Below are 55867 nucleotides of genomic sequence, written 5' to 3'. Positions count from 1 at the left end.
AAGGTCCGCTTCTTCTCGACCGTAGAATTGGTCAATGCGTTGGAACAGGAGAAGGCGCTTGGAAAGGCAGGGAAACTGGCTGAGACGCTGACGAAGGTCGACTTGGTCATTTTGGACGAACTCGGCTACCTGCCGTTCAGTTCATCTGGCGGGGCGCTGCTCTTCCATCTGCTCAGTAAGCTCTATGAGCGCACCAGTGTGATCATCACCACCAACCTTAGCTTCTCAGAATGGGCGCAGGTCTTCGGGGATGCAAAGATGACCACCGCTCTCTTGGATCGGCTTACCCACCGCTGCCACATCCTCGAAACCGGAAACGACAGCTACCGCTTCAAGGTCAGTTCTGAGGCAGCAAAGAAAACTGCAAAGGAGGCCAAAACATTGACCGCATCATAGACCACGACGCATAACTGAGGGTGGGTCAAATCTCGGTGAAAATACCGGGTCAGTTCTCAGTGACAATCAACATAGTGCCAATTCAACTCTACTGGCCGTATGGTCCATGAGTCTTTGTTGATATAAGGCGGCATTTCTTGACCCTCTAGGAGCTGGCATGTCAATCGTCTCCGGCTGTAATCGATGGCGGTGTTTTATCCGACAGTTGTTTTGGATTGTCCAAGAGTGTTCCAGCCTCTGAAGGTTTGATGCCAAGAGCCTTCATTCGCGATTTTAAAGCCCCTGAAAGCGCTTTTATTTCAGCGTCAGGATCAGGTTCTTCAACATCAGTGCGGCGGATTCTGGATAGAAGGCGTCCCGCTTTAATTCTAAGATCATCGGTGATCAGCGCTGGATAAGCATCTGAATCGAGAAGACGTTCCGCCAAGAACTGCGATTGATCAGAAGTGCGAACAACTCGTTGGAGATGATCTCTTATAATTTCTGGCTCGTCTGTATGGATGCCACCTGCGTCGTCGTCGAGCATATCCCGAAGAACGATCTCCGTCTCTTGCCACCCGGCGAGTTCATAGGAGTCGAGCTCGTTCTGAGCTGCGATTGAATGAAGCTCTTCGTTCCGATCTCCAGACGCTTTGATACTTAAAAAAAGATTGCTGCTGTATGCAATACGAGACTTTAGCGCGCGGATTTTGGCGGTAATTGCCGGAAGATGATCGATGCTTTTGCAGGAGAGCTTGCAAACCCCGCAGCGCATAGGGCCTCCAGCAGTCTGGATAACATCCACGGGGCACTCTTCGCCTACCGGGCAGATGTGCGTATCACGGAAAACGATAGTGGCCGCAGGAGACTGCCGCAGGATCTGAATACCAGTCGCGTCCGCTTCAGATAACGCCGAGGACAAGCTTATCATCCTAAATCGATGAATTGTTTCGTTTCGGTCCGCCCGGAAAGACTTTTGTAGCGCGCTGTTGACGGATCGAGCTTTAATAGCGGCAGGACCATGCTTGATTGTAGCTGTTTTTGTGCGCGCTAACTCTGGATGTTCAAGGTCTTCCTCTGCCGATCTCAATGCTTTCAAAAGCTCTTGCATATCAGGATAGTCATAGTGGGCGGTTGTAGTTTCATTGAGGTGACCGATGAGATCAGCAATAACGGTCAGGCCCGTGGCGCCACTTCTACGCGAAACGTAGGTTGAACGGCAGGAATGAGGAGTTTGAATCCTCTTTATGTGGATTCGGCAATATGGATATCCCTGCCTGTTGTTTGACCCTGGGTCGATCTCCCCTTTGACGTTTGGCGGCTTTCGAAGTTCAATCATTGGATCAAGGCCGAGAGTGTTAGAAGCGGCAAATGCTGTAAAGGCGTAGAGAACCTCAGACCAAAAATCATCGTAAGAACGGTCGGCAATGACTTTGCCATAAGCATCAACGAAAAGGGGTGTTACATCTCCAAACCTGCTGCTTTCGCGACCTTCGTAGCGAAACTTTCTGGATTGCACTCCACGCATTTCCAGATACTCCTGTTGTCTTTGAAGCATCTGAAACGTTCGAATGGGAACAATCGTATCCCACGGTTCATCTCTCGATTTGTCGGTGTTGATGTGGAGCTTAAAATATTCATCGTCTGGCGTGAGTTTGGGTAAATGCATTCCCCAAGCCTCGCGATCGATCCACTGACAACTTTGGAAGCGGAGACCGGTGTCCAAGGCGAGAATAACCATCCTCAGTGCGCTGAGGTTTAAACCCCTTGCCGCGCTCTTGGAGCCAACCAGAAGGACTTGGGGGATACGGTGAACCTGAAAGGTCTCGCCCTGATGCTGATAGCAGAGAGGGACTTGGTGAATGTCAGTTAGAATCTGATGATGATCGTTGTAGTGGGTGAGCTTCAAACCAAGGAGTTGGTTTCCGTCTTCCTTGGTAAGCTGATCGCCGAAGCTCTCAATCGTGTAAAGCCATTTGATGAGGTGGGGGAAGGCGTCGGCCTTAAACGGAATCTTATTCGTCTTGTAGCGCTTCTTCGTTTTCGGAATGAGAAATTCGGGTATGATCGGGTTAACAAACGAGCCTCCCGCGATATGCTCAAACTCATGATCACCGTAGATATAGGCCACCCAATCGAAGAACTTGTTGAGAGCCGAAACGTGGGTTCTTTGGCTATCCGGTGTCAGGTTTCTCGACTTCAGGAAGTCTACAAAAGTTGGGAATGATTGCGCTTTCCCAACCTGATCCAAAAAGGGGTAACGCTTGAAGTCTTTTGGAGCACGAATTAGGGGGAGAGCGATCCGCGATTCATGACAGATTTGTGGAAGGTAAAATGAGATGTAGTCAGCGAAAGCGTGTAGATTTTTCCCAAACCTGTGATCTTCAAACCCTCTTTTTTGTCTGTATTCGATGAACTGTTCGAAAAGTTCATTCCAATTCATTGCTACGGATTCTGGAAATTCCCAACGGGTGCCATTTAAGTGAACCGGCAAGGAAAAATAGCCGCAATTGCGACGCCCCCCGTGGACATATGGTTCCGTTGTTCGGTCCTGCGATCGCTTGCCAGAAAATTCTGCTGCTCTGCGTTTGATCTGTTGTTCGACCTCTTCAGACGAGAAGCTAAGAAGGTTCGTTTCAGATAAAATGTTAATCACAACTAGAACTGATGGCGGAGGGCACTTTGCTGTAGCAGATTGGTGAAGATTAACCAAATGACTGTTCAGGTTGAATACTTCTTCTACTGTGATGTCGGAGAATTTGTGCCAGTCGGTCGAGTAAATCCAGGACAAGCTGTGCTGATTAACTCTATATTCAACTTGGACGCCATGATCATTCATCGCGTCTTGATCAGCCTCGTATGATGAAATGAAGCGCAGCAACTCCGTGCCCATTGTTTTCCTCAGTTCGAGGTTAACGGTCTTTCGAAATCCGAAGCCAATGGGTAATATGATCTTCGCCTCTCGCCATAGGCGGAATAAAACTAGTCTTGCGGTCGATCGCAGTCCTTTGCGAACTATACCCTCAGGGGCCGTTTCAAACCACTTGAGCTTCTGCACAAGTGTATTATGGATGTTCTTCACTCCTTGCGCGAGATCGAACAGCTCTTGAACGATCCGAGTTGGATCGGTTCCTGCAAATACCGCGTCACGGACCTCTTGCGCCCGGAACTTCGCGTATCGGACTGTCTTGGTCCCCTCTTTGTCGTATCGAACTCGCGCTCGTTCAACAGTATCCGTCGTGGCTCGGTGGAGGTCTGACAGCTTGATGGACTTGATTAGCAGGTGATTGCTCAAGTTGATCATATGCTGTCTCCATGGGGCATATTGGACAACATTCGCTGTGCAATGTCGGTGTGCCGCTTGGCAATCCAGGCCCTTATGTCGCGCTCTTTGTCAGTCTGTCCCATTGCAAAGTGATCGATCATTCTTAGTTTGCTCTCAAGAATAATCGGATCTTCACGCGCGTAGTGCGCTGTCGATGAACTGTCCTCATGACCCATCAACTTTTGAACTTCCGGAAGCCTGAGCCCATATCCTCCTTCAACTGGAATGAAGTTCAGCATGAACACGCCGTAGAAGTGGCGCAGCGAGTGGGGCGTATATGGTTTACCATTCGGCTTGCGAGGAGCGCCAGATCGAATGCCCGCCGCATGAAAGGCTTTAATTCGATTATTGTCCTGCACGAGGCTATAGGGACGTCCGTTCCCGAGCGTTCTAATGTCCTGAAAGACCATGCGATCAGGAGTGATAGGTCTGTGTTCATATCGAAGATAGTTTTCGAGAGCTTCGAAGAATATGTCTCGTAGCTGAGGTATAATATAGGTTTCAGAAAATCTGCGCCCCTTAAACCGTCGCGCATATCGTTGAGGTAATTGGTCGGCATATCGATGGCTCTCTGGGTCATGGACGAAGACCTCCCGATTATCGAAGTCGATAGCCTCCCATGGTAGTTGTATGGCTTCACTTGTGCGCAGGCCCGCGCCTGCCATGAGTGACCAGACGGCTTGATCACGGAAGCAGTTGGCAGCATCGAGAAGAGGCATCAGGTATTCTGCGGGATAATCCAGCATTTCATTATCTTTACTGGATGTTTCTCCGCCAATCTTGCTGGATATAGACATCCCACCTTTCGGCCTGTCGATCCCATTGGGCTTCCAACGCGTTACACCCGCCAGCATGGACTTCTGCATCATTCTCTTAATTTCAGTGGCAGAACGATGGCTTTTCTTCAGAACCTTGAATAGCTCCATTGGTGCAGCTCCTTCAACGACTTCGATGCCGTCCCAATCAGCCATATCGTTTGTCAGCGTGGACCAGTAATCAGAGAGTTCGAGAAAACGATTTATGGCGGCGGCGGCGTTTTGAGCGGACTTCCGGCTCAATGTTTTCTGTTTCAAATTGCTAACAGCTTGGAAGTATCCCTCAGCATCAGAGCTAATGTTAAGTGCATCCGGACGAGCGACACGTGCAGCCAAATACCAGTCAACGGCATTCAGGATCTCGTAGCGCGAACTGGGTTGGCCAAACACTCCGACCTCGACTAGGTAGTCTAAAAACTGGGCAACTACATTTGAGTATCTGTCTACGGTCGCAGAAGCTTCTCCGCGTTTGATGAGTGCGGCCACAAACGTGTCCATGACATCCAGAAATTCTCCATCGTCATCAATCAACCTAAGGGTGTCATATTTTCCCCATTTAGAGCGGACTCGTGTAAAGTTCTTCATTTGTTCCAGTGCCTCCAAAAGGGGCTCCGACGATACACATTAAGGTGTGCATGTCAATACGCGCAGTAAGGTCAGGAAACGTTAACGGCTTCAAGCATTTGGTAGAGGTGTAGGGCTGTTTTAATGCGTTCTAATGTCAAGGTAAGATAAGAACCGCGGACCTACTGATTACAAATCAGTTATAAGCACCAAACTATGCTTAACTATGTAAAACTATCCCAGACCCGTATGTATAAGTTATAGCTTGTAAATACGGGTAATGTTATGCAATGTGGCTTTCCGTGGGGAACGGTATAAAACACCGCTTTCGTTCCCCAGGATGTTCCCCAAACGGGTTGGGGAACAGATTTTGAGGGGGCGAACATGGCGAAGCTGACGGCAACCGGGGTTGAAAAGTGGAAGATCACAGACAAGCGGCAAGAGGTGCCGGATTCCCTAATGACGGGTCTTTATTTGGTTGTTCAGCCGAGCGGGCGGAAGGGCTGGCAGGTCCGCTACCGGTTCGGGAAGAAGCACCGCCGCATGACTTTGGGAAAGTACCCCCTACTTTCGCTGGCGGAAGCACGGACACGCGCCAGTGAAGTCTTAATCGCGGCGCAGGATGGACGCGACCCGGCAGGCGAGAAAGAAGCCGAAACGAAAGCGCGGGTTGAGATCGAACAATCGGGCCGTGACAAGGTTTCGACACTTGTCGACCAATTCGGCAAGCGGCACCTCTCCAAGTTGAAAACCGGGGAAGCCGTGAAGCGTGAGATGGACAGGCATGTGGTCGCGGCATGGGGTGAGCGTGACGTTCACCATATCACCAAGCGCGACGTGATCGACCTGCTCGACGGAATCGCAGATAGCGGAAGAGTTGTGACCGCGAACCGAGTGCGGGCATATCTAAGCAAATTTCTGAATTGGTGCGTTGAGCGCGACATTATCGACCAGTCGCCTGCTATAGGCATCAAACCGGTGGCTAAGGAGCAGAGCCGAGAGCGTGTGTTGTCCGATGATGAAATCCGCTGGCTTTGGATCGCTTGCACCCGGCACGGGCAGCCGTGGGGCCACCTTTGCAAAATGCTGCTTCTGACGGGCCAGCGGCTTGGAGAGGTAGCCAAAATGACCGACGACGAGGTTAGCGGGGATCTTTGGCATCTCGACGCTGACCGGACTAAGAACGGGCGCGCCCATGACGTGCCGCTATCAGAACCCGCAAGGGACGTTTTAGAGAGCGTGAAGCGCATCAAGGGCGATAAGGGCTATGTTTTCACCACGACCGGCAGAAGCCCATTACAGGGCTATCACAAGGGCCGGAATTACATTGGCGAACGCATGGCAGAGGTCGCCAGTGAAGAGCTTGGCGAACCGGTAGTAATTCCCCATTGGACGTTTCACGATTTGCGCCGCACCGCTGCGACAGGTATGGCGCGGCTTGGTATTCCAGTGCGCGTGACAGAGGCTGTCCTGAACCATGTGAGTGGATCGGCAGGGGGTATCGTGAGCGTATATCAGCGCCATGACTATGCCGACGAAAAGCGGGACGCGCTGAACGCTTGGGCGCGCATGGTGGTCGATCTTGTGGAAGGCACGGCGGATAACGTGGTGCGGATTGGCGAGGCGCGAGCATGAACGAATGGGGCATTCCAGATTGGCGTAGTGCGGCTGCGTACGGGCGCACAGATGATTGGAACCAAAGCCGATGGTTCTGGGAGTTTTTACGGCGTCGTGACGACCTTAGGAGAGAGTTTGAGGCGAAGAAAGATGAGGAGTACGAGAGAGCTTTAGATCTGTGGAAATGGGACAACTCAGCCTCTCCCGACGGCGTAAGAACTCCCGATGAACCGGGGTTCTATGTCGGTACGTATTTGATCCACCCGAATGACCCGACCTATATTGAGAAGCTGCCAAATCCAAAGATCGCCGAACATCCTTATTGGGCCACTCCAAAGTTGCTAGACCGTAGTCTGACTACTTTAAATAAGAGCCGAATAGAGTTTGGAGAGCGCCACCACCGGATTGATTTTGACTTAGATCGGCCGTTAAGACCGCAACTTGAAGCTGCCGAAAGAGCACTAAAAGCGGTGCAAGAACACCGACACGGGAAAACCATTCAGAAAAGGAGGCATTCCCAAAAATGGCTTACCTACTTGCGGGCCATGGATGCGCGGGAAGCGAAAGAGCTAGGACAAGAAAATGCGCCGTCTGGATGGCCTGAGATAGCCGAGATATTGCCCTTAGTGAATAGCGTGGAAGGCGCGCGCAAGGCCTATCAGGCGGGTTTGGACCTGTCCTTTAATTTTTGAATTTAGCATACACTGCCGCAAACCAAATTTAGCGGCGAAGGTGACCACGGTTCTAACAAGAAAGGACGTGGCACCATGAACACCCAAACTGCAACAGAGCGCGGCAATCGCGAGGCCGGGGCGACCAACCCGGAACATGACCGCAACCCCCACCGCCGGATTCAGGCGGCAACCGTCCGGCAGATGTGCGGCGGCATCAGCGACATGAGCCTTTGGCGCTGGCTGGAAAACTCCGAACTGAACTTTCCCCGCCCGATTTACATTGGACGCCGCCGCTACTGGAAAGAAGCCGAGATAGTCGCTTGGCTCGAAGCGCGCGAGGTGGCGGCATGATCCCTCGTAACCAACGCGATAATTATGAGCGCACCTCGGAATTGCTGCACGAGGCCCGCGTAATTCTCACGGCACTTGAACTGGTAGACGACAACGCACCGGAGCGCGAAAATCTCGACCGATGCGCTCAGGCTGTGCCAGCATTGATCCGTATGCTGGAAACCAAGCTGGACGAGATCGACAAGAGCCATTCGATTGAGTGGGTTGGCCTTGGCGGCAATTCCAATGGTTTGACCGACGAGGAAATCAAAACGGCGCGGGGTGAATAATTGAACACCCATATCAAAGAAACCGCCGGTCCCGTTGGAGCGGGAACCGGCGCGGGATTGAAAGCGGGCAGCTTACACCCCGATCAGTACGCAAATTCTCAGAATATGGCAACGGTCTTCTATTGGGACCGTTCCACCAACAGCGTTGAGCGACTTCGGTCTGGCCGGGATGCAGAAATGAATAGGCCCCGGCCAGACGACCGCGAACGCGCAGTGCGCTCGATTGGCTATGCTCTGACGCTGGACACCTCACAGGCATGGGAAGGGCTGAGCCTGATCCTAGAGGCGCGCACGACCACGCGAGAACGTGCTGCGCTGGCTTATGCTGCATTGAAGGCGCTCGACGATGACACAGCTTACCGCACCGCGTCGGTGGCGTTGTTTGGCGTCATAGATGGCGAGGTGCTGGCATGAGCGTTTATCAGGCTAGCCCGTTAAAGCGCCGCCGCGCCACTAAAGAAGAGATGGACAGTCGGGCGGAATTTCTCATTTCCTACGCCAACGCCCATTCTCCGGTGACCGTCCGACAGCTTTTTTATGCAGCGACCGTTGCCGAGATTGCGGGCATTGAGAAAAGCGAACTTGGCTACAATAAAGTGCAGGCGCAGGTTCTTGAACTGCGCCGCACCGGGCGTCTCCCATATTACTGTATCGCGGATTCGACCCGCTACATGCGCAAACCTCGAACCTATGACGGGTGGGAGGCCGCGCTAGAGGAAACGGCACAACTCTATCGCAAGAGCCTATGGGCAGAATCCGGCGAAGAGGTTGAAATCTGGCTGGAGAAGTCGGCGTTGGCCGGTGTTCTTTACCCCGTTACGGCGGAGTATGATGTCCCGCTTATGCCGACCGGCGGATACACCTCCGAAACCTTTGCATATGGCGCTGTCAATGCAATGCGAGGTTCAAGCAAGACGCTAGTTATTTATGCGCTCTATGACTTCGATCGTTCAGGCAGAGACGCGGCGGGATCATTGCAGGAGAAGGTGGAGCGGTTCGGCTGCGAGTTCGATGTGCCGGTCAAGTTCAATCATCTTGGTCTTTCTTATGATCAGGTCATCGACCTTGGCCTGCCGACACGACCGGCGAAACGGAACACCGTTGCGGACCAGCGATGGCCCTATGATTTTGCGGCTGAGCTGGACGCTATTCCGCCCGACACGATCAGGGACATGGTGCGGGATGCTATCGAGTATCATCTGCCCCCGCACCAAATGCGCGTCCTAAAAGACATAGAACAGGCTGAGCGCGACACCCTGATGCAATTTATCGGGAGGGCGTCATGACCTACTACACCCGCCAACCGTTCCAGAAGGCCGCGTCAGGCGCTGAGATCGAGCGACTTCTGCACCACCTGCCGACCGTCGCGCAATTGGCTGAGGAACCTTGGGTCGAAGGCTTCGCTAAATCTGTCCTGAAGCAGTCACGCCGCCGGGGTTGGTCCCCCTCCCCCAGGCAACTGCCCGTTATGCGCCAGTTGGTAAACGCCCTGTTCACCCGAACAGACGGCGGAGCCGACGACATTCAGATGATCGAGGATTAAGCGATGGGACGTGATCGCAAGAATGAGCGCCGCGCCGAGCATTTTACCGCGATGACGCGCAACATGATGGAGACGCCCGCTTGGCGGGCGCTCTCGCCTTGTGCGCAGGCTCTTTACCCGTGGCTTCGCTTAGAGTGGCGCGGTGCAAAGGCGAACAACAACGGCAAGTTGCGGCTGAGCGTCCGACAAGCTGCGGAACGCATGGGCGTTAACGTGAAGACTGCGGCCCGTGCGTTCCATGATCTACAGGCTAAGGGCTTTGTCGTGGTGGTTGAACCAGCAAGGCTTGGCTTGGGTGGAGAGGCCAAGTCACCGGCTTTTGAGCTTACGGAAATCAGCCTGCCACATAGCGACAGATCAGCGGGGCGGCGGTTGTACGTCGACTGGAAACCGGGCGCGGACTTCAATGTACAAAAAGGCGCAGTGCATAACCCGCGCGGCGGCAACCCCCGGAAAACTGCGCAGCTAATGAAGCTGGTAGGGGCTGATCTATGAATAAAACCCCGTTCCCAAAATTGGTACAGCACAGTTCCCAAAATGGGAACGTGGGGCAATTTCACGTTCCCAAAATTGGTACAAGTTGTTCCCAAAATTGGAACGGAAACAGCACTTTTCGACGACCTCACGTTCCCATTTTTGGGACATCCTTACTTACCACGTACCTACAGAGAGAAAGGGTCACAGCATGACCGAATTCCAAGAGCACTTCATTCAGCCGATGGTGGAGCAGAACGCAGAGTATCCGCTGCTGTTTATCGAAATCCTAGCCAACATGGCGGAGGACTCTCCAGAGCTTCAGCAGTTCATGATCGAGGCGCTGCGGCGCAAGGCGGAGTGGTACCAGCAGCAAGCGAACGCCACTCGGACGTTAATCGACCTCAACGAGATTGCAGCCAAGGAAGGCAAGAAAAGCCGGGAGGGCGACGACCAATGACGGACGCATCGAAGGAAACCCGCAAAGCATGTGATCAGATCATTCACCAGTCGGCAGAACTGATGCTCGAACAAGGGGCGAGTATGGGCATGCTGTTGGATCGGCTGCTTACGTTCTCAGCAGGGCAAGCCTGCAAGGTGGATGGCGCATTCCATACGGCCCAAGCATTCCGCAGCATCGCAGACCAGATCGAGGGCGGCGTTTTTGCCCATCTTGAGCCTGCCCCGGAAGGCAAAGGGCATTGACAATGAGTAGTTACAAATGCTACTATCCCAGTGAATTGAGCGGCTACCTTACCGCCAGTTCACCTTCGACCGCAGCGGCCACCACACCGCGCACGAAGCGAAAAACGCAGACGGACGGGCTTCGGCCTTCCAATTTTCGTATTCAGCGGGTCGAACTATGAGCATCAAACTCCACCACGATCTAAACACCGCCACGGCAACTCAGCTTGATCTCAAGGCTGACAGTGAAGGCCGCATTTCGGGCTATGGCTCGATCTTCGGCAACACCGACCGGCACGGCGAAGTTGTCCAGCGCGGCGCGTTCGCCAAGTCGCTGGCAGACCTAAAGCAGCGCGGCGAAATGCCGGTAATGCTTTGGTCGCACATGCAGGAGCAGCCAATCGGGCGCTGGACCTCTATGAGCGAGGACAGCAAGGGCTTGCGGGTCGAAGGGTTCCTGAACCTCAAGACTGAGCGCGGGCGTGACGCTTACGAGCATATCAAAGCGCGGGACGCTGGCGGGCTTTCCATCGGCTACAAGGCATCAAAGGACGGACGGAAGTACGCGGGCAAGGGTATCTTCCATCTGGTCGAAGTCGAGCTCTACGAAGTCTCAATCGTTACGGTCCCGGCCAACCCGGCAGCCCGTATCGAAGGCTTCAAATCCCTCGAAAGCAAATCAGAGGCAATCGACATGCTGCGCGAATGTGGCCTGTCCAAGAAAGCAGCGGCCCGCTTTGCCGCTGGCGGCTGGTCTGCACTGGCAGACGGTTATGACGAACAGAAACTTAAGCGGCTGGCGGATTCAATCGACGCGGCAACCAACATCATGAGGACACGAGCATGAAACACGACAAGCACATCACACCCGCAGGCAAGGCAATCGAACACCTGCGCACGAAATCTGGCGATCAAGACCCCATCGACATGCTGGCGCAAAAGCTGGGCGATATGATGGACGCTACCAATTCGCGGCTAGAAGGCATTGAGAAGGACACCAAGGGGCTGAGCAGCACCCTGGACGATGTTGAAAAGAAGATGCTCCGGCGCGGTGGCGGTGACCCTACACCGCAGACATGGGGCCAACAGTTCATTGCGACCAAGGGTGAAGACCTGAGCGACCTTTCGCAGCGCAACTCTGGCAGCGTTCAGATGAACGTCAAAGCCCTAACCACCGGCGCAACGTCTGGCGGGGCTATCGACGTGCCTATGCGCGATCAGACCAACATGATGCCCCAGACGCGGCTTCCGGTTCGGGCGCTGCTCAACGTCATCGCGACAGACAGCGGCACCGTTGAATATGCCTCTCAGACTACGCGCACGAATAACGCGGCAACGGTAGCTGAGGGCGCGGCCAAGCCTGAAAGCACATACGAGTGGGAACTGAAGAACATCCCCACGCGGGTCATTGCCCACTTCACCAAGGCCAGCAACCAGATCATGTCTGACGCGCCACAGGTGCAGGGCATGATCGACAGTGAGCTGCGCTATGGTCTGACATTGGTCGAGGAGCAGCAGCTTCTGTTTGGCAACAACACAGGCTCGAACCTCGACGGCCTTACGCCCAACGCAACGGCTTATGATGCGACAACGCTGGCAGGCTACACACCCGCAACCAATATCGACACCATCGGCGTTGGCATCCTGCAATGCACCCTTGCCGACTATATGCCCACAGGCATGGTCCTCCATCCGTCTGACTGGTGGGCTATGCGCTTGCTCAAAGACACTGACGGCAAGTATCTGCTGGGCGATCCGCAGACAGTTGTTGCGCCTAGCCTGTTCGGGCTGCCCGTCATTGTCACCAAGAGCATGACAGCAGGGTCGTTCCTTGTCGGTGACTTCGCATCGGTAGGGACGCTCTTCGACCGCTGGCAACCGCGCGTTGAGGTTGGCTTCGAGAACGACGACTTCACCAAGAACTTGGTCACGATCCGGGCTGAAAACCGTCTGGCACTTGCGGTCAAGAATGGTGACGCGCTGGTCTATGGCAGCTTCTAAGGGGTACCGCCCGATAAAAAAATGGAGGGGCGGAATTCGCTTACCGGCTACGGCTCCTCCGTGCGCAATATCTGGTGGCGAAAGCAGGGGTGTCCCCTACCTCGCCACCAAGCGCCAGATCGGCAGCCTGCGGCCTTGTACGGTTTCCCTAAACGCAGGTCCGTTAGTCAGAGAGTGGGTAAACCCTGACATCGTGCGGCCCTATCCCAAAGGCGGGGCGCGGCACGAAACTTTCACCAGCAGAAGCGAGACAAATCATGACTGAGCAGACTGAGCGTATCGCGATCCTGCTGGAACTTAAGAACGAAGAATTCAAAAAGAACGCCAAAACAGCAGCCGCTCAAATTGACCGCCTTGAGCGTAAGTTCAATCCTTTGGCTGCGGCTGAGGAGCGCATGAGGCGCAAGCAGGATCAGCTTAACGCGGCATTAGAGGCCGGGACGCTGACCACGGCGCGTCACGCCAAGGGCATGGACCTTTTGCAGCGCGAGTATGAGCAGACCGTCGATAAGATCGAGCGGACTAGAAACAGGGTCCTCGCAATGAATAGCACGGTTGCGGCGCAGACGGGTTTCATGGCCCGTAACCGCAACATGTTCCAGCAAGCAGGCTGGCAGGTTGGTGACTTCGCGGTGCAGGTGCAGGGTGGCACATCAGCCCTGACAGCCTTCACGCAGCAGGGTTCGCAGCTTCTGGGCGTCCTTGGCCCGTGGGGCGCTGTCATGGGCGCTGTATTGGCCGTTGGTGCGCCTTTGGCCGCTGTTCTGTGGAACCTTGGCGAGGCAACCGAGGAAACCAAGGAAAAGGCCAAGACCTTCGCTGACCGTGTGGGCGAAGCGGACGCGGCGCTTGCTGCAATGTCCGCGACTGCGGCAGACGTGTCAGACCTTGAGACATTGCGCAAAAAATACGGCGAGTTGACCGAGGAAGTTCGGGATATGGCGCTGGCACTGTTTGAAATCGACAAGCGCGAAGCCTTGGAAAAGGTCAGCGGGATCATTGAAGACGTGACCAGCGAAATTGCGAAGGCTTCCGAGGCATCGGCTGGCGTAGTCGCTGCTGCACTGGCTGCTGCGAACACAGACGCAGGGCGAAAGGCTGCTGAGGATGTTCGGCGCGAAATCGAAAAGCTGCAAACCAGTATATCTATGTTTGAGAACACTGGGCAGCCCGTTCCGCAGCACTTCTTTTCGCAACTGGCCGAACTGCGCGAAGAGCTTGCGGCGGTAGAAGGCGACTTTGCGAACATCGGTTCACTGGCGCAGGAAATCAACATATCGCCGGACCTGCTGAACCAAATCTCTCAGGCTCAAGCTGGGCTGGAAGCTGCGCGTGATGCTGGCGATTTCTCTGCCATGGCAACTCAGCTTGGCCTAATCCGTGATCTGCTAGTCGAAGCTGGCGACACAGTTTCGCAAGACGTTGTTGATGGCGTCACGCAGGCGCAGGAGAAGGCCCGCGAAATGGCTGCCCGACTGCAAGAAGGACAAGATGCGGCAGAGCAGATCGCCCGTGTTGATCTAGCGGGGGGCATTTCAGCGGGGGTTGATGAGGCGGCGAAGCTGGCGAAAAACTTCGGCATTGCGCTTAGCTTCGCGCGGCAGATTGCAAAAGAACAGGCAGGGCCGGAAAAGCCCAAGCTTGGCTACAATCTAGAGGGCGGTGGTCGCAACCCGATCCCCAATGACGTGACAAACGCCAATCTCGGCTATGGCAACCTCATCAACAGGGGGCCATCGCGGACGCGCTTCGATGTGCCTAACCTTTCCGGTTCGGGCGATGTGAGTGGTTTGGAGAGCGGCAGCGGATCGTCCAGCGGTGGTCGGTCCCGTTCGGGCGGTGGTCGTGGTGGACGTGAGCAAGAACCGTTGTTCAGCATTGCTGAAAAGGAACTGGAAAAGCTGCAACGCTCTATCGAAATGCTCGGCAAGTCCAAGGAGGAAGTCGCGGCGCTGACCGTCAAGCACAAGCTGCTGGATGAGGCCAAGAAACGCGGCTTGGATATCACCGACGAACTGCTGCAAAAGATCGACGCCGAAGCGGCCAACGTGGGCAAGCTGGCGGGTGAATATGAAAACGCCCGCGACAAGATGGCCCAGATGGAGAAAATACAGGGCGAGTGGAAAGACAGCATCATTGACGCGGCTATGGGCGGCGCAGATGCGATGGACGCTTTCACGAATAGCCTCAAGCGAGCGGCGCTGGAATACCTGCTGTTTGGTGAGGGCATGTTCGCTGGCAAAGGCGGGGGCGGTGGCCTGCTCGGCGGCATCATCAGCGCGTTTAGCGGGGCGCGGGCGAATGGTGGCCCGGTGCGCTCTGGTGGCGCTTATCTGGTGAACGAGAACACGCCGAATAGTGAGGTGTTCGTTCCTTCGCAGTCTGGCGGCATTCTCAACGTGCCGCAGGCGCAGGCGGCATTGCGCGGGTCAGGCGGTGCTCGCGGAACGATCAAGCTTATCATTGAAGAGGGTGATATGTTTGCCTCCCGCGTGAGAACGGAGGCAACCGGTGTTGCCGTTGAGGTGACGCGCAAGGGCATCCAGCAGAATAGTCGGTCGCAGGCGGATAACAAATATCTACGCGGGGGGCGGTGAAGCTTAGGCAAATTTGCCGACCTAGTTCTAATTCCGGGGAGTGGCAGACTTTGCCACTCCTCCTTTCGCACCAGTAGCAGGCCTTAACACTTCGCCAGAGGTCGATATTTTTTATGCATGGCTATGCATGGGCCGAACTTCATAAATCGTCACCAAAAACTGTCGATTGTTCCCCCAGCGTTCCCCATACGTCAAAACCAAAATAGCATGCTCAATGCGGCCTGATGTAACAGATTGATTTATCTAGGAAATAAGTGGTGCCCCCACACGGACTCGAACCGCGGACCTACTGATTACAAATCAGTTGCTCTACCAGCTGAGCTATAGGGGCACTGAGGGCTCATTTAGAGAAATGGCGCGGGGGGTGCAAGAGGGGAAATGAGAGTTTCTTTCGGATTTTACACGCGGCGCGGGACGGGCTATTCATCGCCAAGATTTTCAAGGTTGAGCGGAGTATCATGCAGCTCGTTTTGCACACAGGTGTTCATTTCACGGAAGACGAGCGGCTGCTGAAATGCCTGCTGCGCAATCAGGATGATTTTGCCAAAACCGGCGTCAAAGTGCCCGGGCCCAGCACCTATCGCAATCTGTTTCGCGATACGCTCAACGCGATGCACAAGGCAGAGCCTTCTGAGGTGGCGCGGGATGTTCTGCTTGATGCGATTCTCGATGAGGACGCAGCCAGCCGAGTGATCCTGTCGGATGCGAACTTCTTTCGCTCGCCGGCCACGGCGTTGCAAGAGGGGGTGCTCTATCCCGCGGCCGCCGTTCGGATGTTACGCATGGCGCAGCTGTTTCCCGAGGACGAGATTCGCATCTTTATGGCGATCCGAAACCCCGCGTCGCTGGTGCCGGTGCTCTATGACAAAGCGGCGGACAAGACTTCGGGGGCCTTCTGGGGGGAGCGGGGGCCGGAAGACCTGCGCTGGTCTGAGACGATTGCCCAATTGCGCGAAGCGGCGCCGGGCATTCCGATCACAGTCTGGTGCAACGAAGACACGCCGCTGATCTGGGCGCAGATCATCCGCGAGATGGCCGGATTGGAGCCGGAGACCAAGATCAAAGGCGGCTTTGATCTTCTGCACGCCATCATGTCCGAAGAAGGGATGCGACGGTTCCGCAGCTATCTCGACACCCATCCAGAGATGTCCGAGGCGCAGAAACGGCGTGTGATCACGGCGTTTCTCGACAAATACGCGCTGGAAGAAGAGATCGAAGAAGAACTCGACATGCCCGGCTGGACCGAGGAATTGGTCGAGCGGATGACGGCGCTTTATGACGCGGATGTCGAAATCATCCGCGCCATGCCGGGCGTCAGCCTGATCGCGCCTTAAGTGCCAGCGGCGGCCAATTCGGTGATCACATCATAGGCCATGGCCACATCCTCGGCCGTGGCGGTGAAGGCACCTGCTTGAAAGCGGATCACCAAAGCTCCGTCGATGCGGGTCTGGGTCAGGTAAATGCGGCCATCATCGTTGATGCGATTGAGCAGGTCTTGGTTATGCGCATCAAGGTCTGCGGTCGCGAGGTGGCGGAAGGTGAAGAGGGAGAGCATTGGCGGGGTCACGATCTCGAATCCCTCCGTCGCCTCCAGCCGTTTGGCCAAGTCCTGCGCCCATGTCACGTGGTTGCGGATCATCTCGCGCAGCCCTTCCAGCCCATGGGCACGGATCAGGAACCATAGTTTCAGTGCCCGGAAGCGGCGGCCCAGTGGGACCGACCATTCGGAATAGTTCACGATCCCATCCGCGCCGTGGGTTTTCAGGTATTCGGGCTGGATCGCCAATGTGCGGACCAAATCGTCGGGATTGCGCAGGAAATGTGTGGTGCAATCAAACTGCGCGCCGAGCCATTTATGCGGGTTCATGACCACGGAATCGGCCCGCTCGACCCCGGCCCAGAGGCTGCGGAACTCAGGGCAGATCATCGCCGATCCGGCCCAAGCGGCATCGACATGGGTATAAAGCCCCTCGGCCTCGGCCACATCCATCACGGCGGCGATATCATCGCTGGCCCCCGCGCTGGTGCCGCCGGTGCAGGCGATGATGCCCGCGGGCTGATGCCCCGCCGCGCGGTCGGCAGCGATAGCGGCGCGCAAGGCATCGGCATCCATCGCGCGGGTTGGGCCGTGGGTAGGGATACGCACAAGGTTCTCTTCGCCCAGCCCCGCAATCCAAATGGCGCGGTCGACCGAGGTGTGCACCTCTGCCGAGCAATAGACCCGCAGGCGCGGCTGGCCCGACAGACCCGCTTTGTTGCCCTGCCAGTCCAAGGCCCGCTCACGCATTGTCAGCACGGCGCAAAGCGTGGCGGAACTGGCGCTGTCTTGGATCACGCCGGTGAACCCATCGGGCAGACCGATCGCTTGGCGCATCCAATCGCAGACGCGGGTTTCCAGCTCTGTCGCCGCCGGAGAGGTTTGCCACAGCATGCACTGCGCCGCGATGGCAGAGACGAAATATTCCGCCAGCACCGAGACAGGCGCGGCATTGGCCGGGAAATACGCAAAGAACCGGGGGTGCTGCCAATGGGTCATGCCGGGCATGATGGTCTGCTCAAAATCGTCGAAAATCGCCTGCATCGCCTCGGCCCCTTCGGGCGGGGCGTCGGGCAGGGCAGAGAGCACGGCACCGGGGGCGACCTGTGCGCGGACGGGTTCATTGCGCAGGCCCGCGTGGTAGTCTGCGGCCCAATCGGCCGCACGGCGGCCCCACTGGCGGAAATCCTCCCAGTTCATCCGCGGCTCCTTTGGCCTATAATCTTGGTTGTCATACGTAATCTGTGCCCCATGTTGTTGTATTGTCTCACTGTTGTTCCGCGCGGCTTGGCCTCTTCAAGAATGATGCCGCAGCGGTTATGGTGATCGTCACGCCCTTTTGGGCGCTCTTTGACTTGGTAAGTAGCGATCAGGAAACCGTCAAGAATGGCCACAATGCCCCCCCTGCGCCGCACTGCCCGCTCCCTTCCGATTGCGCTTTTGCGCGCGCGGGAAAGGGTGATGGGGCCGATCCGGGAAATCCTGAACGAAAGCGGCATCTCGGAACAGAAGTTTCGCGTTCTGCGCGTGGTCGAGGAATCCGGCCCGATGGAGCAGACAGCGCTGGCGCAGCAAGCCTGTTTGTTGCTGCCGAGCCTGACCCGCATGCTGCGCGCGATGGAGCAAGAAGGTCTGCTGAGCCGTGCCAGTGACCCCGACGACGGGCGCAAATCTATCGTTACGATCACCGATCAGGGCCAGCAGGTGCTGCAAGACCACGCGGGCGACGCCGCCGCGTTGTTTTCGGATTTCGAAGCCCGTTTTGGCAAGCAGCGAATGGAAGACCTGCTGGATATGCTCGAAGACCTCGTTAATCTGGACATGCAGAAAAAGACTGACGGGCCAAAGAAAGACTGACGCGTAGGGGGGTTAGCCCCCCTTTGCTGCCCGCCGCACCGCGCAAATTCCGGCCAGCGCCATGCGGCTGCCCTCGGCCTCTGTCGCCGGGGCGCCCTGCTGGGTCAGAGCCCGCAAGTAAAGCTGCGCCGCGCCGCCCGTGCCGATCACCGCCAGCGTTTGCCCCAGCCAATAGGCCCGCGCCGCCGCAAGTTCCGCGCCGATCAGCGTGCCAGCCAACCGCGCCTCTGCCGTGGGCGGCGGGATATCCTTCAAAGCCAGATCAGCCCGGATGGAGGCCAAACGCCCCGCCAGCCGCTCGGGCCGCGACAGCCCATCGCTCAGCGCATCGTCAAAGGCCGTGTCGTCCAGCGCCGTGCCCTCGGCTGGGGTGCCGTCGCCCAAAAGGTCCAGCAATTCCCCGGTCAGGAAAGTCTGAAAGCTCACCACTTCGCCCGCGCTGATCTGCGCCCAGACCGAAGTCGCGCCTGGCAAGCAGATCACCCCGTCCCAGTCTTTGTTGAGGCTCAGAAAGCCCGCGATCCGTGTCTCGGCCCCTCGTAGCAGCCCGCTGGGGCTTTGCTGCCGCAGGGCGGGGATGACCTGAAGGTCGAAGTTATCCGTGGGGAGAGGCGTCGCACCTTCGGCAGTGGCGGTGCAGGGCACCATGCGGGGCGCGGCGTCGGTCCAGCCTACGGGCAGGCCCGCCACGAAGACCGGCAAACGCGGCAATTGCCACGGCGCGGTGAGTGTCTTGAGCGCGGCGTCAAAGGCCGAGGCGCTGGTCAGGCCCGCCGGGTCGCACTCCGCCGTGGCGGTCTCAAGCGCCGATCCGCCCTGCATCGCCCAGACCTGCAACCGCGCGTCTTGGACCTCAACCGCCAGCCAGTCTGCTTTGCTTACATCGGTCATCGCACCGCCTCTCGTCGTGAAGTTCCGTCTGGCATAGGCCCTGTGGGCTGCGGGTTCAATGCGTCCGATGCCCTGTCAGCCGTGAGACCGCCCAATTACTTCAAACCTAAAATATTTATCCTTGAACGAAAAAGCGACTCAGCCTAGGCTCCGTTCCAAAGCGAACCAGAGGGGAATTTCGATGCGTGCAATCTGTCTTGGCGGCGGTCCTGCGGGGCTGTACTTCGCGATTTCGCTGAAACTGCGCCAGCCCGAGGCCGATGTGACGGTGCTGGAACGCAACCGCGCCGATGATACCTTCGGCTGGGGCGTTGTGCTGTCGGATGAAACGCTGGATAATCTTGAGGTTAACGACCCCGTCTCGGCACGCGAAATCCGCAGCCATTTCGCCTATTGGGACGATATCGCCCTGCACCACAAGGGCAACGTGATCCACAGCACCGGCCATGGTTTCTGCGGTATTGGGCGCAAGCGGCTGCTGCTGATCTTGCAAGAGCGGGCGCGCGCGTTGGGCGTGAACCTGCAGTTCGAGACCGAGGTCAAGGATGCCTCCGAATACATGGATGACTACGATCTGGTGGTCGCCTCCGACGGTCTGAACTCCAGAACCCGGATGGAATTCGAAGAAACCTTTAAGCCAGACATCGACGTGCGCCGCTGCCCCTTCGTCTGGCTCGGCACGCATCAGAAATTCGACAACGCTTTTACCTTCATCTTTGAAAAGACTGACAAAGGCTGGATCTGGGTCCACGCCTATCAGTTCGACAAAGACACGGCGACTTTCATCGTCGAATGCAGCCAAGACACCTTTGACGCCTATGGATTTGGTGAAAAGACCCAAGAAGAGACCATCGCGATCTGCGAAGAGATCTTTAAGGACCACCTCGACGGCCACAAACTGATGACCAACGCCAGCCACATCCGCGGTTCGGCTTGGATCAAGTTCCCTCGCGTGCTTTGCGAAAAGTGGAGCCACCAGAATGTTGTGCTGCTGGGCGATGCCTCGGCCACGGCGCATTTCTCGATCGGGTCGGGCACGAAACTGGCGCTGGAATCTGCGATCTCGCTGGCGAAACATGTCAGCGACGACAAAGACCTGACCACCGCCTTCGAGAAATACGAAGAAGCCCGCCGCCTTGAAGTGCTGCGCCTGCAATCGGCGGCGCGCAACTCGGTAGAATGGTTCGAGGATGTTGAGCGTTACCTCGATCTGGACCCGGTGCAGTTGAACTACTCCATGCTGACCCGCAGCCAGCGGATCAGCCACGAGAACCTGCGCGAGCGTGACCCCAAGTGGCTGGAAGGAGCCGAGAAATGGTTCCTCGACCAAGCGGGTGCCGACAGCAATGGCCCCGTCCGCGCGCCGATGTTCGCGCCGTTTCAACTGCGTGACATGAAGCTCGAAAACCGCATCGTCGTCTCGCCCATGGCGCAGTACAAGGCCGTCGATGGCTGCCCGACCGACTGGCATTTCGTGCATTACGCCGAACGCGCCAAGGGTGGCGCGGGGCTGGTCTATACCGAGATGACCTGCGTCTCGCCCGAGGGCCGCATCACGCCGGGCTGTCCGGGCCTTTATGCGCCTGAGCACGAGGCCGCGTGGAAACGCCTGACCGATTTCGTTCATGCCGAGACCGAGGCGAAGATTTGCTGCCAGATTGGCCACTCGGGCCGCAAGGGCTCCACCCAACTGGGTTGGGAAGAGATGGATGCGCCGCTCAAGGCGGGCAACTGGGACATCATCTCGGCTTCCGCGATCCCGTGGTCGGACAACAATGCCCTGCCCAAAGCGGCGACGCGCGCGGACATGGACACAATCCGCGACGAATTCGTCGAAGCCACCCGCATGGCCGAGCGCGCCAACTTCGACATGGTCGAACTGCATGCGGCACACGGCTACTTGATCTCGTCCTTCATCTCGCCGCTGTCGAACCAGCGCGAGGATGCCTATGGCGGCAGTCTTGAAAACCGCATGCGCTACCCGCTTGAGGTGTTCAAAGCGATGCGCGACGCTTGGCCCGAAGGCAAGCCGATGGCGGTGCGCATCTCGGCCAACGACTGGGTCGAAGAAGACGGCGTGACCCCCGACGAAGCCGTTGAAATCGCTCGTATGTTCAGTGAGGCGGGGGCCGATATCATCGACGTCTCGGCAGGCCAGACCTCGAAACAGGCCAAGCCCGTCTATGGCCGCATGTTCCAGACCCCGTTCAGCGACCGCATCCGCAACGATGGCGGCATCAAGACCATGGCCGTGGGCAACATCTATGAGGCCGACCACGTGAACTCGATCCTGATGGCGGGGCGTGCCGATCTGGTCTGCCTTGCCCGGCCACATCTGGCCGATCCCTATTGGACCCTGCACGCCGCGGCCGCCATCGGCGACCGCCACGCCGATTGGCCGCTGCCCTACGGCCCGGGCCGCGATCAGGCATGGCGTCTGGCAGACCGCGCGGCGGAGATGGAGAAAGTATGAGCCATATCGTCATCACCGGCGGCGGCACTGGCGTTGGGGCCGAGATCGCCCATGCGGTGGCCAAAACCGGCGCCAAGGTCACCATCATGGGCCGCCGCGAGGGGCCGCTGCGCGATCAGGGCCTGCCGTTTCAGACCTGCGACGTGACCGATGCGGATGCCGTGCAAGCGGCCTTTGCCGCCGCCCGCGCCGAGAATGGCCCGATCACCGGCGTCATCGCCAATGCGGGCGCGGCGCATTCCGCGCCCTTCCACAAGATCACCGCAGAGGACATGAATGATATGATGGCGGTGAACGTCACCGGCGTCTTCAACGTCTGGCAGGCCGCGCTGTCGGAGATGAAAGACGCCGGGCAGGGGCGTTTGATCGCCGTGGCCTCCACCGCGGGGCTCAAGGGCTATCCTTACGTTGCGGGCTATGTCGCGGCGAAACATGGGGTCGTCGGTCTGACCCGCGCGCTGGCGTTGGAACTGGCGCGCACGGGCATCACGGTGAACGCAATATGCCCGGGCTTCATCGACACGCCGCTCTTGGAACGCTCGGTCGAGAATATCACGGTGACCACCGGCAAAAGCGCCGAGGAGGCCCGCGCCTTGCTGAAACGCGCCAGCCCGCAGAACCGCTTTGTCGAAACCTCCGAGGTCGCAGGTGCTGTGCTCTACCTGCTGTCGGATGCCGCGGCTTCGGTCAACGGCCACGCGCTCGCGCTATCGGGGGGCGAAGTATGAGCGATGTGGCCAAGGATCGCGTGCGCCTCTGGCTGCGGCTGCTGAAAGTTGTGCGGGGGCTGGAGCAAGAGTTGCGCGATACGCTGCGGCGCGAGCATAACACGACGCTGCCGCGGTTCGACGTAATGTCGGCCCTCTCGCGCCATCCCGAAGGGCTGAAGATGAGCCAGCTTTCGGGCGTGCTGCGCGTGTCTAACGGCAATGTCACCGGCATCGCCGACCGTCTGAGCGAGGAGGGGCTGGTCGAACGCATCCCGGTACCCGGCGACCGCCGCGCGATGATGCTGCGCTTGACCCCCGCGGGCACGGCGCAATTCGCCCGCCAAGCGCAGGCGCATGAAGACTGGATCAACGAAAAACTGCGCGGAATCTCCTCCGAGGAAGCCCGCGCCATGGCGGCCCGCCTGCAGGCTTTCGCCGCCCAAACGGAAGAAAAGGAAAAAGCCAATGCGCAGTGATGTGACGCATTTCCAATGTGAAATCAAAGACCGGATCGCCACCGTGCGGCTTGACCGGCCTGACCGCAAGAACCCGCTGACCTTCGACAGCTACGCCGAGCTGCGCGACTGGTTCCGCGATTTGGTCTATGCCGATGACGTTGATGTGGTGATCTTTGGCTCCAACGGCGGAAACTTTAGCTCCGGCGGAGATGTGCATGATATCATTGGTCCTTTGACCCGCATGAACATGAAAGAACTGCTGCGTTTCACCCGCATGACCGGCGATTTGGTCAAGGCCATTGTGAACTGCGGCAAGCCGGTCATTGCCGCCGTCGATGGCGTCTGCGTGGGCGCGGGCGCGATCATCGCCATGGCCTCGGACCTGCGGCTGGCAACGGCTGAGGCCAAGACCGCCTTTTTGTTCACCCGCGTGGGTCTTGCGGGCTGCGACATGGGCGCCTGCGCGATCCTGCCGCGCATCATCGGCCAGACACGGGCGGCCGAACTGCTCTACACCGGGCGCGCCATGTCTGCCGAAGAAGGGGAACGCTGGGGTTTCTACAACCGGCTGGTGACAGGTGAGACGCTGGAAGGTGAGGCGCTAAAGCTGGCGCAGAAAATCCAAGCCGGCCCGAATTTCGCGCATATGATGACCAAGACGATGTTGGCCCAAGAATGGGCGATGTCCATCGAACAGGCGATCGAAGCCGAGGCGCAAGCACAGGCGATCTGCATGCAAACGGGCGATTTTGAACGCGCCTACAACGCTTTCGTCGCCAAGGAACGCCCGGTCTTCGAAGGGGACTGAGCCACGAATAGCCAAAAGATAAATACGCGGGGAGGCGTAAACCATGGCTGACAAAAGTTTTCTCGACTGGCCCTTTTTTGAGCCACGCCACAAGGAGTTGGCGCTGGCTTTGGATGAGTGGGCGGCACGCGAGTTGAAGAACGTGGATCACGGCGACACCGATGGGGCCTGCCGCGATCTGGTAACGATGATGGGCCAAGACGGCTGGCTGCGCCACAGCGGCGCGGAGGGGGACGAGGTGCTTGATGTGCGCAGCCTTTGCCTGATCCGCGAAACGCTGGCGCGCCACGACGGATTGGCGGATTTTGCCTTTGCTATGCAGGGGCTTGGCACCGGCGCGATCTCACTTTTCGGGAGTGATGAGCAAAAGGCCGAATGGCTCCCCAAGACCCGCTCAGGGCAGGCTATCTCGGCCTTTGCCCTAACCGAGCCGCAGTCCGGCTCAGACGTGGCAAACTCCACCATGACAGCCACGCCAGACGGCAACGGCTATGTGCTCAACGGGCGCAAGACGTGGATTTCCAACGGCGGCATCGCGGATGTCTACACTGTCTTCGCCCGCACCGGAGAGGCACCGGGCGCCAAGGGGTTGTCGGCCTTCATCGTGCCCGCCGACACACCGGGGCTTAGGGTCGAGGAACGGCTAGAGGTTATGGCGCCGCATCCACTGGCCACCTTGCATTTCGATGGCGTGAAACTACCCGGCTCGGCGCTTTTGGGTGAGGCGGGGCGCGGCTTTGCCATTGCCATGTCGGTGCTGGATGTCTTCCGCTCCACCGTCGCCGCCGCCGCCCTCGGCTTTGCCCGCCGTGCGCTGGACGAGGCGCTTTTGCGCGTCACCAGCCGTCAGGTACAGGGCGCGCCGCTGAGCGAATTGCAACTGGTGCAGGGCCATATCGCGGACATGGCGCTTGACGTCGATGCCGCCGCTTTGCTGGTTTGCCGCGCCGCTTGGACAAAAGACAGCGGCGCGCCGCGCGTCACCCGCGAGGCGGCGATGGCCAAGCTTTTCGCCACGGATCAGGCACAAAAGGTGATCGACAAGGCCGTTCAATTGCACGGTGGCGACGGCGTGCGCAATGGCGAGGCAGTGGAGCGACTTTACCGCGAAATCAGGGCCTTGCGCATTTACGAGGGCGCGTCGGACGTGCAACGTATTGTCATCGCCCGCCAGACTTTGGGAGCCATGTCATGAAACTGCACCCGACCGGACATGAAGACACCTTCGCCCGTGAAAACCTGCCGCCCTTCGACCAGTGGCCAGACTTGCTGTTGGACCGCTTCGACTATCCCGATCGCCTGAACGTCGGCGTAGAACTAACTGACAAGATGGTGGAAAAAGGGTTTGGCGACCACACCGCACTGATCGGCAACGGGCGCCGGCGCACATACAAGGAGCTAGCTGACTGGACCAACCGTCTGGCTTCCGCGCTGGTCGAGGATTTGGGGGTGAAACCCGGCAACCGGGTGTTGATCCGCTCGGCCAACAATCCCGCGATGGTGGCCTGCTGGTTGGCGGCGACCAAGGCGGGGGCGGTGGTGGTCAACACCATGCCGATGCTGCGCGCGGGCGAGCTTGCGGCCATCGTCGACAAGGCCGAGATCACCCACGCGCTCTGCGACACGCGGTTGATGGATGAGATGACGGCATGCGCGAAAACCTCCAAATTCCTCAAAACGGTCGCGGGTTTCGACGGCACCAGCAACCACGACGCCGAGTTGGACCGTCTCGCGCTGGAAAAACCGGTGCAGTTCGAGCCGGTGGACACCGCGCAGGACGATGTGGCGCTCTTGGGTTTTACCTCAGGAACCACCGGTAACCCTAAGGCAACAATGCATTTTCATCGCGATCTTCTGATCATCGCAGATGGCTATGCGCGCGAAGTGCTGAACGTCACGCCAAGGGATGTTTTCGTCGGCTCGCCGCCCTTGGCCTTTACCTTTGGCCTTGGTGGCCTCGCGGTTTTCCCGCTGCGCTTCGGGGCCGCCGCGACGCTTTTGGAGACCGCAAGCCCGCCCAACATGATCGAAATCATTGAGAAGTACAAAGCCACCGTCTGTTTCACCGCGCCGACCGCCTATCGCGCGATGTTGCAGGCGATGGAAGAGGGCGCGGACCTCAGCAGCCTGCGCGCTGCCGTTTCCGCCGGAGAGACGCTGCCTGCACCGGTTTATCACGAGTGGCAGGAAAAGACCGGTAAACCCATGCTTGACGGCATCGGCGCGACGGAAATGCTCCATATCTTCATCTCGAACCGCTTCGACGACCACCGCGCCGCTTGCACCGGCAAGCCCGTCACGGGCTATGAGGCGCGGGTGATTGACGCCGACGGAAACGAGGTGCCGCGCGGCGAGGTAGGCCGTCTGGCCGTGCGGGGTCCAATCGGCTGCCGCTATTTGATCGACAAGCGGCAGGCGGATTATGTCAAGGACGGGTGGAACATCACCGGCGACAGTTTCACCATGGACGAGGACGGCTATCTGCATTTCGCCGCCCGCAACGACGATATGATCATCAGTTCTGGCTACAATATCGCCGGGCCGGAGGTCGAAGCGGCGCTGTTGAGCCATCCTTGCGTCAGCGAATGCGGGGTGGTCGCCGCCGCGGATGACGCGCGCGGCTCTATCGTTCAGGCGCATGTGGTTCTGGTTGACGGAACGGCCGAAGACGCCAATACTATCAAGATATTGCAGGATCATGTTAAAGCGACCATCGCACCCTATAAATACCCGCGCGACATTCGTTTCATCAAAGAACTGCCCAAAACCGCGACCGGCAAGATCCAGCGTTTCGCGCTGAGAGAGGATACATGAGCAGTTTCGACGAAGCCTCCAAAGGCGCCAAGATGGATTTCGCCAAGGACAAATCCTATGGCGATTACCTCGGGCTGGACCAAATCCTGACCACCAAGAATCCGCTCGACATGGCGCATGATGGGCTGCTTTTTATCATCCAGCACCAGACTTCGGAGCTATGGATGAAGCTGGCGATCCATGAGTTGACCGCCTGCCGAAAGGCGCTTCAGGCCGGGGAATTGCGCCAGAGTTTCAAGATGTTGACCCGTGTGGCACGGATTTTCGAGCAGCTTAATTCGGCTTGGGACGTGCTGCGGACCATGACGCCGAGCGAATATACCCAGTTCCGTCCGCACCTTGGTGCCTCTTCTGGGTTTCAGTCCTACCAGTACCGTCTGATCGAATACCTGCTGGGCAACCGGATCGCGGCGCTGACCAAACTGCATGAACACACGCCCGAACCCCATGCAGCGCTTGTGGCGGAGATGCAGCAGCCGAGCCTCTATCAGGTGGCGATTGATCTGCTTTGCACACGGCTGGGGGAGCCTTCGCTTGCCGGCAGCCCCGAGCCGCAGGCTTGGCAGCCGAAGGCCGAGGTTCAAGCCCTGTGGAAACAGGTTTATGAAGACCCGACAACCCATTGGGAACTTTACGAATTGGCGGAAAAACTGGTCGATCTCGAAGACTACTTCCGGCGTTGGCGGTTCAACCACGTCACCACCGTGGAACGTATCATTGGTTTTAAGCGCGGCACCGGCGGCACTGCTGGGGTGACCTATCTGCGCAAAATGCTTGAGGTGGAGCTTTTCCCCGAGCTTTGGCATGTGAGAGGAGCAATGTAAGTGTCTGTTTTGAAAAAAGATCAGTTCATCCTGCCGGAGGGCGTCATCTACCTCGACGGCAATTCGCTGGGGCCATTGCCCAAGGCCGCCGCCGTGCGTGTGCAGGAGATGATCACTGCTGAATGGGGTGAGATGTTGATCCGCGGCTGGAACCAAGCCGGTTGGATGGAACAGCCCGCCCGCGTTGGCAATATGGTTGCCGGGATCGTTGGCGCGCCAGAAGGCTCGGTCGTGATGGGCGACACGCTGTCGATCAAGGTTTTTCAGGCGCTGGCCTCGGCGGTGAAGCTGCGCCCGAGACGCAGGGTGATCCTGTCGGACAGCGGCAACTTCCCGTCGGATCTCTATATGGCCGAGGGGCTGGTGGGGCTTTTGGAGCAGGGCTATGATTTGCGCACCGTAGCGCCAGAAGAGGTGACGGAGGCCATCGGCGAGGACATCGCCGCGTTGATGCTGACCGAGGTCGACTACCGCACTGGCCGCAGGCACGACATGAAGGCGATCACCGAATTGGCCCATGCAAATGGCGCGGTGATGATCTGGGATCTGGCGCATTCAGCGGGCGCGCTGCCGGTGGACCTTGCGGGCAGTAACTGCGAATTCGCGGTGGGCTGCACCTATAAATACCTCAACGGCGGGCCGGGTGCGCCGGGCTTCATCTACGTCCGCCCCGATCTGGCCGACGAAGTGCAACCGGCGCTGGCCGGTTGGCTGGGGCACCGCCAGCCATTCGCTTTTGAGCAGAGCTACCAGCCCGGACAGGGGATCGAGCGGATGCGCGTCGGCACCCCGCCGGTGATCCAGTTGACCGCGCTTGAAGTGGCGATGGAGCTTTGGGCGGATGTGGACATGCAAGAACTGCGCGCGGCCTCTATCGCGCTGCAAGAGCAGTTTATCAAAGAGATCGAGCGCGACGTGCCGCAGCTGACCCTGGCCAGCCCGCGCAACAGCGCCGAGCGGGGCAGTCAGGTGTCGTTCCGCTTTGACGAAGGCTATGCCGCGATGCAGGCCGTGATCGACCGCGGCGTGATCGGCGATTTCCGCGCGCCCGACATCATGCGTTTTGGCTTCACGCCGCTTTATATCGACGCCGAAGATGTCTCCAAAGCGGTCGCGATTATCCGCGATGTAATGGAGAACCGTCTCTGGGATAACGAAAAATACAAGACCCGCGCGCGGGTGACCTGACAGCGTCAGGCGCACTCGCTAAGCTGGCGATACGACCCAATAGAACGGGCCCGGACAAGAGGCCCAAACCAACCAAGGGAGACTGAAATGAAGATGAAATCACTTGTGATGGCGGCCTCGGTCGCGGCACTGGCGGCAGGCGGCGCATGGGCCGAAGAGGGTAAGGTGAAGGTCGGCATGATCACCACCCTCTCGGGCGGCGGCGCGGGCCTTGGCATCGACGTGCGCGATGGCTTTATGCTGGCCACAAAGATGGCCGGGAACGAGAACCTTGAGGTCGTGGTCGAAGACGACCAGCGCAAGCCCGAGATTGCAGTGCAATTGGCCGACAAGATGATCCAGTCCGAGAAGGTCGACGTGATGACCGGCATCATCTGGTCCAACCTCGCCATGGCCGTGGTGCCCGCGGCGACGGCGCAGGGCAAATTCTACCTCTCGCCCAACGCAGGCCCTTCGGCGCTGGCGGGCAAAGGCTGCAACCCGCTTTACTTCAACGTGGCATGGCAAAACGACAACCTGCACGAAGCAGCGGGCGCTTATGCCAATGACACGGGCTATGAAAACACCTTCATGCTGGCGCCGAACTATCCTGCGGGCAAGGACGCGCTGACGGGCTACAAACGGACCTATGACGGTGCAGCGGCCGGCGAGGTCTATACTGATCTGGGCCAAACCGACTATGCCGCCGAGATCGCGCAGATCCGTGCCTCGGGCGCTGACAGCGTGTTCTTCTTTTTGCCCGGCGGGATGGGGATTTCCTTCCTCAAGCAATATGCCAACTCGGGCGTGGATCTGCCCGTCGTGGGTCCGGCCTTCAGCTTTGACCAAGGCATCTTGCAGGCCGTGGGCGAGGCCGCTCTTGGGATCAAGAACACCAGCCAGTGGAACAAGGATCTTGATAACGAAGCCAACAAGACCTTCGTCGAAGCCTTTCAAGAGGAATACGACCGTCTGCCGTCGCTCTACGCCAGTCAGGGCTATGACACCGCGAACCTGCTGCTAAGCGCGATGGAGAAGGCGGATGTGTCGGATGCCGAAGCCTTTGGCGCGGCGCTGAAAGAGGCTGATTTCGACAGCGTGCGGGGCAAATTCTCGTTCGGTAACAACAACCACCCGATCCAAGACTACTACGTGCGCGAAGTGGTCAAAGAGGGTGGTGTCTATACCAACAAGCTGATCGGCCCGTCGTTGACCGATCACGCGGATGCCTACGCGGCTGACTGCAAAATGTAATCCCGCGCGGCCCCGGGCGCTGAATTGGCGCGCCGGGGCCGACGTATCAACGCTTTCACGCCGGTCCTCGCGTCCGGCGCGCCGGGAGGCTTTGCCAAATGTCACTCATCCTGCTGATTGAACAGGTGTTGAACGGAGTCCAATCCGGGGTCATGCTGTTTTTGATGGCCGCGGGGCTCACGCTCATCTTCGGGGTCATGGGGCTCATTAACCTCGCCCATGGTTCGCTCTACATGGTCGGTGCCTTTGCCGCCGCGGCGGTTGCGGCGGCGACGGGGTCGTTCCTCTTGGCGCTGGTGGCGGCCTTGGCCGCGGCGGCGCTGGCGGGCTGCTTGATCGAGATGACGGTGATCCGCAGGCTCTATGACCGCGACCACCTTGACCAAGTGTTGGCGACCTTTGCGCTGATCCTGATTTTCTCAGAAGGCACACGGTTTCTCTTTGGCTCCTTCCCGCTGTTTCTCGACATTCCTTCCGCGCTGGCGGGGCCTGTGACCCTGCCGGGCGGCATCCAGTATCCGCTCTACCGGCTCGTGATCATCGGCGTCGGGCTGGTGATTGCTGCAGGTCTGTTTCTGCTGATCGCCCGCACGCGCATCGGCATCCAGATCCGCGCAGGTGAGGCCGACCGCGAAATGATCGCAGCGCTTGGGGTCGATATCGCCAAACTCTACACGCTGATCTTCGCCCTTGGGGCCGCCCTTGCGGGTCTCGCCGGTGCGCTGGTGGGCGCGATCCAGTCGGTGCAGGTGGGCATGGGGGAGCCGGTGCTGATCCTTGCCTTTGTGGTGATCGTTATCGGCGGCATCGGCTCGATCAAGGGCGCGCTGATCGGGGCGCTGTTGGTGGGGCTGACGGATACGCTTGGCTCTGTCCTGCTGCCGCTCTTTTTTGCGAATTTCATGGAGGCCTCGGCGGCCACGTCCGTCGGCTCCTCGCTCGCCTCCATGTCGATTTACATTCTGATGGCGGGGGTCTTGCTGTTCAAACCCACCGGCCTCTTTGGGGAGGCCTGAGCCATGATGCGCGAAAAACTCGTAAACCTCTTTCTCTTCCTGCTGCTGCCGGTGACGGCGTTGGCGGCTTTCGCGTTGGACGAGCCATTCATCATCACGCTGGCCACCAAGGCGGCGATCCTCGCCCTTGCGGGCGTGGGGCTGAACATCGCGCTCGGCCTCGGCGGGCTGGTGAGCTTTGGCCATGCGGCATTCTTTGGGATCGGCGGCTATGCCATGGGTATTCTCGCCGCCCATGCGCAGAGCTACACACCGATCATGGAGAGCCCATTTCTGATCGAAGGCACCAAGTCGATGCCGGTGATCTGGCTGGTGGCGATCGTGGTCTCTGGTCTTGCTGCGCTGCTGATCGGGGCGCTGTCTTTGCGCACCTCGGGCGTCTATTTCATCATGGTCACGCTCGCCTTCGGGCAGATGCTGTTCTACTTCTCGATCTCATGGCCCGCCTATGGCGGCGAGGACGGGCTCTCGATTTATGTGCGCAACGGCTTTCCGGGGCTGAACACGCTTGATCCGCTGACCTTCTTTGCCATCGCCTTTGCGGTGCTGGCGCTGGTGCTGCTGTTTGCGGGGCGTCTGGCGCGGGCGCCCTTTGGCCTTGCGCTGTCGGCGGCGCGGCAGAATGCCGAGCGGGTCGAAGCCGTGGGTCTCGCGCCCTTCCGGCTGCGGCTGGTGGCCTTTGTCATCTCGGGGGCGGTGACAGGGCTGGCGGGCGCGCTTTTTGCCGATCTCAACCGTTTCGTCAGCCCGACGATGTTCTCGTGGCAGACCTCTGGTGAGATCATGATCTTCGTGATCCTTGGCGGGGTGGGGCGGCTCTTTGGCCCGGTGGCCGGGGCGGCGCTATTCATCTTGCTTGAGCATGTCTTGGGCGGGCTGTCGGAGTTCTGGCACATCTATCTGGGGCTGCTGCTGTTGCTGGTGGTGCTCTTTGCGCGCGGCGGCATGATCGGCCTCGTTGCTGGACGGGAGGTGGCCCATGACTGAAGGGATGACAGATGTGCTGTTGGACGTGCGCAACCTGCACAAAAGCTTTGGCGCGTTGAAGGCGACTGATGATGTCTCCCTCACCCTGCGGACGGGCGAAATCCACGCGCTTATCGGCCCCAACGGGGCGGGCAAGTCGACGCTGATCAAGCAGATCGCGGGCGGGCTGCGATCGGACAGCGGATCGGTCCAATTTGCCGGACAGGACGTGACGCCGATGACCACCGTGCAGCGTGCGCGGGCGGGGCTGGGGAGGACCTTCCAGATCTCCTCGCTGGCGATGGAATATACGGTGCTGCAAAACGCGGTGCTGGGCGCGCTTGGGCAATCGGGCCGGGTGATGCGTTTCTTCGCGCCGGTGATGCGGCAGCAGAAGTTGCGGCAAGAGGCGATGCGCGCCTTAGAGTTGGTAGGCCTCGCGGATCACGCGGCCAAGCGCACCGCGGACCTGTCGCATGGGCAACGTCGCCAGCTTGAAGTCGCCGTGGCGCTGACCCTGCGGCCCAAGGTGTTTCTGATGGACGAACCGATGGCGGGGCTCGGGGCCAGCGGCTCTAAGGAGATGACCGGCTTTCTCGACGGGCTGCGCCGCGAGGCGCCGATCCTGCTGGTGGAACATGACATGGACGCGGTTTTCGCGCTGGCGGACCGCATTTCGGTGCTGGTCTATGGCCAGATCATCGCCAGCGGCACGGCGGCCGAGATCAAGGCCGATCCGCAGGTCCGCGTGGCCTATCTGGGCGAGGAGGACGCGGCATGAGCTTGCTGGAGTTGAACGACATCACTGCCTCCTACGGGCCGACGCAGGCGCTTTTTGGCGTCGATCTGTCGCTAGAGGCAGGCGAGGTCTGCGCGCTGATGGGGCGCAACGGGATGGGCAAATCCTCGACCATCAAGGTGATCTGCCGGATGCTGAAACACGATGGCGGTGGGCTGCGCTTTGACGGGCGCGACATCGCGGGCCTGCCCAGTTTCCGCGCCGCGCAGGCCGGGGTGGGTCTGGTGCCCGAGGGTCGGCGCTGTTTCGCGCCGCTGACGGTGCACGAAAACCTCATCGCCGCCGCTCGCCCCGGTGCATGGGACGAGGCGCGGGTCACGGCGCTTTTCCCACGGCTGGGGGAGCGGCGCGATCAGGCGGCAGGCTCGCTTTCGGGCGGGGAGCAGCAGATGCTGGCGATTGGCCGTGCGTTGATGACCAACCCGAAATTGCTGCTGCTGGATGAAGCGACCGAGGGCTTGGCCCCCGTGGTGCGCCAAGAAATCTGGGCCGCTGTGGCGCAGCTTAAACGCGACAGCGGGCTGGCGCTTTTGGTGGTGGACAAATCCCTCGCCGAGCTGCGCCGCGTGGCCGATCACGCCGTCATTCTCGAACGTGGCCGCTCGGTCTGGTCTGGCCCGATGCCCGCGCTCGATTCCCAAATCGCCGATCAATTTCTCGGCGTGTGACTGTTAACAAAAAGGAACACGACATGTCGCATCAAATCATTCAGCCCGAAGGCTGGGCCCCCGCGAAGGGCTATGCAAACGGCGTGCTGAGCGCGGATGGTCACCTGTTCGTCGGCGGTCAGATCGGCTGGACCGCCGAGCAGAAGTTCGAATGCCATGACTTTATCGGCCAGATGAAACAGGCGTTGCAAAACATCCGCGAGGTGGTCGAAGCTGCTGGCGGCACGCCCGAAGATATCACCCGTCTGACGTGGTATGTGACGGATAAGAAAGAATACCTTGCCGCGCAAAAGGACGTGGGCCGCGCCTATCGTGAGGTCATGGGCAAGCATTTCCCGGCCATGGCAATGGTGGTCGTCGCCGAATTGGTCGAGGATGACGCCAAACTTGAGATCGAAGCCGATGCGGTGATCTCGCGCTAAGCGATCCCGCCGCCGGGGTCAGCCGCGGCGGCGCAACGCCGGAAGCGCCGCCGAAAAGGCCGAGGAGAGCGCAAAGAGACCTGCGGCGATGCTGACGATGCTGGGCCCTGTCGGCGTGTCGAATTCCAGTGATGCCATCAGCCCGCCCAACGCCGCCAGAGCGCCCAGTCCCATCGCCCAAATCGCCATAGTCTCAGGCGTGCGGGCAAAGGGGCGGGCGGTGGCGGCGGGGATGATCAGCATGGCGGCGATGAGCAGTGCGCCCACGACCTTGATGGCCACGGCCACCATGATCGCCAGTGCCAGTGTCAGGATCAATTGCTCGCGTTTCGGGTTCCCGCCGGAGGCCTGCGCCAGGTCCGGGTTCAACGTGGCGGCCAGCAGCGCAGACCAGCGCCACGCCAACAGCAGCGCCACGGCCAGCGCACCGCCCCAAATGACGGCAAGGTCGAAGCGGGTGACAGCAAGGATTTCCCCAAAAAGGTAAGACGACAGATCAACCCGCTGCCCCGGCAGCAGGGACACGGCCACCAACCCAAGCGCCAGCGCGGAATGGGCCATGACGCCCAAAAGCGCATCGGCGCTGACATTGCGACCCGAGAGCGTGCTGATCACCAGCGCCATCACCAGCGCCACCAAAAGCACGCCTGCGGTGATCGGCAGATCGGTCGCCAGCGCCAAGGCCACGCCTAGCAAGGCCGCGTGGCTGGTGGCATCGCCGAAATAGGCCATGCGCCGCCAGATCACGAAACAGCCCAAGGGCGCGGCGGCCAGCGCTACGCCAAGCCCGGCAAGCGCTGCGCGCAGAATAAATTCGTCAAGCATTCTCGGTCTCTTTGTGGTGCCCATCACATGCGTCGCCGTGGTGATGGGTGTGATGGTGGTGGTGATGGTCGTGATCATGGCGGTAAAGCGCCAGCGCCCCTTGGGTGCCGCTGCCGAAGAGCGCGCGGTATTCAGGCGCGTCAGCCACGGTTTCGGGCGTGCCTTCGCAGCAGACATGGCCATTGAGGCAGAGCACCCGGTCACTGGCGGCCATCACGACGTGAAGATCATGGCTGACCATCAGCACGGCGCAGCCCAAGTCTTGGCGCACCGTTTCGATCTGGCGGTAAAAGGCGGCAGAGCCGGGTTGATCCAGCCCTTGGGTCGCCTCATCGAGGATCAACAGATCGGGCTTCTCCAGCAGCGCACGGGCCAGCAACACGCGCTGGAACTGCCCGCCGGAAAGGTCGACCATCTGCCGCTCGGCCAGTTCCGGTACGCCAGCGGTGGCAAGGGCATCGCGGATCGCCTCGGGCTTTTGGCGGCGCGGCAGGTTGACGAAACGGCGCACGGTCAACGGCAGGGTGGCATCGATCTGCAACTTCTGCGGCACATAGCCGATGCGCAGCCCCGATTTGCGGGACACCTTGCCCGCCGCCGGTTTCAGCGCCCCGATCAGCGCCCGCAGCAGGCTGGATTTGCCCGATCCGTTGGGGCCGACGATCGTGACGATCTCCCCCGGTTCGATGTTGAAGTTCACATCGCGCAGGGCGGTTTGCCCGTCGTGGCGCAGGGTCAGGCCACGGGTCTCAATCAGGCTCATGCGCCGGTCTCCTGACAGGCGGGGCAAAGGCCCTCGGCCTCGACCACGCTGCGCTCAATGCGGAAGCCTGCGGCCCGGGCGGCATCGCCAAGGCGGCTTTTGGTGGGGGAGGTTTCGGCCTCTGCCACCGACCGGCAACTGCGGCAGATCAGAAAGGCGGGCGCGTGGTCTTCGCCCGGATGCACGCAGCCGACATAGGCGTTGAGCGCTTCGATCTTATGGGCCAGCCCGGCTTTGACCAGAAAATCCAAGGCGCGATAGGCGACGGGGGGCTGCGCGCCCAAGCCTTCGGCCGAGAGATGGGCCAAGAGGTCATAGGCGCCCAAAGCGCGGTGCTCTGACAGCAAAATTTCAAGCGCGCGGCGGCGCACCGGCGTCAGCCGCAGCCCGCGCGCGGCGCATTGTGCTTCGGCGGCCTGCATGGTGCTGCGCATACAAGCAGCGTGGTCGTGATCGCGGAATTCGATGGCGCTCATAGGGGACCTCAATTCGTTTGGGTATTGATATGTTATAACAGCGGTGGTAGCAAGGTGATACTATAACATTTTTAAGGTCTGCCATGTATCGTTTCACGCTCCCCGCTGCCATTCTTGCCTCTGCCGCATCGCCGCTTTGGGCGGATGTGCCCGCAGTCGCCACGGATATCGCCCCGGTTCACGCGCTGGTGTCTCAGGTGATGGAAGGGGTTGGCACGCCCGACCTCATCGTGCCGCCGCGCAGTTCGCCACATGGCTATGCGATGCGCCCTTCCGAGGCGCGGGCGCTGAGCGGGGCGGACTTGGTCGTCTGGGTCGGCCCGTTGCTGACCCCTTGGCTGGCCGATCCGCTGGAATCTCTTGCCAGCAGCGCGAGCCATCTGGCCTTGTTGGAGCAGCCGGGCACCCGCGTCTTGGCGTTCCGTGAGGGGGCGACATTCGAAGCCCATGATCACGGCGATGAAGGCCGCGGGGCGGAGGAGCATCCCGAAAAGGGGGATGATCACGACGCGCATGGTCACGACGCCCATGGTGACGAGGCGCATGAGGAGCATGACCACGAAGAGCATGACGATGAGGAGCATGGTCACGAAGGGCATGACCACGACGCGCACGGTCACGCAGGACAGGACGACGCAGGACATGACGCGCCAGCGCCTGACGAAGGACATGACGATCACGGGCATGATGAGGCTCATGCGCATAGCGGCGTTGACCCCCACGTCTGGCTTGATCCGCAGAACGGTCAGCTTTGGCTGGGCCAGATCGCCGAGGCGTTGGCCGAGCTAGACCCCGACAACGCCGCACAGTACCGTGAGAACGCCGCCGCGGCGCAGGCCGAGCTTGCCGCCTTGGAAGAGGACATCGCCGAGACCCTCGCCCCGGTTAAAAGCCGCCCCTTCATCGTTTTCCATGATGCCTACCACTATTTCGAAGCGCGTTTTGACATCGAAGCACGGGGCGCCATCAGCGAGAATGACGCCCGCGCGCCCGGCGCGGCGCGGGTCTCTGAACTGCGCGACTTGGTGGCCGAGAGCGGCGCGAAATGCGTCTTTGCCGAGCCGCAGTTCAACCCCGGCCTGATCGCCGCCGTGACCGAAGGGCAGGGCACCGGGACCGGCACGCTCGATCCGCTGGGGGCTGATCTGGAACCGGGCGCAGCGCTCTATGCCGATCTGCTGCGCGGCATGGCAGAGAACATGGCCGCTTGCCTGTCGGATTGAGCCTAGCGCCGAAACGAAAAAGTGGTGCAGCTGGGGAAGCTGCACCACATCTTACATGCTGAAATAACTTTTATAGAATTCTGATCAGACGGCGATTTTACCGCCGCCCTCTTTGGTGATGACAACCACCGCCGGGCGCGGAGGCATCTTGGTGTCGAAGTCGGGCCAGCGGGTAGCTGGGTCTTCGAAGGTGCTTTCCCGCTCGAAACCGGGGATGTCTTTGGTCCCGTCCGTACCGGGGTGCTGCACCGCGACGAAAAGCGTCTCGCCATCCTCGGTGAAGTAGGGGCCGCACATCTCACCGCCCACGGGGCAGCGGAAGAAGAGCTTTGAGGTGCCGCGCGCCTCGCCTTCGGTCTCTAGCGCGTAAAGCCCGTCGGATTTACCGGTCTTGCCCCAGCTGCTGCCCTGATCGGTGCTGATCCAGAGCCGCCCGTCGGCGTCCATCGCGGCGTTGTCGGGGCTGCCGAACCAGCCGTTTTCCGACGTTTCGGGGTTCCACTGCGCGCCGACCTCGGCAACCTTTGGGTCACCGCATTTCACGAGGATCGACCAAGTGCCGCTGGTGGCGGCGTGGTCGGCGTTTTCTTCCTTGATCTCGATGATATGGCCAAAACTGCTGTCGGCGCGCGGGTTAGCGGCGTTGGTGTCGCCTTCCTTGCGCTTGGTGTTGTTGGTCAGCAGGATATAGGCCGTGCCATCGCCGCGCGGCTGCGCGTCTTCGGGGCGGTCCATGGGGGTGGCGCCCAGCAGGTCGGCGGCGATGCGTGTGTCGATCATCACGTCGCCTTGGTCGTTAAAGCCGTTCTCGGCGGTCAGTGGTCCGGTGCCATGCACCAGCGGCAGCCAGTTGATCGTGCCGTCCTCTTCAAAGCGCGCGACATAGAGCGTACCCTCGTCCAGCAGAGCGCCATTGGCCGCCGGATCATCGGAAACGGTGCCTTCGGAGACGTATTTGTACTGGTAGTCAAAGCGGTTGTCGTCGCCCATATAGACCACCAGCTTGCCATCTTTGCTGACCGTGGTCTCGGCGCCCTCATGGCGGAAACGGCCCAGAGCGGTGCGTTTGACGGGGGTCGAGGTCGGGTCCATCGGGTCGACCTCAACCACCCAGCCGAATTTGTTGGGCATGTTGGGTTCGGCGTCGACGTTGAAACGGTCGTGTTTCTGGCCCCAAGCGTACCACATGCCCGGCACACCGTAGCGGTCCCATGATTTCTCCTCCGCGGCACCGGTGATGTCGGGCTTGCCTTCGGCGTCCAGCTTGTCGGTCCAGAAATAGCCGTGGAAGTTCTCTTCGGCCATTAGCCATGTGCCCCAAGGGGTCAGCCCGCCCGCGCAGTTGTTAAGCGTGCCGATGACCTGGGTGCCACTAGGATCGTCGTTGGTCTTCATCCGCGCGTGACCGGCGGCAGGGCCGCTCAGCGTCATCGCGGTGTCGAGCGGGGTAATGCGGCGGTTCATCTTGCCATCGCGCACCACCTGCCATTTGCCCGCATCGTCGCGGGCGATCTCGACGACAGAGCCGCCGTGGGCGGCCATCTCGATGTCGATCAACTCAGGCGTCATGCCTTTGAAGTGCACCTTGTCCTGACGGCCCAGACCGGGGAACATGACCTCTTCGTTGGTGTATTCGTGGTTCACGCACAAAAGGCCACGGCTGCCGTCTTCGTTCAGCGGCACGAAGCCCACGTAGTCGTTGTTATAGCCGAACTGTTTGAGCTGCGCGGCGGCGGTTTGGTTCATCACGTCGAATTCGGGCGCGTCGGCGGTGATCGGATCGCCCCACCGCAGCAGGATCTGCGCATCATAGCCGGGGGCGACGTGGTGGGTTTCATCATTGCCCCATGCCAGTTCGTCAAAGACATAGCGGCTCTCGGCGGCGCGGGCCTTGGACGGGGCGATGGCGGCGGCGGTGCCGAAAAGCGCGGTGGTGGCGGAAACCCCAAGCATGCCGCGCAGGATGTCGCGGCGGCCATAGCGGGCGTTGATCACATCGCCGATGGTGCGCGACAGGTTCGCGTTGGTGGGGATGTCGTCAAAGGCCTCAAAGGCTTCGGCCTTGTTGCCGATGGCGGGGTCGTTGAGGATATCGCGGCGGGTCATCATGCTTCCTTTGCTGACTTGGCTGGCCCCCATCTGCACCAAGACTGTCACGGTTTTATGACGCGTCAGAAGGCGCTGCGGCGAAATCCTACGATGAGTTGGCGCAGGCCCAAAGCGGCCCCGGCAAAGATCGACGCCAAGGTGACAGGCCCACTGAAGGCCAGCACCGAGATGGCCGAGATGCCTTGCCCGATGGTGCAGCCCATAGCGATCACCGCGCCTGCGCCCATAAGCCCAGCACCAAATATCTGGCGCCGCAGTTCGCGCGGGTCTTCGCAGGCCTCCCAACGGAAATGCCCCTGCCAGAGCGAGCCGAGGAAGGCGCCGACCCAGACGCCCGAGACCGAGCCGATGCCAAAGCTCAACGGGCGGACAGAGCCCTGCATGGCGTAGAGCAGTGTCTCTCCTACCGGGGCGGCATAGCTGTGAGACATGAGTGTCTGTGTGCCAAAGCCGGTCTGTGCCAGCCAAGCCGTGCCCGCCCAGCCCGAGACGATGGCGAGACCGGCGATCACGCTCCAGAAAACCATTCGAAAATCGCGGCAAAAGCTGCGGGCGCTCAGCATAAGGGCACAGATCACCATCCCCACAGCCACGCCGATCATGGCCACCGATCCGCCTGTGAGTGCGGAGAGCGCATGGGCGATGCCATCGGGCGGACCTGCGTTCAATTGCCGGGGGAAGAGGAACACACGCGCCGGGGCGAGAGGGCCAGAGAGCACGGCAAAGGCCGCCAGCCCCATGACCAAGACAATCACGAAGGCGCGCAGATCACCTCCGCCAAGCCGCGCCAATGCGCCAAAACCGCAGGTGCCCGCCAGCGCCATCCCGTAGCCAAAGATCAGCCCGCCAAAGATCGCGGGCGCCCATGAGAAGGCGATGGTCAGGTGAAAGGCGCGGTCGATGTTGATCAGGCCAAGACCGCCGAGGGTGAAACTGCCCAGCATCGCCACGCCGATGGCCAAGCCCCACATGCGCATTCGGTGGCTGGAGCCGCCATAGAGCAGGTCTTCGATGGCGCCCATTGTACAGAACCGCCCCAATCGTGCGGCAAGGCCCAGCAATACGCCGCCCAATCCACCCAAGAGGGCGGCGGTCAGCGGCTGGCCCAGAAGCTCAATCATCCTTGCAGAACAATTCGTAGACCAGCTCCAGCATTTTGCGCGGGCGGTCATCGGCCAGACGGTAGTAAATCGTTTTACCGTCGCGCCGCGGTGTCACCAAACCTTCGAGCCTGAGCCGCGAGAGTTGCTGCGATACCGCCGCCTGCCGGGTCGAGAGCAGGGCTTCCAACTCGCTCACCGATTTCTCACCCGAAACAAGGTGACACAGGATCATCAAGCGCCCCTCATGGCTGATCGCCTTGAGGAAATTCGATGCGGTCACGGCATTGGTCAGCATGCGGTCCATGTCCTCTTCGGACATGTCGGGTGTCATCACGGGCAGGGCTGTCATTCGGTCGGTTCCTCGAAATCAGTCTTGTCGCGTAATAGCATATTCAGCATGGGCCAGAAAAATTCTGCGCCGGGGTAGCCTTCGAGACGGCCCAGTTCGGTGTCATCTTCAACCAGCAGGAAGGTCGGCGTAAAGACCACCGCGCGCTGTGGGGTGACGCTGTCCTCAACGACAGAGATATCGACGCGGCGCAGCGGGGCAAACTTCCCTTCGGCGGTCTTGGGGTAGGCGGGGGCGATCTCATTGTCCCAGCGTTCGCAATAGATGCAGCCGGGCTGTTCGACCATGACCAATTCCACCGCTAAGGCGGGCAGGGCGGTTAGGGCCGCGAGGCTCAGGGCGGTCACTGTGCGGATCATTGGCTTGCCTGATTGACGTTTGGACAACACTCAACGTAATTTGAATATGTGAATTGTTCAAGCGCGGCGACATGTGTCGGCGGAGGCGGGGGGTAACATGTTCGACATCACCTATGCAGGCGCGCTGCTGGCGGGGCTGCTCAGCTTCTTTACGCCCTGCATTCTGCCGATGGTGCCGTTCTACCTCAGCTATATGGCGGGGCTCAGCGTGACCGAGTTGCGCGGCGATGGCGCGATTGCGCCGGGGGCGCAGCGTCGGTTGGTGCTGTCTTCGGTGCTATTTGCGCTTGGGGTCTCGACGATCTTTGTGCTCTTGGGCATGGGGGCCACAGCCTTGGGGCAGGTGTTTACGCAATACCTTGAGCCGCTGAGCTGGGTGGCGGCGGCGATCTTGTTGGTCTTTGGCCTGCATTTTCTGGGCGTCATCAAGGTGCCGCTGCTCTACCGCGAAGCGCGGTTAGAGGGGGGCGGCAAGCCCACGTCGATCTGGGGCGCCTATGTGATGGGGCTGGCCTTTGGCTTTGGCTGGACACCCTGTGTGGGCCCGGCGCTGGCGGCGATCTTGATGATAGCGTCGGGCATGGGGGACATCACGCATGGGGGGCTGTTGTTGTTCGCCTATGGCGTCGGGATGACCGCGCCCTTCGTGGTGGCGGCCCTCTTTGCCAAGCCGTTCCTCAGCTGGGCAGCGCGGCATATGGCGCTGGTGCAAAAGGTGGAAAAGGCGATGGGGGTCATGCTGATCCTCTTTGCCGTGCTGATCGTGACGGGCGGGGTGCAATTGATCGCGGATGCGATGATCCGTTGGTTCCCCAGCTTCACGACGTTAGGGTAACCGCAACAAGGAGGAGGACGCCAAGATGATTATCTCAAGGATAGGGGCCGCAGTGGCGGCAGCGGTGCTGGCTTGGCCATTGGCCGCGGCGGAACTGGGCGACGACGGGTTGCATAAGACGGCTTGGATGCGCGACACCTTCAAAGACCTGCGCGAGGATTTGGAGGAGGCCAACGCCGAAGACAAGCGCCTGATGCTGATGTTCGAGCAGCGCGGCTGCATCTATTGCACCAAGATGCACGAGGAGGTCTATCCCGCCCCCGAAATCGCAAATTATATCGAAGAGAATTACTTCGTCGTGCAGCTCAACCTGCACGGGGACATCGAAGTGACCGATTTCGATGGTGAGACCCTCTCGGAAAAGCAGATGGCGCGGAAATGGGGGATTCTATTTACCCCAACGCTGATGTTCCTGCCCCAAGAGGTGGCCGAAGGCGCAGCCGCGCCGCAGGCCGCGGTGGCGGTGATGCCGGGTGCCTTTGGCAAGGGTACTACGCTGGATATGCTGACTTGGGTCAACGAAGAACGCTACGCCCTCGAAGGCGACGAGGATTTCCAGCGATACCATGCGCGGTTGATCCAAGAACGCAGCAATGGCAGCACGGATTAACCCATGAAAAACAGCGCCGCGGATGTAAAGCTATTCAAAATTTTGAATTTGTTGTTGCGCCGCGCCGCATCCCTGTCTTAGGGTCAGGTAAACCGGATCACACATCACCGTGATCGGCACTGGGAGGAAGTTTTCGATGATGAGATGGATCGCCGCCGCAATTGTGTCGGGCGCGCCCGTTCTGGCCGCCGCTGAAACCGTGGCACCTGCCGACGTGACCTATGATGACTATGGTTCGGTTGAACAATCCTTGACCGGCACGGCCGGAGACGCCGCCAGCGGTGCCGCCATCGTCGGCAACAAAAAGGCGGGCAACTGCGTGGCCTGCCACCAGATCGGCGCGCTCAGCGATGTGCCTTTCCAAGGTGAGATCGGCCCGATGCTTGACGGGGCGGGCGACCGCTGGACCGAGGCAGAGCTGCGCGGCATCGTTGCCAACAGCAAAATGACCTTCGAAGGCTCGATGATGCCGTCTTACTACAAGACAAGCGGGTACATCCGCCCCGGCGATGGTTTCACCGGCAAGGCCGCGTCTGAGCCGCTGCCGCCCCTGTTGGACGCCCAGCAGATCGAAGATATCGTGGCGTTCTTGGTCACGTTGAAAGAGTAACGCGGGGCCCGTCGCAGCCAAGGGGCGGCGGAAGGCTCGACAGATCATCGCGGTCAGCGCACCGCGGCAATGGAATTACGGCGCAGAGCGCCGTTGACGCATAAGGAGATGAGAGATGAACTTCTCAAGACGTGAAACTTTCGGCCTCGGCCTTGGTGCCGTGGCGCTGACCATGCTGCCCGTGGGGGCCTCTGCCGCCACGGTCGACGAGCTGATCGCGGAATTCACCGGCGGGGCCGATATGGCCGACACCGGCGTGACCCTGACCGCCCCCGAAATCGCGGAAAACGGCAACACCGTGCCAATCTCGGTCGAAGCGCCGGGTGCTTCCGCGATCATGGTGCTGGCCACTGGCAACCCGACACCGCCCGTCGGCACCTTTAACTTCGGCCCCTTGGCAGGGAGCCGCAGCGCCTCCACCCGCATTCGTTTGGCCACGACCCAAGACGTTGTTGCCATCGCCAAGCTGGAAGACGGCACATTCGCCCGCACCAGCGCAGAGATCAAAGTCACAATCGGCGGCTGCGGTGGCTAAGCCCGCGCGCCCCTATTTTCAGGAGTTTTCAAAATGGCAGAAGGTGTAACCCCTCGCGTCAAAGTGCCGAAAAAAGCCGAAGCAGGTGAGGTCATCACGATCAAGACCCTGATCAGCCACCCGATGGAATCGGGTCAGCGCAAAGACGGCGACGGCAATGTCATCCCGCGTTCGATCATCAACCGCTTCACCGCTGAGTTCAACGGCGAGAGCGTGATCGACGTGAAGATGGAACCGGCGATGTCGACCAACCCCTATTTCGAATTTGACGCCACTGTGCCTGAGGCCGGCGACTTCAAATTCACGTGGTACGATGACGACGGTTCGGTCTACGAAGAAGTCAAATCCGTGGCGGTGGGCTGACCTGCGTCAGCCTAAACCGCGAGCGGAACAGGGAGGAAAGACATGAAATTCAAGGCAATGACCGCGGTCGCGGCGCTTTTGGTGGCCGCCCCCATGCTGGGGATGGCCGATGAGGAGGCCGAGCTTGTCGTCAACGGCGAGATCGAGATGGTGACCAAGACCGATGCGCCTGCGCATCTTGAGGGGGCTTTGCCGGAAATCATGTCTGGCTGGCGCTTCCGCTCGGATGAGACGCAGCAAACGCAGATGGACGATTTCGACAACCCCGGCATGATCTTTGTCGACCAAGCCCAAGCGGTGTGGGACACGGCAGAGGGCAGCGAGGGCAAGTCCTGCGCGTCCTGTCACAATGACGTGGAATCGATGGAAGGCGTACGCGCCGTCTATCCCAAATGGAACGAAGAGGCGGGCGAGGTCCGCACGCTGGCGATGCAGATCAACGACTGCCGCGAGACCCAGATGGGCGCCGAGCCGTGGAAATACGACGGCGGCGACATGACCGCGATGGAGGCGCTGATCTCGGTTCAGTCGCGCGGCATGCCGGTCAACGTGGCCATCGACGGCCCGGCCCAGAGCGTTTGGGAGCAGGGCAAGGAGATGTACTACACCCGCTACGGTCAATTGGAGCTCAGCTGCGCCAATTGCCATGAGGACAACTACGGCAACATGATCCGCGCCGACCATCTGAGCCAAGGTCAGATCAACGGCTTTCCGGTCTACCGTCTGAAGAACACCAAGCTCAACAGCAGCCACGCCCGTTTCAAAGGCTGTATCCGCGACACCCGGGCCGAGACTTTCAGCCCCGGCAGCCCCGAGTTCGTGGCGCTTGAGCTTTACGTCGCCAGCCGTGGCAACGGCCTGTCGGTCGAAGCGCCTTCGGTGCGTAACTGATTTAACATCCGGGCTTTTTGCCTGACATGATCCCGCCCTCTCAACCGGGGGCGGGGCCTTTCCCTGTTTTCAAGTGCTGGAGCGTAACATGCTGTCTCGCCGTGATTTTCTGCAAATGTCCATGGCTGCGGCCTCCATCTACGGCGGCTCGGGCTTCGGCAACTGGGCGCGGCTGGCGGCACAGGACCGTTTCGATCAGGATGCGCTCTTGGAGTTTGAGAAGTTCGGCAATGTCACCCTGATGCATGTGACCGACATCCACGCGCAGCTGAAGCCGATCTATTTCCGTGAGCCATCGGTCAACATCGGCGTCGGCGACAACCCCGGCAAGGTGCCCCATATCACCGGCGAGGATTTCCGCATTCGCTATGGCATCGGCGGCGGCACGCCGCTGGATTACGCCCTGACCTATGACGATTTCGTCGCCCATGCGCAGGCCTACGGCAAGGTCGGCGGCCTCGACCGTGTGGCGACCGTGCTCAACGCGATCCGCGCCGACCGGCCTGATGCGCTGCTTTTGGACGGCGGGGATACGTGGCACGGCTCGATGACCTGTCTCAAGACCCAAGGGCAGGACATGGTCAACGTGATGAACGCGCTGAAGCCCGACGCGATGACCTTCCATTGGGAGTTTACGTTGGGCTCCGAACGGGTGCAGGAGATTGTCGAGGGGCTGCCCTTTGCCGCCCTTGGCCAGAACATCTTTGACCGCGAATGGGACGAGCCTGCGGAACTGTTCAAACCCTACGAGTTTTTCGAGCGCGGCGGCGTGAAGATCGCCGTGATCGGGCAGGCTTTCCCCTACATGCCCATCGCCAACCCCGGCTGGATGTTCCCCGAATATTCCTTTGGCATCCGCGACGAGCATATGCAGGAGATGGTCGACGAGGTCCGCGCGCAAGGCGCCGAACTGGTCGTCTGCCTCAGCCACAATGGTTTCGACGTCGACAAGAAGATGGCCGGGATCGTCAAGGGGATCGACGTGATCCTGTCGGGTCACACCCATGACGCGCTGCCCGAACCGGTGTTGGTGGGGCAGACGCATATCATCGCCTCTGGCTCGAACGGGAAATTCGTTTCCCGCGTGGATCTGGACGTGCGGGACGGCAAGATGATGGGCATCCGGCACAAGCTGATCCCAATTTTCTCGGACCTCATCACACCCGATCAAGAGGTGGCCAAGTTGATCGACGCGCAGCGTGCGCCTTATCTGGATGAGTTGACCCATGTGGTCGGGCAGTCCGATGCGCTGCTGTACCGCCGCGGCAACTTCAACGGGACGTGGGACGACCTCATCTGCGACGCGCTGCTGAGTGAGCGCGATGCCGAGATCGCGCTGAGCCCCGGTGTGCGGTGGGGGCCGTCGATCTTGCCGGGCCAAGACATCACGCGCGAAGATATCTTTAACGTTACCTCGATGACCTATCCCAATGCCTATCGCACGGAAATGACAGGGGAATTCCTGAAGGTCGTGCTGGAAGATGTAGGCGACAACCTGTTCAACCCCGACCCCTATTACCAGCAGGGCGGCGACATGGTGCGCGTTGGCGGCATGGGCTTCAAGATGGACATCGCCAAGCCGCAGGGTGAACGGATCAGCGATATGACCCTGCTCAGTTCCGGTGAGCCGATTGATCCGTCGAGGAACTATGTCGTCGCTGGTTGGGCCTCGGTCAACGAGGGCACCGAAGGGCCGCCGATCTGGGATGTGGTCGAAAGCCATATCGCCAAGTTGGGAACCGTTTCCGATGGGGCCCGCACACCGGTGGAAATCGTTCTGCCAGACTGAGAAAAAGCAGAATAGGGGTTCTCACGCGGCAACAAATTCAATAAAATGAATTTGAATATGTGAGGGCCACGATATGACCGACAAAAATCAAAATGGGCCATCGCGCCGTGCCTTTCTAACGGGGGCAGGGGCGGCGGCTGCGGGGACGCTGGCGGGCGGCGCCAGCGCCCAGGCGGACCCGGCGATTGCCATTCACCCGTGGATGCAGGAGCTGGGCGACGGCGTTGACGCCGCACCCTACGGGATGCCATCGCCGCATGAGGTAGATGTGAAACGCCGCACCGTGGAGTGGCTCACTGCCGATCCGGTGAGTTCGATCAATTTCACGCCGCTGCATGACCTCGACGGGACGATCACCCCCAATGGTTTGTGTTTCGAGCGGCACCACTCTGGCGTCGCCCGCGTTGATCCGGCCCAGCATCGGCTGATGATCCACGGGCTGGTCGACAAACCCTTGGTGCTGACCATGGAAGACCTCAAACGGTTTCCCCGGCAGAACCACGTCTACTTCCTTGAATGTGCAGCGAATTCCGGAATGGAGTGGCGCGGTTCTCAGCTTAATGGCTGTCAGTTCACCCATGGTATGATCCATAACGTCATGTACACTGGCGTGCCACTGCGGCTGGTGCTGGAAGAGGCGGGGATCAAGCCCGAAGGCAAGTGGCTGCTTGCCGAAGGGGCCGATGCCGCCGCTATGACGCGCTCAATCCCGATGGAAAAGGCGCTCGATGATTGCCTCGTCGCCTTCAAAATGAATGGTGAAGCGCTGCGCCCCGAACAGGGCTACCCGGTGCGTCTGGTTGTGCCCGGCTGGGAGGGCAACATGTGGGTCAAATGGCTGCGGCGGCTCGAAGTCGGTGACCAGCCTTGGCATCACCGCGAGGAAACCAGCAAATATACCGACCTCATGGCCGACGGCGTGGCGCGCCGCTTTACTTGGGAGATGGACGCGAAATCGGTCATCACCAGTCCCAGCCCGCAGGCGCCAATCACCCATGGGCCGGGGCCGACCGTTCTGACGGGGCTGGCGTGGTCGGGTCGGGGCACGATCCCGCGTGTCGATGTGACCATCGACGGTGGCATCACTTGGCATGAGGCACGGATGGACGGGCCAAGCACGCCCAAAGCGCTGCACCGCTTTTACTATGATTTCGAATGGGACGGAAAACCGTTGCTGCTGCAAAGCCGTGCGCATGACAGCACCGGTTATGTCCAGCCCACCAAAAATGCCCTGCGCGAGATCCGGGGTGAGAATTCGATCTACCACAACAATGGCATCCAGACTTGGGCTGTTGACGCTGACGGAAAGGCTGAAAATGTCGAGATTTCTTAAACTTGCGCTGCTGGCCAGCGCCATGGCCAGCCCCCTTGCCGCCGAGCCTTTGGGCCTTGGCCGCGCCGCCACGCCCGAGGAAATTGCCCTTTGGGACATCGACGTGCGCCCCGACGGTCTGGGCCTGCCTGCGGGCAGCGGCGACGTGATGACCGGCGATAAAATCTACACCGAAAAATGTTCGGCCTGTCACGGGGTCTTTGGCGAAGGTACGGGCCGCTGGCCGGTGCTGGCGGGCGGGCAGGGCAGCCTGTCCGATGCGCGCCCGGTCAAGACGATCGGCAGCTATTGGCCTTATCTCTCAACGGTTTACGACTATGTGAACCGCGCCATGCCCTTTGGCAACGCGCAGTCGCTGACCCATGATGAGGTCTATGCGATCACGGCCTATCTGCTCTATCTCAACGATGAGGTGGATGAGGATTTCGTGCTCTCTTCGGACAACTTTGCCGAAGCGCGTCTGCCGAATGAGGAGGCGTTCAAGCCCGATGATCGGGCAGAGGTGGAGTTTGCGGCCTTTAAAGAAGAGCCCTGCATGACCGAATGCAAACCATCGGTCGAAATCACCATGCGCGCCGCCGTGTTGGATGTGACGCCCGAAGAAACCGCCGCCAAAGCCGCCGCCAAGGCTGAAGAGGCGCAAGCCGCCGAACCCACACCCGAAGCGCCGACCGCCGAGGCACCGGCGGTTGAGGTCGCCGAGGCTCCTGCCGCCGACCCGGCGCTTATCAAAGCCGGCGAAAAAGTGTTCCGTAAATGCAAATCCTGCCACCAGATCGGCGCCAAGGCCAAGAACCGCGTCGGCCCGGTGCTGAACGGCATCGTGGATGGCCCGGCGGGTGCGGTCGAAGACTTTCGGTACTCCAAACCGATGGCAGCCGCAGCCGAGGCAGGTCTGGTCTGGACCGAGAGCGAGCTCAGCGCATTTTTGGGCAACCCCAAGGGCTATATGAAGGGCACGAAAATGTCCTTCCCCGGTGTGCGCAAAGAAGAAGACATCGACGCGCTGATCGCCTACCTGCGTGATGCGTCGGAGTGATTGCGGCGATTAGAGAAAACTGACGTGCCTGCCCCCCTTGAACCCCCATACCGGGGGGACTAATCTCTGGGTAACAGTTTTGCGGGTATGGTCCCGCGAACAGGAACTGAGGCAGGCACGCATGAACGATCCGATCAACACCTATATGAATACGCTTGTCCCGATGGTGGTTGAGCAAACCAGCCGGGGCGAGCGGTCCTACGACATCTTCTCGCGCTTGCTGAAAGAGCGGATCATTTTCGTCAACGGCCCGATCCACAGCGGGATGAGCCATCTGGTCGTCGCCCAGTTGCTGCACCTTGAGGCGGAGAACCCGACCAAGGAAATCAGCATGTACATCAATTCGCCCGGTGGCGAGGTGACGGCGGGCCTGTCGATCTATGACACGATGCAATACATCAAACCCAAGGTCTCGACCCTGATCTGCGGCATGGCGGCCTCCATGGGGTCGGTCATTGCGATTGGCGGCGAAAAAGGCATGCGCTTCGCGCTGCCCAATGCCGAAGTGATGATCCACCAGCCGTCCGGCGGCTCGCAGGGCATGGCCGAAGATATCTTGATCTCGGCGCGTCACATCGAACGCACCCGTGAGCGGATGTACCAGCTTTACGTCAAACACTCCGGCCAGCCGCTGGAGACCGTTCAAAAAGCGCTCGACCGTGATCTTTGGATGACCCCCGAAGAAGCCAAGGAATGGGGCCACTTGGACGAGATCGTCGAAAGCCGTGGCAAGGCGGATGATGCCGCTGCCAGCGGTAAGGGCAAGAAAGACAAATAATAGAGGGGCCCGGCGCTGCATATTTTGCGATTGTAGCGCCGGGGTCACTGGCCTAAGCTTGAGGCCAAATCTCGCAGCCCCAAGATCGGGGCGGACATACACGACAGACCTGAAAGGTTTGAGATGGCGAATAATTCCGGCAACGACAGCAAAAACACGCTCTACTGTAGCTTCTGCGGCAAGAGCCAGCACGAGGTGCGCAAGCTGATTGCGGGGCCGACCGTGTTCATCTGTGACGAATGCGTCGAGCTGTGCATGGATATCATCCGAGAAGAGACCAAAGCCTCGGGCCTCAAGGCGACCGACGGCGTACCGACACCCCGCGACATCTGCGGCGTGCTGGACGATTACGTGATCGGTCAGGCGACGGCCAAGCGCGTGCTCTCGGTGGCGGTCCACAACCACTACAAACGGTTGAACCACGCCCAGAAGGGCGGCGATATCGAATTGGCGAAGTCCAACATCCTGCTGATCGGCCCCACCGGCTGCGGCAAGACGTTGCTGGCCCAGACGCTGGCGCGTATTCTGGATGTGCCTTTCACCATGGCCGATGCGACCACGCTGACCGAAGCCGGTTATGTGGGCGAGGATGTGGAGAACATCATCCTCAAGCTGCTGCAATCGTCCGAGTACAACGTTGAGCGCGCGCAGCGCGGCATCGTCTATATCGACGAAGTCGACAAGATCACGCGCAAGTCCGAAAACCCCAGCATCACCCGTGATGTGAGCGGTGAGGGCGTGCAGCAGGCGCTGCTGAAACTGATGGAAGGCACCGTGGCTTCTGTGCCCCCGCAAGGCGGGCGCAAGCATCCGCAGCAGGAATTCCTGCAAGTGGACACGACCAACATCCTCTTCATCTGCGGTGGTGCCTTTGCGGGCCTCGACAAAATCATCGCGGCGCGGGGCAAGGGTTCGGCCATGGGCTTTGGCGCGGATGTGCGTGACAACGACGCGCGCGGCATCGGTGAGATTTTCACCGATCTTGAGCCGGAAGACCTGTTGAAGTTCGGTCTGATCCCGGAATTCGTCGGTCGTCTGCCGGTTCTGGCAACCCTCGAAGATCTGGACGAAGACGCGCTGGTGACCATTCTGACCGAGCCGAAGAACGCTTTGGTCAAGCAATACCAGCGTCTGTTCGAACTGGAAGACACGCAGCTGACCTTCACCGATGACGCGCTGCAAGCGATTGCCAAACGTGCGATTGAACGGAAAACCGGCGCGCGGGGTCTGCGCTCTATCCTCGAAGACATCCTGCTCGACACGATGTTCGAACTGCCGGGGTTGGAGACGGTGACCGAGGTGGTCGTCAACGAAGAGGCCGTTACATCCGAGGCCAAACCGCTGATGATCCACGCCGACAGCGAAAGCAAAGAACCAGCCAGCGCGGGCTAAGACCCGACGCTAGGCAGAAAGATAGAGGGCGGGCCAATGGGTCCGCCCTTTTGCATGAAAGGAACGGTCATGAAGCGGATTTCATCGGGCGGCGCCTATGAGGAAAAGATCGGCTACAGCCGCGCCGTGGTGGCGGGCGGCATGGTCTATGTCTCGGGCTGCGTCGGTGAAGGGGCTGATGTCAAAGCGCAATGCGCAGCCGCATTGGCGACGATTGAGCGGGCACTGGCAGAGGCGGGCAGTGATTTCGCCCATGTGGTCCGCGTCACCTACATGCTGCCCGACGCTACGGAGTTTGAACCTTGCTGGCCGCTTTTGCGCGCGGCATTTGGCGCGACCCCGCCTGCGGCGACGATGATCGAATGCGGGCTGATTGACCCCAAATACCGCATTGAGATCGAAGTCACCGCGATGCTGCGCACGGGGGTAGAAGGCTAGTCTTTCTCGGGCACCAGTTCAAAGTCATCCCCCAGCCGGGCGCGCACCTCTGCGGGGTCAAGGTTTGCCCAAAGCGGCCCGCTGTCGTCGATGAAACCCGTCTCACGCAGGCTATCTTGCAGCGCGGGCATATCCAGCTCGCCCATCCAAAGCCGCGCCTTGGCCTTTCCGAGCGGTTTCCACGAGCGAGTAAGGTGGCACAGCGTCGCGGTAGTGATCCCCGCAAAACTCTGCAGGTGCTGTTCCAACCCGCGCGTGGCAGAGGAAGGGCGGCGCACAACGATGGCCACTTGCTGCATGGGCCGGGCGACCATTCCCAAGAGATGCAAGGCCGACCCTTCGGCGGCGATGATCTGCTTGGCCGCCTTATAGACCGCGATCTGTTCGCGCAGCCCGTGTTTCTCGGGGTGAAAGACGGTGTAGCCCTGCGCCGCCAGATAGGTTTCCAACGCCTCTTCCCCGATCAGGTTGCCGCGCCCTGCGGGCAATTTACTGCGGCTGATATAGAGCTTCTCTGGCCCCTCGGGCGCGATCTCTTGCGCGAACCGATTGGCGATGGTGTTGCGGTAGGGTTCTGTGCCGGTGATCAAACTTCCCAGTCCAAAGCCTTGCCCCGGTACGATCAACCGCTCGACCCGTGTCGGTGCGTCTAAACTCACCAGCGGCTTATCGCAGCCCAGAAGGGCAAGGAAATCACGCTGATACCCTGCCACCTCTCCGCCGTTGCGGGGGCGTTTGGGGATAAAGAGAATGCCGTCGATCTCTTCTTCAAGGTGATCCAGCGCCCAAAGACGCGCGGTGCTTTCAACCAAGAAATGCCCGAAATGCAGCCAGAGGACCCCGCCCCAAAGCCATGTGCCCCTGCGCTCAGCCACCTTGCCCTGCGGTGCTTCTGGCGGCGTGGTCAGCGCGCGACCGTTGCGCCAAAGTGCGGCTTGAGGGCAGGGCCGGCCATCGCTGTGCAACACCCCGGCGGGCTGCACCAACCCGCTGTCCTCAGGCAGGATGACCAGCGCATTATCTAAGGTCGTGATCTCGGTCGACCAGCCCCCCTCTGGGATCGGCGGGCGCTCGGCGGGGTCAAAGATACAGGCCCAGACCTGCCGGGTGCAATGCCCGGGTGATTTGCGAAATCCGGCGCGCTCAAGGATGCGTTTGCATTCGCGCATCCCCTCGCGGCCATAGGCCTCGGGGTGGAATTCCATCACCACGGCGCGCAGCCCGTCGAGCGCGGCATGGCGCAGAAACTCCAACTCGCCGCCTTCGATATCCATCAACAGCACGTCGGGTTTAAAGCTGCGGCGGACGTCATCAAAGCTTGCGGTGGGCACCTGAACCTGCGTCGTCTCACGCATGTCGCTATCGATGAGAGAGGAGCCGAGGAAAGAGTTGCGCAGGTGAAACGGCAGGGTTTCTGGCCGGTCGGGGGCAGAGATCACCACCTGATTGCGAAGAGTGATTTTATCTTGAAGCCTGTTGAGCGTATAGAGCGCGCGAATGTGGGGGATCAAGTTTGGGTTTGCTTCGAACGAGAGCACCGCTTCGGGCGCGGCCTTTTTGGCGACGATCGCACCCACCAGTCCCAGACCCGCGCCCATCTCAAGCACCCGGTCACCGGGGCGGACGACCGCCAGCGCGCCATCGATCTCTTGGCGCTCGTAGCGGCCTGCATTGATCCGCTGGATGCGCGTCTCGTTCAGAAAGGGGGACTGGGGCACCTTGATGCCATGACATTCCGCCGCTGCCGGTGCGGCCCGTCTTGCCTCAGTCATCGCTGCCCTCTTTCGTTTTTCTAACCCTAGCCAGAGGTCGCCCGCGCGCCAAGCTCCTTTGCGGCGAGGCTGGACGCCAAAGCCTCCATGGTGCATATAACGGACAACAGGAACGGAGACCTCGATGGGCATTCTCAATTCACTTCTGCGCGGCGTCACTTGGTGGAACGGCCAGACGCTGAACACCCAGCTTTTCACTTGGCGCAAGGGCAGCAAGGTGGGCGAAGACGCGCAGGGCAATATCTATTACCGCAACGCCGATGACAGCAAACGCTGGGTCATTTTCAACGGTGAGGCCGAGGCCAGCCGCGTGAGCCCCGATTGGCATGGCTGGCTGCACCGCACTTGGGACGAGCCGCCAACCGACAAGCCGCTGATCCACAAGCCGTGGGAAAAGGCGCATGTCGAGAATCGCACCGGCACCGCCATGGCCTATGCGCCCGCCGGGTCGCTGCGCCGCGCCGAACCTGTCGAGCGTAAGGACTATGAGGCCTGGCAGCCTGAATGATAGGTTGGCCGCGTCAGAGGTGCGGCCCCAAGTTTCACGCAATCCGGGTGGATGAATGAAAAAGCTTCTCTTGGCCGCGCTTTTGCTGGCCGCGCCGCTGCATGCCCAAGAGGGCGCACAGATCGCCAGTGCCACGGGTGGCGTTTTGCGCGCTTTGGACAAGATTTCCGGCGATACGATCGATCTGGAGATTGCCAAGGGCGACAGCCTCTCCTTGGGCAATTTGCAGATCTCCATGGTCGATTGCCGCTATCCGGCGGGCGATCCGGCGGCCAATGCCTATGCCGCGCTAGAGATCACCGAAGAGGGCAGCAGCGGCGCGCTTTTTTCTGGCTGGATGATCGCCTCGGCCCCGGCGCTGCACGCGCTAGAGCATTTTCGCTATGACATCTGGGTCATGCGCTGCAGCACGTCCTGAAAACTGACTAAATCCCCCGCGTCGAACCGTGCAGTGCCGCGTTTGGCCACATCGAGCTGCGCGTGATATTCCGCGCGGCTGATCTCTTGCGCCCCGAGAGAGGTAAGGTGGTCGGTCAGAAACTGCGTGTCAAAGAGGGTAAAACCCGCATGGCGCAGCCGATCCACCAGCGCCGCCAGCGCCATTTTTGAGGCGTTGGTCCGGCGGGAGAACATGCTTTCGCCGAAAAACGCGCGGCCCAGCGTTACGCCATAGACTCCGCCCACCAGTGCTGGGCCATCCCAAACCTCAAGCGAATGGGCGTGGCCTGCGTGGTGCAGCGCGGTATATAGGGCGGTGATCTCGGCGTTGATCCATGTGTCTTCGCGGTCTGCGCAACCGGCGACGACACCGTCGAAATCGTGGTTGATCGTGTGGTGAAAGGTGCTGCACCGCATCGCGCGGGCGAGCGAACGCGAGATGTGAAAACCATTGAGCGGCATCACCCCCCGACGCCGCGGATCGACCCAGAAAATCTCTGGGTCGTCGCGGTGTTCGGCCATGGGGAATATCCCGATGGAATAGCCGTGGAGCAGGATCTCTGGTGTCAGATCCGACATCGGTGTCAGGCGTTGCCGAGGTTGGTTTCCAGCCAATGCTCAAGCCAGTGGATGTTGTAGCCACCCGACTGGATGTCTTCTTCGGCCAGTAGCGCGTGGAACAGCGGCACGGTGGTATCGACACCGTCCACGATCAGCTCACCCAAGGCCCGACCAAGACGCGCCAGCGCTTCGGGACGGTCGCGGCCATGCACGATCAGCTTACCGATGAGACTGTCGTAATAGGGCGGGATCGAATAGCCGTCATAAAGCGCCGAATCCATCCGCACGCCAAGCCCGCCGGGGGCGTGATACTGCGTGATTTTGCCCGGGCAGGGCGCGAAATTCGGCAGTTTCTCGGCGTTGATGCGAACTTCGATGGCATGGCCATTGATGGTTAGATCGTCTTGGGTAAAGGACATCGGCAGCCCTTCGGCGACGCGAATCTGTTCGCGCACCAGATCGACACCAAAGATTGCTTCGGTCACCGGATGTTCCACCTGAAGGCGGGTGTTCATTTCGATGAAATAGAACTCGCCATTCTCATAGAGGAATTCGATCGTGCCCGCGCCGATGTAGTTGATATTGGCCACGGCGTCGGCACAGACTTTACCGATCCGCGCGCGTTCCTCTTCGGTGATCGATGGGCCGGGGGCCTCTTCGAAAACCTTCTGGTGGCGGCGCTGAAGCGAGCAGTCGCGCTCGCCCAGATGGACCGCGTTGCCCTTGCCATCCCCAAAGACCTGAATCTCGATGTGGCGGGGGGTGGTGAGGTATTTTTCAATATAGACTTCGTCATTGCCGAAGTTCGATTTCCC

60 protein-coding genes and 1 tRNA gene (1 of these 61 cut by a window edge) are annotated in these 55867 nt (G+C 59.9%); 45 read left to right on the top strand and 16 right to left on the bottom strand.

Going from position 1 to position 55867, the window contains the following annotated elements:
* Window positions 1–396: ATP-binding protein (locus tag A3722_RS07185; protein WP_161488215.1), on the top strand; the 396-nt coding region annotated here is incomplete at its 5' end.
* Window positions 397–556: 160 nt separating this feature from the next.
* On the opposite strand, the gene A3722_RS07180 is transcribed toward A3722_RS07185, so the two are convergent.
* Window positions 557–3679 (bottom strand): site-specific integrase, encoded by a 3123-nt coding sequence (locus A3722_RS07180; protein WP_067628035.1) that lies wholly within the window; start codon window positions 3677–3679, stop codon window positions 557–559.
* The gene (locus tag A3722_RS07175; protein ID WP_067628032.1) at window positions 3676–5100 is read right to left on the bottom strand and encodes a tyrosine-type recombinase/integrase; all 1425 of its coding nucleotides are present in this window, start codon (window positions 5098–5100) and stop codon (window positions 3676–3678) included. Before A3722_RS07175 ends, A3722_RS07180 begins: the two co-directional genes overlap by 4 nt.
* 363 nt (window positions 5101–5463) lie before the next feature.
* Here A3722_RS07175 and A3722_RS07170 point away from each other — a divergent pair, with 363 nt between their 5' ends.
* The 13 genes from A3722_RS07170 to A3722_RS07110 all read left to right on the top strand — a co-directional run bounded on the left by A3722_RS07170 (window position 5464) and on the right by A3722_RS07110 (window position 15289).
* Window positions 5464–6714, top strand: a complete 1251-nt coding sequence (locus A3722_RS07170) for a tyrosine-type recombinase/integrase (RefSeq protein ID WP_067628029.1) — start codon at window positions 5464–5466, stop codon at window positions 6712–6714.
* Complete coding sequence (locus A3722_RS07165; protein ID WP_067628026.1) at window positions 6711–7388, top strand: hypothetical protein; 678 nt, start codon at window positions 6711–6713, stop codon at window positions 7386–7388. The genes A3722_RS07170 and A3722_RS07165 overlap by 4 nt, the downstream gene beginning before the upstream one ends.
* A gap of 75 nt (window positions 7389–7463) precedes the next feature.
* Entirely contained in the window at window positions 7464–7721 is a 258-nt protein-coding gene (locus tag A3722_RS07160; RefSeq protein WP_067628023.1) for a helix-turn-helix transcriptional regulator, read from the top strand.
* Window positions 7718–7990, top strand: coding sequence for a hypothetical protein (locus A3722_RS07155; protein WP_067628020.1), 273 nt, complete (start codon window positions 7718–7720; stop codon window positions 7988–7990). The genes A3722_RS07160 and A3722_RS07155 overlap by 4 nt, the downstream gene beginning before the upstream one ends.
* Before the next feature lie 177 nt (window positions 7991–8167).
* The gene (locus tag A3722_RS23910; RefSeq protein ID WP_150120192.1) at window positions 8168–8404 is read left to right on the top strand and encodes a hypothetical protein; all 237 of its coding nucleotides are present in this window, start codon (window positions 8168–8170) and stop codon (window positions 8402–8404) included.
* The gene (locus A3722_RS07145) at window positions 8401–9276 is read left to right on the top strand and encodes a hypothetical protein (protein WP_236627359.1); all 876 of its coding nucleotides are present in this window, start codon (window positions 8401–8403) and stop codon (window positions 9274–9276) included. Before A3722_RS23910 ends, A3722_RS07145 begins: the two co-directional genes overlap by 4 nt.
* The gene (locus A3722_RS07140; RefSeq protein WP_067628010.1) at window positions 9273–9533 is read left to right on the top strand and encodes a hypothetical protein; all 261 of its coding nucleotides are present in this window, start codon (window positions 9273–9275) and stop codon (window positions 9531–9533) included. The genes A3722_RS07145 and A3722_RS07140 overlap by 4 nt, the downstream gene beginning before the upstream one ends.
* A gap of 3 nt (window positions 9534–9536) precedes the next feature.
* Window positions 9537–10028, top strand: coding sequence for a helix-turn-helix domain-containing protein (locus tag A3722_RS07135; protein ID WP_067628007.1), 492 nt, complete (start codon window positions 9537–9539; stop codon window positions 10026–10028).
* Between the two features lie 190 nt (window positions 10029–10218).
* Window positions 10219–10467, top strand: coding sequence for a hypothetical protein (locus tag A3722_RS07130; protein WP_067628004.1), 249 nt, complete (start codon window positions 10219–10221; stop codon window positions 10465–10467).
* Complete coding sequence (locus A3722_RS07125; RefSeq protein ID WP_067628001.1) at window positions 10464–10712, top strand: hypothetical protein; 249 nt, start codon at window positions 10464–10466, stop codon at window positions 10710–10712. The genes A3722_RS07130 and A3722_RS07125 overlap by 4 nt, the downstream gene beginning before the upstream one ends.
* Window positions 10713–10869: 157 nt before the next feature.
* Complete coding sequence (locus tag A3722_RS07120) at window positions 10870–11538, top strand: HK97 family phage prohead protease (RefSeq protein ID WP_067627998.1); 669 nt, start codon at window positions 10870–10872, stop codon at window positions 11536–11538.
* The gene (locus tag A3722_RS07115; protein ID WP_067627996.1) at window positions 11535–12692 is read left to right on the top strand and encodes a phage major capsid protein; all 1158 of its coding nucleotides are present in this window, start codon (window positions 11535–11537) and stop codon (window positions 12690–12692) included. Before A3722_RS07120 ends, A3722_RS07115 begins: the two co-directional genes overlap by 4 nt.
* A 257-nt stretch (window positions 12693–12949) precedes the next feature.
* On the top strand, window positions 12950–15289 hold the full coding sequence (locus tag A3722_RS07110; protein WP_067627993.1) for a hypothetical protein: 2340 nt from the start codon (window positions 12950–12952) through the stop codon (window positions 15287–15289).
* A gap of 255 nt (window positions 15290–15544) precedes the next feature.
* Here the strand turns inward: A3722_RS07110 and A3722_RS07105 are convergent.
* Window positions 15545–15620: transfer RNA gene (locus tag A3722_RS07105), tRNA-Thr, on the bottom strand.
* Between the two features lie 127 nt (window positions 15621–15747).
* Here A3722_RS07105 and A3722_RS07100 point away from each other — a divergent pair.
* Window positions 15748–16623, top strand: coding sequence for a hypothetical protein (locus A3722_RS07100; RefSeq protein WP_067627990.1), 876 nt, complete (start codon window positions 15748–15750; stop codon window positions 16621–16623).
* Here A3722_RS07100 and A3722_RS07095 read toward each other — a convergent pair.
* Window positions 16620–18026 carry a pyridoxal phosphate-dependent decarboxylase family protein gene (locus A3722_RS07095; protein ID WP_067627986.1) on the bottom strand — a complete coding sequence of 469 codons (1407 nt, stop codon included), beginning with the start codon at window positions 18024–18026 and terminating at the stop codon, window positions 16620–16622. The genes A3722_RS07100 and A3722_RS07095 overlap by 4 nt on opposite strands.
* Window positions 18023–18220 (bottom strand): hypothetical protein, encoded by a 198-nt coding sequence (locus tag A3722_RS23905; protein ID WP_150120191.1) that lies wholly within the window; start codon window positions 18218–18220, stop codon window positions 18023–18025. The genes A3722_RS07095 and A3722_RS23905 overlap by 4 nt, the downstream gene beginning before the upstream one ends.
* On the opposite strand from A3722_RS23905, the gene hpaR reads away from it, so the two are divergent.
* Window positions 18213–18683, top strand: coding sequence for a homoprotocatechuate degradation operon regulator HpaR (gene hpaR / locus A3722_RS07090; protein WP_236627358.1), 471 nt, complete (start codon window positions 18213–18215; stop codon window positions 18681–18683). The two genes, A3722_RS23905 and hpaR, sit on opposite strands and share 8 nt — an antisense overlap.
* 12 nt (window positions 18684–18695) lie before the next feature.
* On the opposite strand, the gene A3722_RS07085 is transcribed toward hpaR, so the two are convergent.
* Window positions 18696–19574 carry a 2-dehydro-3-deoxygalactonokinase gene (locus A3722_RS07085; RefSeq protein WP_067627983.1) on the bottom strand — a complete coding sequence of 293 codons (879 nt, stop codon included), beginning with the start codon at window positions 19572–19574 and terminating at the stop codon, window positions 18696–18698.
* Window positions 19575–19755: 181 nt separating this feature from the next.
* Here A3722_RS07085 and A3722_RS07080 point away from each other — a divergent pair, with 181 nt between their 5' ends.
* From A3722_RS07080 to A3722_RS07015, 14 genes are all read left to right on the top strand, one after another.
* Window positions 19756–22047, top strand: coding sequence for a bifunctional salicylyl-CoA 5-hydroxylase/oxidoreductase (locus A3722_RS07080; RefSeq protein ID WP_067627981.1), 2292 nt, complete (start codon window positions 19756–19758; stop codon window positions 22045–22047).
* Window positions 22044–22775 (top strand): SDR family NAD(P)-dependent oxidoreductase, encoded by a 732-nt coding sequence (locus A3722_RS07075; protein WP_067627978.1) that lies wholly within the window; start codon window positions 22044–22046, stop codon window positions 22773–22775. Before A3722_RS07080 ends, A3722_RS07075 begins: the two co-directional genes overlap by 4 nt.
* Window positions 22772–23233, top strand: a complete 462-nt coding sequence (locus A3722_RS07070) for a MarR family winged helix-turn-helix transcriptional regulator (protein ID WP_067627975.1) — start codon at window positions 22772–22774, stop codon at window positions 23231–23233. The genes A3722_RS07075 and A3722_RS07070 overlap by 4 nt, the downstream gene beginning before the upstream one ends.
* A complete protein-coding gene (locus tag A3722_RS07065) occupies window positions 23223–24023 on the top strand; it encodes an enoyl-CoA hydratase family protein (RefSeq protein ID WP_067627972.1) in 801 nt (266 codons plus the stop codon). Before A3722_RS07070 ends, A3722_RS07065 begins: the two co-directional genes overlap by 11 nt.
* A 43-nt stretch (window positions 24024–24066) precedes the next feature.
* Window positions 24067–25218 (top strand): acyl-CoA dehydrogenase family protein, encoded by a 1152-nt coding sequence (locus A3722_RS07060; RefSeq protein WP_067627968.1) that lies wholly within the window; start codon window positions 24067–24069, stop codon window positions 25216–25218.
* Entirely contained in the window at window positions 25215–26837 is a 1623-nt protein-coding gene (locus A3722_RS07055) for an AMP-binding protein (RefSeq protein ID WP_067627966.1), read from the top strand. The genes A3722_RS07060 and A3722_RS07055 overlap by 4 nt, the downstream gene beginning before the upstream one ends.
* The gene (locus tag A3722_RS07050; protein WP_067627963.1) at window positions 26834–27661 is read left to right on the top strand and encodes a tryptophan 2,3-dioxygenase; all 828 of its coding nucleotides are present in this window, start codon (window positions 26834–26836) and stop codon (window positions 27659–27661) included. Before A3722_RS07055 ends, A3722_RS07050 begins: the two co-directional genes overlap by 4 nt.
* Window positions 27662–28849 (top strand): kynureninase, encoded by a 1188-nt coding sequence (gene kynU, locus A3722_RS07045; protein ID WP_067626262.1) that lies wholly within the window; start codon window positions 27662–27664, stop codon window positions 28847–28849.
* A gap of 87 nt (window positions 28850–28936) precedes the next feature.
* Entirely contained in the window at window positions 28937–30082 is a 1146-nt protein-coding gene (locus tag A3722_RS07040; protein WP_067626264.1) for an ABC transporter substrate-binding protein, read from the top strand.
* A 98-nt stretch (window positions 30083–30180) separates the two neighbouring features.
* On the top strand, window positions 30181–31098 hold the full coding sequence (locus tag A3722_RS07035) for a branched-chain amino acid ABC transporter permease (RefSeq protein ID WP_067626265.1): 918 nt from the start codon (window positions 30181–30183) through the stop codon (window positions 31096–31098).
* Window positions 31099–31101: 3 nt separating this feature from the next.
* A complete protein-coding gene (locus A3722_RS07030; protein ID WP_067626267.1) occupies window positions 31102–32085 on the top strand; it encodes a branched-chain amino acid ABC transporter permease in 984 nt (327 codons plus the stop codon).
* Between the two features lie 4 nt (window positions 32086–32089).
* Window positions 32090–32845, top strand: coding sequence for an ABC transporter ATP-binding protein (locus A3722_RS07025; protein ID WP_067626273.1), 756 nt, complete (start codon window positions 32090–32092; stop codon window positions 32843–32845).
* Window positions 32842–33531, top strand: coding sequence for an ABC transporter ATP-binding protein (locus A3722_RS07020; RefSeq protein WP_067626269.1), 690 nt, complete (start codon window positions 32842–32844; stop codon window positions 33529–33531). Before A3722_RS07025 ends, A3722_RS07020 begins: the two co-directional genes overlap by 4 nt.
* A gap of 23 nt (window positions 33532–33554) precedes the next feature.
* Complete coding sequence (locus A3722_RS07015) at window positions 33555–33953, top strand: RidA family protein (protein ID WP_067626271.1); 399 nt, start codon at window positions 33555–33557, stop codon at window positions 33951–33953.
* Window positions 33954–33971: 18 nt separating this feature from the next.
* Here A3722_RS07015 and A3722_RS07010 read toward each other — a convergent pair whose 3' ends face one another.
* Genes A3722_RS07010 through A3722_RS07000 form a run of 3 tightly spaced genes read right to left on the bottom strand, consistent with a single transcriptional unit; the run spans window position 33972 to window position 36017 of the window.
* Window positions 33972–34778, bottom strand: a complete 807-nt coding sequence (locus A3722_RS07010) for a metal ABC transporter permease (protein WP_201721977.1) — start codon at window positions 34776–34778, stop codon at window positions 33972–33974.
* Entirely contained in the window at window positions 34771–35541 is a 771-nt protein-coding gene (locus A3722_RS07005; protein WP_067628381.1) for a metal ABC transporter ATP-binding protein, read from the bottom strand. Before A3722_RS07005 ends, A3722_RS07010 begins: the two co-directional genes overlap by 8 nt.
* Entirely contained in the window at window positions 35538–36017 is a 480-nt protein-coding gene (locus A3722_RS07000) for a Fur family transcriptional regulator (RefSeq protein ID WP_067628380.1), read from the bottom strand. The genes A3722_RS07005 and A3722_RS07000 overlap by 4 nt, the downstream gene beginning before the upstream one ends.
* Before the next feature lie 83 nt (window positions 36018–36100).
* Between A3722_RS07000 and A3722_RS06995 the strand changes: the two genes are divergently transcribed.
* On the top strand, window positions 36101–37240 hold the full coding sequence (locus tag A3722_RS06995; protein ID WP_067628377.1) for a zinc ABC transporter substrate-binding protein: 1140 nt from the start codon (window positions 36101–36103) through the stop codon (window positions 37238–37240).
* An 84-nt stretch (window positions 37241–37324) separates the two neighbouring features.
* Here the strand turns inward: A3722_RS06995 and A3722_RS06990 are convergent, their stop codons facing one another.
* The 4 genes from A3722_RS06990 to A3722_RS06975 form a co-directional block, all read right to left on the bottom strand.
* The gene (locus A3722_RS06990; protein WP_067628376.1) at window positions 37325–39346 is read right to left on the bottom strand and encodes a PhoX family protein; all 2022 of its coding nucleotides are present in this window, start codon (window positions 39344–39346) and stop codon (window positions 37325–37327) included.
* Window positions 39347–39411: 65 nt separating this feature from the next.
* On the bottom strand, window positions 39412–40470 hold the full coding sequence (locus A3722_RS06985) for a YeeE/YedE family protein (RefSeq protein WP_067628374.1): 1059 nt from the start codon (window positions 40468–40470) through the stop codon (window positions 39412–39414).
* Window positions 40463–40801 carry an ArsR/SmtB family transcription factor gene (locus tag A3722_RS06980; RefSeq protein WP_067628371.1) on the bottom strand — a complete coding sequence of 113 codons (339 nt, stop codon included), beginning with the start codon at window positions 40799–40801 and terminating at the stop codon, window positions 40463–40465. Before A3722_RS06980 ends, A3722_RS06985 begins: the two co-directional genes overlap by 8 nt.
* Window positions 40798–41160, bottom strand: a complete 363-nt coding sequence (locus A3722_RS06975) for a hypothetical protein (protein ID WP_067628367.1) — start codon at window positions 41158–41160, stop codon at window positions 40798–40800. The genes A3722_RS06980 and A3722_RS06975 overlap by 4 nt, the downstream gene beginning before the upstream one ends.
* Window positions 41161–41257: 97 nt before the next feature.
* Here A3722_RS06975 and A3722_RS06970 point away from each other — a divergent pair, with 97 nt between their 5' ends.
* The 12 genes from A3722_RS06970 to A3722_RS06915 all read left to right on the top strand — a co-directional run bounded on the left by A3722_RS06970 (window position 41258) and on the right by A3722_RS06915 (window position 51773).
* The gene (locus A3722_RS06970; RefSeq protein ID WP_067628365.1) at window positions 41258–41995 is read left to right on the top strand and encodes a cytochrome c biogenesis CcdA family protein; all 738 of its coding nucleotides are present in this window, start codon (window positions 41258–41260) and stop codon (window positions 41993–41995) included.
* 25 nt (window positions 41996–42020) lie between these two features.
* Window positions 42021–42605, top strand: coding sequence for a thioredoxin family protein (locus A3722_RS06965; protein WP_150120218.1), 585 nt, complete (start codon window positions 42021–42023; stop codon window positions 42603–42605).
* Between the two features lie 136 nt (window positions 42606–42741).
* Window positions 42742–43215 carry a sulfur oxidation c-type cytochrome SoxX gene (soxX, locus tag A3722_RS06960; RefSeq protein WP_441351407.1) on the top strand — a complete coding sequence of 158 codons (474 nt, stop codon included), beginning with the start codon at window positions 42742–42744 and terminating at the stop codon, window positions 43213–43215.
* Window positions 43216–43330: 115 nt separating this feature from the next.
* Window positions 43331–43750, top strand: coding sequence for a thiosulfate oxidation carrier protein SoxY (gene soxY / locus A3722_RS06955; RefSeq protein ID WP_067628363.1), 420 nt, complete (start codon window positions 43331–43333; stop codon window positions 43748–43750).
* A gap of 33 nt (window positions 43751–43783) precedes the next feature.
* Window positions 43784–44113: a thiosulfate oxidation carrier complex protein SoxZ gene (soxZ, locus tag A3722_RS06950; RefSeq protein ID WP_067628361.1), complete on the top strand. Its 330-nt coding sequence runs from the start codon at window positions 43784–43786 to the stop codon at window positions 44111–44113.
* Between the two features lie 42 nt (window positions 44114–44155).
* Window positions 44156–45004, top strand: coding sequence for a sulfur oxidation c-type cytochrome SoxA (gene soxA, locus A3722_RS06945; protein WP_067628358.1), 849 nt, complete (start codon window positions 44156–44158; stop codon window positions 45002–45004).
* A gap of 88 nt (window positions 45005–45092) precedes the next feature.
* Window positions 45093–46793, top strand: a complete 1701-nt coding sequence (soxB, locus tag A3722_RS06940; protein WP_067628356.1) for a thiosulfohydrolase SoxB — start codon at window positions 45093–45095, stop codon at window positions 46791–46793.
* A gap of 73 nt (window positions 46794–46866) precedes the next feature.
* Window positions 46867–48126, top strand: a complete 1260-nt coding sequence (gene soxC / locus A3722_RS06935) for a sulfite dehydrogenase (protein WP_082849376.1) — start codon at window positions 46867–46869, stop codon at window positions 48124–48126.
* Window positions 48110–49165, top strand: a complete 1056-nt coding sequence (locus tag A3722_RS06930) for a c-type cytochrome (protein WP_067628354.1) — start codon at window positions 48110–48112, stop codon at window positions 49163–49165. The genes soxC and A3722_RS06930 overlap by 17 nt, the downstream gene beginning before the upstream one ends.
* Window positions 49166–49286: 121 nt before the next feature.
* Entirely contained in the window at window positions 49287–49943 is a 657-nt protein-coding gene (locus A3722_RS06925; protein ID WP_067628353.1) for an ATP-dependent Clp protease proteolytic subunit, read from the top strand.
* A 123-nt stretch (window positions 49944–50066) separates the two neighbouring features.
* Window positions 50067–51335 (top strand): ATP-dependent Clp protease ATP-binding subunit ClpX, encoded by a 1269-nt coding sequence (clpX, locus tag A3722_RS06920; RefSeq protein WP_067628351.1) that lies wholly within the window; start codon window positions 50067–50069, stop codon window positions 51333–51335.
* A gap of 69 nt (window positions 51336–51404) precedes the next feature.
* Window positions 51405–51773, top strand: coding sequence for a RidA family protein (locus tag A3722_RS06915; protein ID WP_067628349.1), 369 nt, complete (start codon window positions 51405–51407; stop codon window positions 51771–51773).
* On the opposite strand, the gene A3722_RS06910 is transcribed toward A3722_RS06915, so the two are convergent.
* Window positions 51770–53545 carry an FkbM family methyltransferase gene (locus tag A3722_RS06910; protein WP_067628346.1) on the bottom strand — a complete coding sequence of 592 codons (1776 nt, stop codon included), beginning with the start codon at window positions 53543–53545 and terminating at the stop codon, window positions 51770–51772. The two genes, A3722_RS06915 and A3722_RS06910, sit on opposite strands and share 4 nt — an antisense overlap.
* Before the next feature lie 124 nt (window positions 53546–53669).
* Between A3722_RS06910 and A3722_RS06905 the strand changes: the two genes are divergently transcribed.
* Entirely contained in the window at window positions 53670–54053 is a 384-nt protein-coding gene (locus tag A3722_RS06905) for an NADH:ubiquinone oxidoreductase subunit NDUFA12 (protein WP_067628344.1), read from the top strand.
* A gap of 55 nt (window positions 54054–54108) precedes the next feature.
* Window positions 54109–54471, top strand: a complete 363-nt coding sequence (locus A3722_RS06900) for a DUF2155 domain-containing protein (RefSeq protein ID WP_067628342.1) — start codon at window positions 54109–54111, stop codon at window positions 54469–54471.
* Here A3722_RS06900 and aat read toward each other — a convergent pair.
* Together aat and accC are read right to left on the bottom strand one after the other, a co-directional pair.
* Entirely contained in the window at window positions 54435–55070 is a 636-nt protein-coding gene (aat, locus tag A3722_RS06895) for a leucyl/phenylalanyl-tRNA--protein transferase (RefSeq protein WP_067628340.1), read from the bottom strand. The two genes, A3722_RS06900 and aat, sit on opposite strands and share 37 nt — an antisense overlap.
* 5 nt (window positions 55071–55075) lie before the next feature.
* On the bottom strand, window positions 55076–55867 hold the 3' portion of the coding sequence (accC, locus tag A3722_RS06890; RefSeq protein WP_067628338.1) for an acetyl-CoA carboxylase biotin carboxylase subunit. 561 nt of this gene lie beyond the right edge of the window; the window shows 792 of its 1353 coding nt (coding positions 562–1353); its start codon lies off the right edge, out of view; it ends in the stop codon at window positions 55076–55078.

The sequence above is a fragment of the Sulfitobacter sp. HI0027 genome (assembly GCF_001634775.1).
Taxonomy (GTDB): domain Bacteria; phylum Pseudomonadota; class Alphaproteobacteria; order Rhodobacterales; family Rhodobacteraceae; genus Sulfitobacter.
Note: the sequence above shows the minus strand (reverse complement) of the source record. Positions and strands in the feature narration are given on the sequence as shown.

Coding starts and splice junctions, on each gene's coding strand:
- A3722_RS07180 (WP_067628035.1), bottom strand. CDS start 3,679: ATGATCAACTTGAGCAATCACCTGCTAATCAAGTCCATCAAGCTGTCA.
- A3722_RS07175 (WP_067628032.1), bottom strand. CDS start 5,100: ATGAAGAACTTTACACGAGTCCGCTCTAAATGGGGAAAATATGACACC.
- A3722_RS07170 (WP_067628029.1), top strand. CDS start 5,464: ATGGCGAAGCTGACGGCAACCGGGGTTGAAAAGTGGAAGATCACAGAC.
- A3722_RS07165 (WP_067628026.1), top strand. CDS start 6,711: ATGAACGAATGGGGCATTCCAGATTGGCGTAGTGCGGCTGCGTACGGG.
- A3722_RS07160 (WP_067628023.1), top strand. CDS start 7,464: ATGAACACCCAAACTGCAACAGAGCGCGGCAATCGCGAGGCCGGGGCG.
- A3722_RS07155 (WP_067628020.1), top strand. CDS start 7,718: ATGATCCCTCGTAACCAACGCGATAATTATGAGCGCACCTCGGAATTG.
- A3722_RS23910 (WP_150120192.1), top strand. CDS start 8,168: ATGAATAGGCCCCGGCCAGACGACCGCGAACGCGCAGTGCGCTCGATT.
- A3722_RS07145 (WP_236627359.1), top strand. CDS start 8,401: ATGAGCGTTTATCAGGCTAGCCCGTTAAAGCGCCGCCGCGCCACTAAA.
- A3722_RS07140 (WP_067628010.1), top strand. CDS start 9,273: ATGACCTACTACACCCGCCAACCGTTCCAGAAGGCCGCGTCAGGCGCT.
- A3722_RS07135 (WP_067628007.1), top strand. CDS start 9,537: ATGGGACGTGATCGCAAGAATGAGCGCCGCGCCGAGCATTTTACCGCG.
- A3722_RS07130 (WP_067628004.1), top strand. CDS start 10,219: ATGACCGAATTCCAAGAGCACTTCATTCAGCCGATGGTGGAGCAGAAC.
- A3722_RS07125 (WP_067628001.1), top strand. CDS start 10,464: ATGACGGACGCATCGAAGGAAACCCGCAAAGCATGTGATCAGATCATT.
- A3722_RS07120 (WP_067627998.1), top strand. CDS start 10,870: ATGAGCATCAAACTCCACCACGATCTAAACACCGCCACGGCAACTCAG.
- A3722_RS07115 (WP_067627996.1), top strand. CDS start 11,535: ATGAAACACGACAAGCACATCACACCCGCAGGCAAGGCAATCGAACAC.
- A3722_RS07110 (WP_067627993.1), top strand. CDS start 12,950: ATGACTGAGCAGACTGAGCGTATCGCGATCCTGCTGGAACTTAAGAAC.
- A3722_RS07100 (WP_067627990.1), top strand. CDS start 15,748: ATGCAGCTCGTTTTGCACACAGGTGTTCATTTCACGGAAGACGAGCGG.
- A3722_RS07095 (WP_067627986.1), bottom strand. CDS start 18,026: ATGAACTGGGAGGATTTCCGCCAGTGGGGCCGCCGTGCGGCCGATTGG.
- hpaR (WP_236627358.1), top strand. CDS start 18,213: ATGGCCACAATGCCCCCCCTGCGCCGCACTGCCCGCTCCCTTCCGATT.
- A3722_RS07085 (WP_067627983.1), bottom strand. CDS start 19,574: ATGACCGATGTAAGCAAAGCAGACTGGCTGGCGGTTGAGGTCCAAGAC.
- A3722_RS07080 (WP_067627981.1), top strand. CDS start 19,756: ATGCGTGCAATCTGTCTTGGCGGCGGTCCTGCGGGGCTGTACTTCGCG.
- A3722_RS07075 (WP_067627978.1), top strand. CDS start 22,044: ATGAGCCATATCGTCATCACCGGCGGCGGCACTGGCGTTGGGGCCGAG.
- A3722_RS07070 (WP_067627975.1), top strand. CDS start 22,772: ATGAGCGATGTGGCCAAGGATCGCGTGCGCCTCTGGCTGCGGCTGCTG.
- A3722_RS07065 (WP_067627972.1), top strand. CDS start 23,223: ATGCGCAGTGATGTGACGCATTTCCAATGTGAAATCAAAGACCGGATC.
- A3722_RS07060 (WP_067627968.1), top strand. CDS start 24,067: ATGGCTGACAAAAGTTTTCTCGACTGGCCCTTTTTTGAGCCACGCCAC.
- A3722_RS07055 (WP_067627966.1), top strand. CDS start 25,215: ATGAAACTGCACCCGACCGGACATGAAGACACCTTCGCCCGTGAAAAC.
- A3722_RS07050 (WP_067627963.1), top strand. CDS start 26,834: ATGAGCAGTTTCGACGAAGCCTCCAAAGGCGCCAAGATGGATTTCGCC.
- A3722_RS07040 (WP_067626264.1), top strand. CDS start 28,937: ATGAAGATGAAATCACTTGTGATGGCGGCCTCGGTCGCGGCACTGGCG.
- A3722_RS07035 (WP_067626265.1), top strand. CDS start 30,181: ATGTCACTCATCCTGCTGATTGAACAGGTGTTGAACGGAGTCCAATCC.
- A3722_RS07030 (WP_067626267.1), top strand. CDS start 31,102: ATGATGCGCGAAAAACTCGTAAACCTCTTTCTCTTCCTGCTGCTGCCG.
- A3722_RS07025 (WP_067626273.1), top strand. CDS start 32,090: ATGACAGATGTGCTGTTGGACGTGCGCAACCTGCACAAAAGCTTTGGC.
- A3722_RS07020 (WP_067626269.1), top strand. CDS start 32,842: ATGAGCTTGCTGGAGTTGAACGACATCACTGCCTCCTACGGGCCGACG.
- A3722_RS07015 (WP_067626271.1), top strand. CDS start 33,555: ATGTCGCATCAAATCATTCAGCCCGAAGGCTGGGCCCCCGCGAAGGGC.
- A3722_RS07010 (WP_201721977.1), bottom strand. CDS start 34,778: ATGCTTGACGAATTTATTCTGCGCGCAGCGCTTGCCGGGCTTGGCGTA.
- A3722_RS07005 (WP_067628381.1), bottom strand. CDS start 35,541: ATGAGCCTGATTGAGACCCGTGGCCTGACCCTGCGCCACGACGGGCAA.
- A3722_RS07000 (WP_067628380.1), bottom strand. CDS start 36,017: ATGAGCGCCATCGAATTCCGCGATCACGACCACGCTGCTTGTATGCGC.
- A3722_RS06995 (WP_067628377.1), top strand. CDS start 36,101: ATGTATCGTTTCACGCTCCCCGCTGCCATTCTTGCCTCTGCCGCATCG.
- A3722_RS06990 (WP_067628376.1), bottom strand. CDS start 39,346: ATGACCCGCCGCGATATCCTCAACGACCCCGCCATCGGCAACAAGGCC.
- A3722_RS06985 (WP_067628374.1), bottom strand. CDS start 40,470: ATGATTGAGCTTCTGGGCCAGCCGCTGACCGCCGCCCTCTTGGGTGGA.
- A3722_RS06980 (WP_067628371.1), bottom strand. CDS start 40,801: ATGACAGCCCTGCCCGTGATGACACCCGACATGTCCGAAGAGGACATG.
- A3722_RS06975 (WP_067628367.1), bottom strand. CDS start 41,160: ATGATCCGCACAGTGACCGCCCTGAGCCTCGCGGCCCTAACCGCCCTG.
- A3722_RS06970 (WP_067628365.1), top strand. CDS start 41,258: ATGTTCGACATCACCTATGCAGGCGCGCTGCTGGCGGGGCTGCTCAGC.
- A3722_RS06965 (WP_150120218.1), top strand. CDS start 42,021: ATGATTATCTCAAGGATAGGGGCCGCAGTGGCGGCAGCGGTGCTGGCT.
- soxX (WP_441351407.1), top strand. CDS start 42,742: ATGATGAGATGGATCGCCGCCGCAATTGTGTCGGGCGCGCCCGTTCTG.
- soxY (WP_067628363.1), top strand. CDS start 43,331: ATGAACTTCTCAAGACGTGAAACTTTCGGCCTCGGCCTTGGTGCCGTG.
- soxZ (WP_067628361.1), top strand. CDS start 43,784: ATGGCAGAAGGTGTAACCCCTCGCGTCAAAGTGCCGAAAAAAGCCGAA.
- soxA (WP_067628358.1), top strand. CDS start 44,156: ATGAAATTCAAGGCAATGACCGCGGTCGCGGCGCTTTTGGTGGCCGCC.
- soxB (WP_067628356.1), top strand. CDS start 45,093: ATGCTGTCTCGCCGTGATTTTCTGCAAATGTCCATGGCTGCGGCCTCC.
- soxC (WP_082849376.1), top strand. CDS start 46,867: ATGACCGACAAAAATCAAAATGGGCCATCGCGCCGTGCCTTTCTAACG.
- A3722_RS06930 (WP_067628354.1), top strand. CDS start 48,110: ATGTCGAGATTTCTTAAACTTGCGCTGCTGGCCAGCGCCATGGCCAGC.
- A3722_RS06925 (WP_067628353.1), top strand. CDS start 49,287: ATGAACGATCCGATCAACACCTATATGAATACGCTTGTCCCGATGGTG.
- clpX (WP_067628351.1), top strand. CDS start 50,067: ATGGCGAATAATTCCGGCAACGACAGCAAAAACACGCTCTACTGTAGC.
- A3722_RS06915 (WP_067628349.1), top strand. CDS start 51,405: ATGAAGCGGATTTCATCGGGCGGCGCCTATGAGGAAAAGATCGGCTAC.
- A3722_RS06910 (WP_067628346.1), bottom strand. CDS start 53,545: ATGACTGAGGCAAGACGGGCCGCACCGGCAGCGGCGGAATGTCATGGC.
- A3722_RS06905 (WP_067628344.1), top strand. CDS start 53,670: ATGGGCATTCTCAATTCACTTCTGCGCGGCGTCACTTGGTGGAACGGC.
- A3722_RS06900 (WP_067628342.1), top strand. CDS start 54,109: ATGAAAAAGCTTCTCTTGGCCGCGCTTTTGCTGGCCGCGCCGCTGCAT.
- aat (WP_067628340.1), bottom strand. CDS start 55,070: ATGTCGGATCTGACACCAGAGATCCTGCTCCACGGCTATTCCATCGGG.